Annotated in this window: 46 protein-coding genes; 33 read left to right on the top strand and 13 right to left on the bottom strand. The window is 59.6% G+C overall.

The window, feature by feature from the left end; all coding sequences use genetic code 11:
• The first annotated feature begins 72 nt into the window (after positions 1-72).
• From WD429_RS02995 to WD429_RS02950, 10 genes are all read left to right on the top strand, one after another.
• Positions 73-699, top strand: a complete 627-nt coding sequence (locus WD429_RS02995; protein WP_368420691.1) for a DJ-1/PfpI family protein — start codon at positions 73-75, stop codon at positions 697-699.
• A 61-nt stretch (positions 700-760) separates the two neighbouring features.
• A complete protein-coding gene (locus WD429_RS02990) occupies positions 761-1,438 on the top strand; it encodes a class I SAM-dependent methyltransferase (RefSeq protein WP_368420690.1) in 678 nt (225 codons plus the stop codon).
• A 115-nt stretch (positions 1,439-1,553) separates the two neighbouring features.
• Positions 1,554-1,826 (top strand): toxin, encoded by a 273-nt coding sequence (locus WD429_RS02985; RefSeq protein ID WP_368420689.1) that lies wholly within the window; start codon positions 1,554-1,556, stop codon positions 1,824-1,826.
• A 1-nt stretch (position 1,827) separates the two neighbouring features.
• On the top strand, positions 1,828-2,130 hold the full coding sequence (locus WD429_RS02980; RefSeq protein ID WP_368420688.1) for a CopG family antitoxin: 303 nt from the start codon (positions 1,828-1,830) through the stop codon (positions 2,128-2,130).
• Between the two features lie 119 nt (positions 2,131-2,249).
• On the top strand, positions 2,250-2,630 hold the full coding sequence (locus tag WD429_RS02975; protein ID WP_368420687.1) for a type II toxin-antitoxin system HigA family antitoxin: 381 nt from the start codon (positions 2,250-2,252) through the stop codon (positions 2,628-2,630).
• 170 nt (positions 2,631-2,800) lie between these two features.
• Positions 2,801-3,175 carry a hypothetical protein gene (locus WD429_RS02970; protein ID WP_368420686.1) on the top strand — a complete coding sequence of 125 codons (375 nt, stop codon included), beginning with the start codon at positions 2,801-2,803 and terminating at the stop codon, positions 3,173-3,175.
• A gap of 93 nt (positions 3,176-3,268) precedes the next feature.
• Positions 3,269-3,841 (top strand): nicotinamidase, encoded by a 573-nt coding sequence (locus WD429_RS02965; protein WP_368420685.1) that lies wholly within the window; start codon positions 3,269-3,271, stop codon positions 3,839-3,841.
• Positions 3,838-5,184, top strand: a complete 1,347-nt coding sequence (locus WD429_RS02960; RefSeq protein ID WP_368420684.1) for a nicotinate phosphoribosyltransferase — start codon at positions 3,838-3,840, stop codon at positions 5,182-5,184. The genes WD429_RS02965 and WD429_RS02960 overlap by 4 nt, the downstream gene beginning before the upstream one ends.
• Before the next feature lie 15 nt (positions 5,185-5,199).
• Complete coding sequence (locus WD429_RS02955) at positions 5,200-5,754, top strand: macro domain-containing protein (protein ID WP_368420683.1); 555 nt, start codon at positions 5,200-5,202, stop codon at positions 5,752-5,754.
• 18 nt (positions 5,755-5,772) lie between these two features.
• Complete coding sequence (locus WD429_RS02950; RefSeq protein WP_368420682.1) at positions 5,773-6,114, top strand: YnfA family protein; 342 nt, start codon at positions 5,773-5,775, stop codon at positions 6,112-6,114.
• A 16-nt stretch (positions 6,115-6,130) separates the two neighbouring features.
• Here the strand turns inward: WD429_RS02950 and WD429_RS02945 are convergent, their stop codons facing one another.
• Together WD429_RS02945 and WD429_RS02940 are read right to left on the bottom strand one after the other, a co-directional pair.
• A complete protein-coding gene (locus WD429_RS02945) occupies positions 6,131-8,185 on the bottom strand; it encodes a TRAP transporter large permease subunit (protein ID WP_368420694.1) in 2,055 nt (684 codons plus the stop codon).
• 26 nt (positions 8,186-8,211) lie between these two features.
• Positions 8,212-9,279 (bottom strand): hypothetical protein, encoded by a 1,068-nt coding sequence (locus WD429_RS02940; RefSeq protein WP_368420681.1) that lies wholly within the window; start codon positions 9,277-9,279, stop codon positions 8,212-8,214.
• A gap of 264 nt (positions 9,280-9,543) precedes the next feature.
• Here WD429_RS02940 and WD429_RS02935 point away from each other — a divergent pair, with 264 nt between their 5' ends.
• Complete coding sequence (locus tag WD429_RS02935; protein WP_368420680.1) at positions 9,544-9,816, top strand: HU family DNA-binding protein; 273 nt, start codon at positions 9,544-9,546, stop codon at positions 9,814-9,816.
• Positions 9,817-9,871: 55 nt separating this feature from the next.
• Here WD429_RS02935 and WD429_RS02930 read toward each other — a convergent pair whose 3' ends face one another.
• The 8 genes from WD429_RS02930 to gshB all read right to left on the bottom strand — a co-directional run bounded on the left by WD429_RS02930 (position 9,872) and on the right by gshB (position 16,814).
• The gene (locus tag WD429_RS02930; protein WP_368420693.1) at positions 9,872-10,831 is read right to left on the bottom strand and encodes a putative solute-binding protein; all 960 of its coding nucleotides are present in this window, start codon (positions 10,829-10,831) and stop codon (positions 9,872-9,874) included.
• 275 nt (positions 10,832-11,106) lie between these two features.
• The gene (locus WD429_RS02925) at positions 11,107-12,381 is read right to left on the bottom strand and encodes a dihydroorotase (protein WP_368420692.1); all 1,275 of its coding nucleotides are present in this window, start codon (positions 12,379-12,381) and stop codon (positions 11,107-11,109) included.
• A gap of 29 nt (positions 12,382-12,410) precedes the next feature.
• A complete protein-coding gene (locus WD429_RS02920; RefSeq protein WP_368420679.1) occupies positions 12,411-13,424 on the bottom strand; it encodes an aspartate carbamoyltransferase catalytic subunit in 1,014 nt (337 codons plus the stop codon).
• Positions 13,425-13,459: 35 nt separating this feature from the next.
• On the bottom strand, positions 13,460-13,969 hold the full coding sequence (gene pyrR / locus WD429_RS02915; RefSeq protein WP_368420678.1) for a bifunctional pyr operon transcriptional regulator/uracil phosphoribosyltransferase PyrR: 510 nt from the start codon (positions 13,967-13,969) through the stop codon (positions 13,460-13,462).
• 44 nt (positions 13,970-14,013) lie between these two features.
• Positions 14,014-14,442, bottom strand: coding sequence for a Holliday junction resolvase RuvX (ruvX, locus tag WD429_RS02910; RefSeq protein WP_368420677.1), 429 nt, complete (start codon positions 14,440-14,442; stop codon positions 14,014-14,016).
• Positions 14,435-15,001, bottom strand: a complete 567-nt coding sequence (locus WD429_RS02905; RefSeq protein WP_368420676.1) for a YqgE/AlgH family protein — start codon at positions 14,999-15,001, stop codon at positions 14,435-14,437. The genes ruvX and WD429_RS02905 overlap by 8 nt, the downstream gene beginning before the upstream one ends.
• On the bottom strand, positions 14,998-15,864 hold the full coding sequence (locus tag WD429_RS02900) for a TonB family protein (protein WP_368420675.1): 867 nt from the start codon (positions 15,862-15,864) through the stop codon (positions 14,998-15,000). The genes WD429_RS02905 and WD429_RS02900 overlap by 4 nt, the downstream gene beginning before the upstream one ends.
• Before the next feature lie 2 nt (positions 15,865-15,866).
• Complete coding sequence (gshB, locus tag WD429_RS02895) at positions 15,867-16,814, bottom strand: glutathione synthase (RefSeq protein WP_368420674.1); 948 nt, start codon at positions 16,812-16,814, stop codon at positions 15,867-15,869.
• Between the two features lie 292 nt (positions 16,815-17,106).
• Between gshB and pilG the strand changes: the two genes are divergently transcribed.
• From pilG to WD429_RS02835, 12 genes are all read left to right on the top strand, one after another.
• Positions 17,107-17,499, top strand: coding sequence for a twitching motility response regulator PilG (gene pilG / locus WD429_RS02890; RefSeq protein WP_368420673.1), 393 nt, complete (start codon positions 17,107-17,109; stop codon positions 17,497-17,499).
• Between the two features lie 32 nt (positions 17,500-17,531).
• The gene (gene pilH / locus WD429_RS02885; protein WP_368420672.1) at positions 17,532-17,894 is read left to right on the top strand and encodes a twitching motility response regulator PilH; all 363 of its coding nucleotides are present in this window, start codon (positions 17,532-17,534) and stop codon (positions 17,892-17,894) included.
• Between the two features lie 20 nt (positions 17,895-17,914).
• Positions 17,915-18,460 carry a chemotaxis protein CheW gene (locus WD429_RS02880; protein ID WP_368420671.1) on the top strand — a complete coding sequence of 182 codons (546 nt, stop codon included), beginning with the start codon at positions 17,915-17,917 and terminating at the stop codon, positions 18,458-18,460.
• A gap of 90 nt (positions 18,461-18,550) precedes the next feature.
• Positions 18,551-20,626 carry a methyl-accepting chemotaxis protein gene (locus WD429_RS02875; RefSeq protein WP_368420670.1) on the top strand — a complete coding sequence of 692 codons (2,076 nt, stop codon included), beginning with the start codon at positions 18,551-18,553 and terminating at the stop codon, positions 20,624-20,626.
• 27 nt (positions 20,627-20,653) lie between these two features.
• On the top strand, positions 20,654-21,553 hold the full coding sequence (locus WD429_RS02870) for a protein-glutamate O-methyltransferase CheR (RefSeq protein WP_368420669.1): 900 nt from the start codon (positions 20,654-20,656) through the stop codon (positions 21,551-21,553).
• An 11-nt stretch (positions 21,554-21,564) separates the two neighbouring features.
• Positions 21,565-28,977 (top strand): Hpt domain-containing protein, encoded by a 7,413-nt coding sequence (locus tag WD429_RS02865; RefSeq protein ID WP_368420668.1) that lies wholly within the window; start codon positions 21,565-21,567, stop codon positions 28,975-28,977.
• Complete coding sequence (locus tag WD429_RS02860; RefSeq protein WP_368420667.1) at positions 28,977-30,029, top strand: chemotaxis protein CheB; 1,053 nt, start codon at positions 28,977-28,979, stop codon at positions 30,027-30,029. The genes WD429_RS02865 and WD429_RS02860 overlap by 1 nt, the downstream gene beginning before the upstream one ends.
• Positions 30,030-30,040: 11 nt before the next feature.
• Positions 30,041-30,505: a chemotaxis protein CheW gene (locus WD429_RS02855; RefSeq protein WP_368420666.1), complete on the top strand. Its 465-nt coding sequence runs from the start codon at positions 30,041-30,043 to the stop codon at positions 30,503-30,505.
• 82 nt (positions 30,506-30,587) lie between these two features.
• Complete coding sequence (locus WD429_RS02850; protein ID WP_368420665.1) at positions 30,588-31,079, top strand: Fur family transcriptional regulator; 492 nt, start codon at positions 30,588-30,590, stop codon at positions 31,077-31,079.
• The gene (gene znuC / locus WD429_RS02845; protein WP_368420664.1) at positions 31,072-31,857 is read left to right on the top strand and encodes a zinc ABC transporter ATP-binding protein ZnuC; all 786 of its coding nucleotides are present in this window, start codon (positions 31,072-31,074) and stop codon (positions 31,855-31,857) included. The genes WD429_RS02850 and znuC overlap by 8 nt, the downstream gene beginning before the upstream one ends.
• The gene (locus tag WD429_RS02840) at positions 31,844-32,656 is read left to right on the top strand and encodes an iron chelate uptake ABC transporter family permease subunit (protein ID WP_368420663.1); all 813 of its coding nucleotides are present in this window, start codon (positions 31,844-31,846) and stop codon (positions 32,654-32,656) included. Before znuC ends, WD429_RS02840 begins: the two co-directional genes overlap by 14 nt.
• A gap of 73 nt (positions 32,657-32,729) precedes the next feature.
• The gene (locus WD429_RS02835) at positions 32,730-33,758 is read left to right on the top strand and encodes a PAS domain-containing protein (protein WP_368420662.1); all 1,029 of its coding nucleotides are present in this window, start codon (positions 32,730-32,732) and stop codon (positions 33,756-33,758) included.
• Between the two features lie 25 nt (positions 33,759-33,783).
• Here the strand turns inward: WD429_RS02835 and WD429_RS02830 are convergent, their stop codons facing one another.
• Positions 33,784-34,866, bottom strand: coding sequence for a patatin-like phospholipase family protein (locus WD429_RS02830; RefSeq protein WP_368420661.1), 1,083 nt, complete (start codon positions 34,864-34,866; stop codon positions 33,784-33,786).
• A gap of 162 nt (positions 34,867-35,028) precedes the next feature.
• Positions 35,029-35,943 carry an alpha/beta fold hydrolase gene (locus tag WD429_RS02825; RefSeq protein ID WP_368420660.1) on the bottom strand — a complete coding sequence of 305 codons (915 nt, stop codon included), beginning with the start codon at positions 35,941-35,943 and terminating at the stop codon, positions 35,029-35,031.
• 200 nt (positions 35,944-36,143) lie between these two features.
• On the opposite strand from WD429_RS02825, the gene folE reads away from it, so the two are divergent.
• From folE to WD429_RS02775, 10 genes are all read left to right on the top strand, one after another.
• Positions 36,144-36,707: a GTP cyclohydrolase I FolE gene (folE, locus tag WD429_RS02820; RefSeq protein WP_368420659.1), complete on the top strand. Its 564-nt coding sequence runs from the start codon at positions 36,144-36,146 to the stop codon at positions 36,705-36,707.
• Between the two features lie 19 nt (positions 36,708-36,726).
• A complete protein-coding gene (folX, locus tag WD429_RS02815; RefSeq protein WP_368420658.1) occupies positions 36,727-37,128 on the top strand; it encodes a dihydroneopterin triphosphate 2'-epimerase in 402 nt (133 codons plus the stop codon).
• 4 nt (positions 37,129-37,132) lie between these two features.
• Positions 37,133-37,573 (top strand): CoA-binding protein, encoded by a 441-nt coding sequence (locus tag WD429_RS02810; protein ID WP_368420657.1) that lies wholly within the window; start codon positions 37,133-37,135, stop codon positions 37,571-37,573.
• 210 nt (positions 37,574-37,783) lie between these two features.
• Positions 37,784-40,051 carry a putative bifunctional diguanylate cyclase/phosphodiesterase gene (locus WD429_RS02805; RefSeq protein ID WP_368420656.1) on the top strand — a complete coding sequence of 756 codons (2,268 nt, stop codon included), beginning with the start codon at positions 37,784-37,786 and terminating at the stop codon, positions 40,049-40,051.
• Between the two features lie 52 nt (positions 40,052-40,103).
• Complete coding sequence (locus WD429_RS02800) at positions 40,104-40,418, top strand: hypothetical protein (RefSeq protein ID WP_368420655.1); 315 nt, start codon at positions 40,104-40,106, stop codon at positions 40,416-40,418.
• 84 nt (positions 40,419-40,502) lie between these two features.
• Entirely contained in the window at positions 40,503-40,925 is a 423-nt protein-coding gene (locus WD429_RS02795; RefSeq protein ID WP_368420654.1) for a MerR family DNA-binding protein, read from the top strand.
• 6 nt (positions 40,926-40,931) lie between these two features.
• Positions 40,932-43,241 (top strand): heavy metal translocating P-type ATPase, encoded by a 2,310-nt coding sequence (locus tag WD429_RS02790; protein ID WP_368420653.1) that lies wholly within the window; start codon positions 40,932-40,934, stop codon positions 43,239-43,241.
• Between the two features lie 129 nt (positions 43,242-43,370).
• Complete coding sequence (locus WD429_RS02785; RefSeq protein ID WP_368420652.1) at positions 43,371-43,829, top strand: DUF411 domain-containing protein; 459 nt, start codon at positions 43,371-43,373, stop codon at positions 43,827-43,829.
• Between the two features lie 137 nt (positions 43,830-43,966).
• Entirely contained in the window at positions 43,967-45,964 is a 1,998-nt protein-coding gene (locus tag WD429_RS02780) for a ribonuclease R family protein (RefSeq protein WP_368420651.1), read from the top strand.
• Positions 45,965-46,029: 65 nt separating this feature from the next.
• Positions 46,030-46,242, top strand: a complete 213-nt coding sequence (locus WD429_RS02775) for a hypothetical protein (protein WP_368420650.1) — start codon at positions 46,030-46,032, stop codon at positions 46,240-46,242.
• 15 nt (positions 46,243-46,257) lie between these two features.
• Here the strand turns inward: WD429_RS02775 and WD429_RS02770 are convergent, their stop codons facing one another.
• On the bottom strand, positions 46,258-47,151 hold the full coding sequence (locus WD429_RS02770; protein ID WP_368420649.1) for an acyltransferase: 894 nt from the start codon (positions 47,149-47,151) through the stop codon (positions 46,258-46,260).
• Between the last annotated feature and the right edge of the window lie 217 nt (positions 47,152-47,368).

Here is a 47,368-nt window from a genome sequence, read left to right as displayed (position 1 = left end):
TAGGAAGCAGGCGCTAGGAACGACTCGAAATCGGGTTTTTCTACAGCCTCGTTAAGTGCCTCGGAGGTTTCTATGAATTTTGGAATTCTTGTATTTGATCAGGTCGAGGAACTCGACTTTGTCGGGCCGTGGGAGATGCTCAAGATGTGGCGGAAAAATGCCAATGGCCCAGCGAACTGCATCATTGTTGGCCAATCGATGGAGCCAATCATTTGTGCAAAGGGGTTGTCTATTAACCCACATGCTTCGTTTGGTACCTGCCCCCCACTTGACTATTTGCTCATCCCAGGAGGCCAAGGCACGCGTATTGAAGTAAGCAACCCTGTGTTAATCGATTTCGTTGCCAATCAAGCAAAGAACTGTAAGGCCATTCTATCGGTCTGCACCGGTTCATTTGTGCTACATGCCGCAGGGCTTTTATCGGGAAAGAAGGCAACGACTCACTGGGGTTCTTTAGAGCGTTTGCGTGCACTTGGTGACGTAACAGTTGTTGAGCAACGGTATGTCCAAGACGGGAATATATGGTCATCTGCTGGTGTCTCTGCTGGCACTGATCTCATGCTCGCATTTATTGCTAGCGTTGACGGTGAAGCCGCTGCCGGGAAAGTGCAATTTGCTTCAGAGTATTATCCCTCTTCGATTAAGTACGGTGGTTTTGAAAACCACGAACAAGCACCTGCATATATCAAAGGCACTTAACCAAGCGTTGCACCGGACGAGCCGGTGAACGCGGCGTTATACCGACTAAGGAGAGTCAGATTTGGAGTTAACCAACGTAGTCCCATGGGGCCGGTCTTTTGAAGAATATCAGGCGATGTTCGGATTATCCGAGGGTGACCTGAGCAAGCGTATCCTTGGTTGTGGTGATGGCCCAGCAAGCTTCAATGTAGCGGCAACAGACCGTGGGTGCCAGGTCACGTCTTGTGATCCGGTATACCAGTTCCATGCTGACGAAATACGCCGCCGGATTGACGACGTGTACCCGGAAATCATGGCTAAGATGCAGCAAGGAGCAGACAGCTATATTTGGGAATCACTGGGTAGCGTCGAGCAGCTTGGCGAAGTCCGGATGAAGGCCATGTCGAGGTTCCTGTCCGACTTTGATGCCGGTTGCCGGCAAGGGCGATATGTATCAGCATCGTTGCCTACGCTGCCATTCCCTGACTCCGAGTTCGACTTAGCACTCTGTTCCCATTACCTTTTTCTCTACAGTGACCATGTAGATGGAGCGGCTCACTTGGCATCAATGCGGGAGCTCTGCAGAGTTGCATCTGAGATTCGCGTTTTTCCTGTTGTATCGCTGGACGGAGAAACCTCGAAGCATTTGGATCAGGTCATGACGGGTTTATCCGCAAATGGTATTGATGTCTCGTTGCAGCCTGTTAGCTACCGGTTTCAAAAAGGTGCTACCGAAATGTTGGTGGCGAAGTCTGTATAACCAGGCCAGGCACAGCGACGCCTTTTTCGTTGCGGCTTTGCCTCCACTACAAAGGCGCGCATGCTGGCAGCGTTAGCAAGATGCCAAAAGGCACACACTCTGCTAGACTCGGCCCATGAAGCAAATCAACTGGAATGCTGAAAAGAACCAGCAGTTGATGGGCGAGCGTAGTGTTTCCTTCGAGGATGTCCTGTTTGCTCTTCAGTCTGGTGGTTTACTTGATGACGGACCTCACCCCAACAGGGATAAGTATCCGAATCAACGACTGCTTGTGGTTCGGATTGACGATTATGCCTGGCTAGTGCCGTACGTCGAGAATGATAGGGAGATTTTTCTCAAGACTGTCATTCCCAGTCGCAAGGCCACCAAGAAATTTTTAGGGGGGTAGCATGACCAAAACCAAATTAGATCCCGAAGAGCAGGAGCTGCTCAATGCTTATGAATCGGGAGAGTTCGAGTCAGATCTGGATGCTGATCGTCGAGAGTACTTGACGAGAGCAGCGGAAGAAACGTTCAAAAAAGATAAGCGGATCAATATACGTATCTCAAGGCGTGACCTGGAGGCACTTCAGCGTCGCGCACTGGAAGAGGGGCTTCCTTACCAGTCCCTGGTTTCCAGTGTCCTACACAAGTACGTCTCCGGTGGGCTCAAGGACATCTCTGCTAACAAGTCAGGCCAGCGGACGCGCTAAAGCGCGCCGCTACCTTCGGCGTTAGGCACCAAATACCGAGCGCATGAAACTCGGTGCAGTTGCGCAAGTCCCAATATGGGACTAAACGCGATTGATGCACAGACAATATGAGGTGCTCTATGGACATTCGTCCCATCAAAACCGAAGCTGACTATCAGGCAACGATGAAAGAGATAGAAGGCCTTATGTCAGCTGAAGCCGGGTCAGCCGAGGGAGATCGACTGGACGTCCTCGTAACCTTGGTCGAGGCCTATGAGCAGAAGCATTATCCCATCGACTTCCCGGATCCGGTTGAGGCCATCAAATTCCGAATGGAGCAGCAGGGTCTCACCGTAGACGTCCTCGTCCCGGTTATTGGCCGGAAGAACCGAGTATACGAGATATTGGCTCAAAAGCGCCCTCTGACACTCCGGATGGTTGAGGGGCTTCACGAAGCATTCTCGATTCCAGCGGAAAGCTTGATCAAACATAGCTCAAACCATGGCAACCATGCCGCATAACTCTGGAGAGTCAGTGCCTAATCGGGTAGCCGGTGGCGATACCAAAGTAGTTGGTCCAGCCCCGAAGGTACTGGCCTCTCCTCGTAAGCTGTCCCTTACGATAGCCGCTTCAACGGCAGTACAATCACAACTCTACTTTTTGTCTTCTTGAAACTGTAAGGATTGCTTATATGACAGACATCGACAAACTTCCGCTTAACACCCTGTTTATCGAAGTCTCCGGCTCTGGCTTGCCTGAGGTCGATGGTCTTTATGTGCCTTCAGAGGCACCGCCCACCAAATCAGACGCGAATGTTTTGTCCAGCCCGGGCTACTGGAATGGCAAGATGGCCTGGGATCGTGCGGATGGCAAGGCGGCCAGAAGCCCGGCCATTTCTTACTCCATCGGGTTTAAATCCTGGCGTATCTGTCGTTTGGACGGTCACCTGGCGTACGAAATTACCTGTGAGGATGAATTGCCGCCTACGGATCGCCGGTGGAACGTTTACAAAATGGGGGTTGCTCCGGCTCCAAAAGTGGTGATTCACCAGTCTGATCCGCGATGAGCGGGTCCTGCGCCTCTTTTTTGCATTAACCCCCTCTGGCGTTATCCTGTGGGTAGAGGTTTGATAAAACCGATATGCCAATAGGAGGTGTTGATGCATACAGCGGAAGCACTTCGCCCACAAGACGCGGTTATTGCCGTAGATGTTCAAAACGATTTTTGTCCAGGCGGCGCGCTGGGCGTCGAAGGTGGTGATGCGGTGGTAGCCGTGCTCAACGACTGGCTGGAAGGAGCTGCCCGGCAGGGTGCCTTGCCGGTGGCTTCCCGAGACTGGCACCCGGTGGCGCATTGCTCTTTTGAAGCCCAGGGCGGCCCTTGGCCTGAGCACTGCGTTCAAGATACCGACGGTGCCGCATTCCACCGGGACCTACGATTACCGCCAGGCACGGTGCGAGTGAGCAAAGGCACGGCGTTCGACCGCGACGCCTACTCCGCCTTCGACGATACTGGGCTCGAGAGCTTTCTGAAAAGCCGGGGGATCCAGCGTGTCTGGATCGGCGGGCTGGCCTGCGATGTCTGTGTCCGGGCCACTGTGCTGGACGCCTGCAAACTGGGTTTTGAGACCCACCTGATCGCTGATGCCACCCGAGCGGTGAACCCCGATCAAGCTAACGCCGTGATCGACGAAATGCGCGCGGCTGGCGCGATCATTGAGGATGCCCAATGAACAGCAGCGCCATGTTCAGCGATTCACACCCAGGCCTGTTTACCGATCTTTACGAACTGATCATGGCGCGCGCTTATCTGACCCGAAACATGACCGGGCGCGCCCTGTTCAGTCTGCACTTTCGGCATCTGCCGAAGGATCGTAACTTTCTGCTGGCGTGCGGGCAGAACTACCTGGTTCAAATGATCAGGGAACTGCGCTTTCCCGCCGATCAGGTGGACTTCCTGGCCGATATGGATCAGTTCGATGAGGATTTTCTCGACTGGTTGCGCAACTTTCGGTTTACCGGGGATATCCGCGTCCTGCCCGAGGGCACGCCGGTGTTTCCTCACGAGCCACTGGTCGAGGTGGAAGCCCCAATTGCCGAAGCGCAAATGCTGGAAACGCTGGTCATGAACTATGTAGGCACCGAAACGGTGCTCGCCTCAAAAGCCGTGCGCATGGTCATGGCGGCCCAGGGCCGACCGGTGGTGGATTTTGGTATCCGCCGTATGCATGGTCTGGACTCCGCCCTGCGCAGCGCGCGCGCCTATCGGGTGGCCGGCATTGCCGCCACCAGCAATGTACGCGGTAGCCAGCTCTATGGCTTGCCCGTCAACGGCACCATGGCGCACTCCTACATTCAGGCCAGCGGTGACGAAACAGACGCCATGCGCACTTACGCCCGCCTTTATCCCGGTACCACGCTCCTGGTGGACACCTACGATACCCTGGCCGGGGTCGACAAAGTCATCGGGCTGGCCAGGGACGAGGGGCTGGAAGTGGGCTCAATTCGCCTGGACTCCGGCGATTTGGGCGAGCTGGCGGCCGAAGCCCGCAACAAGCTGGACAAGGCGGGTTTGAACGATATCCGCATTGTTGCCAGCAGTGGCCTGGACGAATGGAAAATCCGCGAACTGATCAACCAGGGTGCCCCCATCAATGGCTTCGGCGTGGGCACCGAGCTGGGGGTTTCCGGCGATGCTCCGGTGGTGGACCTGGTCTACAAACTGACCGAGTACGACGGTCGTCCCTGCCTCAAGAAAAGTCCCGGGAAATTGCTGCTGCCAGGGCGCAAACAGATATGGCGACAGACCGGAAAAAATAGGCTCTACCAAGGTGATATCCTGGGCCTGTACGAAGAGAATCACGAAGGCGAGCCCCTGCTGCACAGCGTAATGCGTAACGGCGAATTGCTGGAATCACCGCCGGAGCCCGGCGACAGCCGTGACCGGGTGCAGGAAACCCTCACACACATGCCGCCGGAACTTCTGCAACCCGATGGGGCCCAACGCAAATATCCGGTGACCATCAGTGATCGCCTGAAGGCCCTTCATCAACAGGCGCTGCGGGATGTGTCATAACTGACGGAGGTTCTTATGGCCAACAACACTGCAGTCCGTGTGCAATGCGTGGTAGGCGACATTGCTCATCAGCCCGATGTGGACGCCGTGGTCAACGCCGCCAACGCGCAACTGATGATCGGCGGCGGTGTCGCTGGTGCACTGCATCGTGCCGCCGGGCCGGGTCTGGCGGAAGAGGGTCAGCCACTGGCACCGATACATCCGGGTCAAGCGGTGCTCACTGGCGGTCACAACCTGCCCAACCGTTGGGTCATCCATTGCCTGGGCCCGGTGTATGGTATGGACAAACCGGAAGCTACTTTGCTGGCGGATTGTTATCGCAACGCGCTGAAACTGGCCGACGAAAACGGTATTGAGCGGCTGGCCTTTCCGGCATTGTCTACCGGTGCCTTCGGCTACCCAGCCGCAAAAGCCGCCGAAGTCTGCGCGGCTGCCCTCGAAGACGCGTTACCCACCTTGCACACAGTGCGCTTGATCCGCTTTGTGCTGTTCGACGAAGCGGCCCGGAACACGCTTCAGGCAGCCCTGGCTCAACGAGTCACGATCGACCCCACACACCTCAACGGCTAAAAGCCAAGGAATTCCGATTTGCCAGAACTCAAAACCATTGGCCTGTTCTTCATCACCGCAATTGCGGAAATCGTTGGCTGTTACCTGCCCTATCTCTGGTTGCGGGAAGGCAAAACCATCTGGCTGCTGGTGCCGGGGGCTTTGAGCCTGGCAGCCTTTGCCTGGTTGCTGTCATTGCACCCGACGGCGGCTGGCCGGGTGTATGCGGCTTACGGTGGCGTGTATATCTTTACCGCGATTCTCTGGTTATGGGCGGTGGACGGCATTCGGCCTACGGTGTGGGATTTTGTCGGCTCATCGGTGGCCATTCTGGGCATGGCCATCATTATGTTTGCGCCGCGCCAGGCCGGGCCGTTGTGAGCCACTACTGATTCGCTCAGGCGTAGAATAGCAACGGCACAAACGCCACCAGCACCAATGAGATACCCATGGCAATCAGCGGCATGATGATGCGTTCGTGGCGCTGATAGAAGGTGCCTTCCTGTTGCTGAGCCGCCAGCACTTCGGCTTCGCCCACCACTTGCCGGGTGAGCAGGTGGTTCAGGGCCACCGGTGGGCTCAGGTAACCCAACTCGAACGCCACCAGCGTGACCATCCAGAAGTGAATCGGGTGAATGCCGCTGCTGTAGGCGATGCTAGCCACAGTGGCGGTGACCAGTATAACGGCACCGAAGGCGTCCATGATCATGCCGAGGATAACCAGGATAACCACCATCAGCAGCATCGCGGACCAGGCGCTGTCGAAGGCCTGGGGAAAGGCTTCCATGAGCTGTGAGCGTTCGATGACGCCACCAATACTGACCGACAGACCCATCAACAACAGCAAGGCACCGATTTCAGCGGTGGTGTCGTTGGTGGCCGAGCGCATGCTGTTTTCCAGGCCCTGGTGCGGGCGCTCGCCGCTGGTTTGGCGGCGGTTTTTCAGGGTGATGTGTTCGTACACCAGAAGCGCCAGCATAATCACCGGCAACAGACGCGGGGCTGAGAACTCGTCCATCTTCACGTCCAGCGCAAAGCGGTAGAGCAGTACCACACCGGCAATCACCAACGCGTAGGGCATCAACGGGCGCAGGGCCTGCATCATGGCCGGGAACGCCTGGGAAGACGGAGCCAGATCAAACTTGCTCTGCCGGTTGACGCTCAGGGCCACCACCGCAAACATGCTGGCGGTCAGCACGAACACCCAGATGCCCCAGCCGAACAGGTCGTCAGTGGTGACTTCCCGGTTAAGGTAGGCGATCACCACCACCAGCAGGCAGGGCCGCAGCACCACCCCCAGTGAGCCAGACATGGCCGTGGCGGCCAACGCCAGATGGCGGCGTGCACCGGCGGCCCGGAGTTCGCTGTAGATCACCGCACCGGCGGCGATGACAAAAATGCCGGAAGCGCCTGTGTAGGCGGTAGGAATCGCGGCCACCAGCACGGCCACCAGCGCCAGCAGCTCCGGTGGCATTTTCCACGGTCGGAATACGTTGAATACCAGGGTCGCCAGCCGGGTCTGCTTCAGCATCATGCCAACCCACACGTAAAGCCCGACGTTGAGGAACATGTCGGACAATTCCATCATTTTGCCCAGATAGATGCCAATGCCGGAGGCGTGGCCGATCAGCGCAAAATAGCTGCCGGAAATCAGGCACATCACCGTGTACAGCGGCACGGCCAGCAGCGCCTTGTTCAGTTCGCCGCCTTCGCGCAGGTCATCCGGTACGCGGATCAGCCGGTAGAGGCTGGCAAGAGTGAGGCAGGTGAAGCCGGTAATCCACAAGTTGTGGAGCAGCATTTCCTCGCCGAACATGGGCGTGTCGCTGCCCATGCTCGATTGCCGGAAGATCGCACTGGAACCCAGCAACATGGCGTTGGCCAGGGTCTGCAGGGTATGGGAGACGGTGTAATCCAGACGGGTTTCCATGGCCCGCATGGCAATATGATGGCGGGTCAGCGTGGCGGTCACCGCGCACAGCATCACCAGGATCACCAGAATGAAGCGCTGGGATTCCAGGCCGAAGGCGATCAGATCCGCCACGAACAGTTCCACGGTGCGATACGCGCGCACGCCGGGGGTCAGCTTGTCTTTCAGTTCTTCGTAACTGACGTAGCTGGCCTGGCAATTGGCCACGGAGCGCTCAAGGGCAAGCCGAACGTCCGCCGGGTTCTGTTCCGCTTCACCCAGCAGCGCCGCCATGGGGTTGTCGTTCTGTTCGGCGAGCTGTTTCTGAACTGCGGCGTCGATGTCCCGGTTGGGGTTGCAGGTTGGAGCCACGGGGTCCGCGCGGAGCTTGTAATAGCCGCTCCACATGGCTTCCCCGCCTCGCAACATCTGGTTATGAATGTCACTGCTGGTGGAGAACAGCACCACCGCCAGCAACAGCAGACACGCGGGCAGAGAGGAAAACCACTCCAACCCGCTGCGACGAAAACCAACCTGAGACACAACAGCGCGTTCTGAAGACATAATGGTTACAGCAAGTCGTCCAGATCCATGGTTTCAACCGCTTCGGCCTGGTCATCCCAGAAGGTGCCAAGCTGCCCCATCGGCGTACGATAGCCGTTGTGCTCGACCCAGAGCCGGTCGGAAATAGCGACAATCATCTGGGTGGCCATGGCATCGACAAAACGCCACTCTTCGTTGGAGGGTGTTTCCTCGAGGGATTCAGCGTGGCTGCGGATCACGTCACGCAGGCGCTCATCGTCGCCCTTGTTGATGGCGGCAATGGCGTGGAACACGTGGCTGATGCGTACGCCCGCTTCTTCGCCCTGCTTGTCGGCAATTTCCAGGCGTTCAAAGGCATTTTCACCCTCTGGCTGCGCGCCGGGGATCATCGCCCAGACCGTTGCCCGCAAGGCCATGGGTGCACCCCACCATTTTTCGTTGTCCAGACAGCTGGTGGCACGGGCCACCACGGAGCCAACGTTTTTGGGAACGCCGATGAACGACGTGGACTGAATCTCCGCATTCAGCGCCTGCAGGCCGGAGAGCAATCCCGCCAGGTAAATGAATTCGCCGAGATCGTCGTCGAAATCCGGGCATTCGCCGGTGCCGGGCTCGCCGTAGAAGGTGTTGTGATGCTGCCAGCCGCGGAAATAGCGTTTGGCAGCGGTGGCGTGGGCCCGCTTCTGGCGCACCATCGCGTCTTGGGCGTTGTCTGCGTTCATGGCGCGCAGCGCCGCCAGGCCCTGGAGTTCGTATTCACGGGCCTGCTCTTCGGCGCAGCCGCCCGCGGACAGGTACAGCATTACCGCGAGCTGATCCGGCTCGTCGGTCACGCGTCCGAATGACATCAACAAGGGCGCGGTGGCTTCGCTCATGGCGCACCCCATGGCGAGGTCACCGCTTTCCAACAGATAGGGGACCGTATGGTTCCTTGAGAAGCCCTGCATGACATCACCGGTGGTTTTGTAAATCATGTGATTCACCACACCGCATCCGCTCAGCGCAACGCTGGCCACCACCGCTGCGGTCAGACCACGCAACCTGGCCATACCGGAGAGCCGTTGCCCCGCTGTTTTCTGGAGGAGTACTGTCATAACTTCTGCACCTTCTGTTCTTGTTTTATGAGCCAGACGGGCCGCCCGATACCCGCCTGCGCTCGGTTACATTCTGTAACACGATACGCATTATGGCGGACAACCCTGTGTTTTTATGAGAACCGCCCCGCAATTGACGGTGAAGTCACCTTTACCTTTCCCGACGGGAAGTTGCACATTGCCGCCGAAACCACTATAGATTGGTTCAGCCAGCGGTTGGCAAGCCGCTGGCGACACACCAAAAACGACAATAAGGAGTACCCGATGCGAAAACCTGAACTGGCAGCCGCCGTTGCCGACCAAACCGGCCTGACCCGCGAGAAAGCCAGCGAGGTCATCACCGCCTTCACTGACCAGATCTCGGCCGCTGCCTCCAAAGGCGAAGACACCACCCTGATCGGTTTTGGCACCTTCAACATCCGCGCCCGCGAAGCCCGCGATGGCCGCAACCCCCAGACCGGTGCCACCATCCGCATTGCAGCCAGCAAAACCGTTGGTTTCAAAGCCGGTAAGGCGTTAAAAGACGCTGTCAGCTGATCGGATCGGGCCCGTCAATGCGGGCCCTTTTTGCCCCCCTTCCGTAACTGTTACCTCAGGAAGCGCATTCCGACCGTGAGCCATCCACCCGGCACCGTATCGCTTTCATCAGCTTGATCGCCCGCTCGTCATACACCTCGTCTTCCAGCAGGGACAACCGAACTTTTCGTAGCATCTTGTCGTATTCCGCCACGTCTTCCCGAGGCGGGTGCATCCAGACGTCTTCCGGAATCTCCGACTCGGCCTGGGCGATGATTTCGTAGGCTTCATCGATGCGCTTGATGGACTGGTCACGAACCATCTGCCCGGCCGCGTCCGGGAAGCGGTCACGGTGGATGATCACCTGGAAGTTCATGTAGGCCAGCGCGTACTTGAACACACCACCGTTGGGCGTCACGCCTTTGTAGAGTTCCAGCGGGGAATAGGCGACGGCCGGCGCATAGGCCAGATCAACACTACCGTTGTTGAACTTGCCGGCAAAGTTGGCGGAATTGGAGCCCACCACTGACGCGCCCACATGCCGCACCATGCGCACGGAAGCGCTGTCGAAATCGAGGGTGGCAATCCGCTTGCCCTGAAGCTTTTCAACGGAATCGATGGCACGGTCGCGGGTGTGCAGATAGACCGCCCCGCCCGGGAACACGCCGGCTACTTCGTAGGGGCCATCGATCAGGAACTGCCGCGCCTTGGGCTGGCTGAGGGTGTTGTACAGCAGCCGCATTTCCTCTTCACCGGGCACTGCACCCATGGCTTCGAGGGTGCCAGTAAACTTGTTGAATTCCCGGGCACGGGTGCCGGTCAGCAGCACGGCGTCGCACTGGCCGGCCTTGAAGTCTTCAGCCGCGACTTTTTCGTCCGTATAAGCGCGAAGATCGAGTTTGATGCCTTCTTTCAACGCCACCGGCTGGAAGGTTTTGGTGATGGCGAACAGCGGTCCGTTAGCACCGACCGGATCAAACACGCAGAAGCTTCGTTCGAGGGGGGATTCTTCAGCCTGGGTAACAGGCGCAAGCATGAGGCCGGCACACAAGGCAGCCGCCACCGCCACCCTGTGCGGGAGGTTAGCTGATTTCACGGGGATGACTCCTGAATTATTATTGTCAGACGGCGGGTGCTTCCAGTTGCACCGGTCACGTCGCGATATCCTGACCCGAGATTAGGTCGGTCCCCGCAAGAATACGTTGGCACAGGTGCCTGCCATCAAGGGCTCTTCAGCAAAAAGGTGAGAAACTGTGATGGGCTCGACAGAGGTAGGGCCACCTCTGCCGCATTGCCACGGATTCCGCGGCCTCAGCGCGAAGCCACTTGCCAGGCCACGGTGCCGCTGCACAGTGTCATTCGCACCACCCCCGGCAAAGGGCTGCCCATCAATGGTCCATGACGCCCGGCCGAGATCAGACTGTGGTGATCCGGCGTCCAGCTTGCGTCGGGATCGAACACACACAGGTTGGCCGCCGCGCCCTCACTCACATCGGCGGTCTCGCCAAGGATGGCCGCAGGCCCTCGGGTCAACGCGGACAGTAGGCGCGGCAATGTCAGCTCACCACGGTTAACCAGTAACAAGCCCATCGACAAGGTGCTTTCGATGGTCGACAACCCCGGTTCAGTGGCACCCAGCGGGGCCTGTTTGGCGGCCGAATCGTGGGGCTGGTGCTGGCTGACAATGGCATCGATCACGCCGTCGCGGACGCCGGCCAGCAAGGCCCGGCGGTCAGATTCCGCGCGCAGCGGTGGCCGTACGTGGAAGCGGCTGTCAAAACCCGCCAGCGCCTCTTCGGTGAACAGTAACTGGTGCATGGCAACATCGGCTGTCACGGCAATGCCGCGCTGGCGGGCGTCCGCCACCATCTCCACACTGCGCGCCGATGACAGCTGGCTCAGGTGCAGGCGAACGCCGGTTTCTTCCGCCAGCAGCAGCATTTCCATCACCGAGGTGGTTTCCGCCACTTCCGGGATGCCGAGCAGGCCAAGGCGTGAGGTTACCAGGCCGTCGTGGGCATAGCCGTCGGCGGCCAGCGCCTGATTTTCGGGGCTGAACATCAACGTCAACCCGAAGGTTTTGGCGTAGGCCATGCAGCGGCGAAGAACCCGGGCGTTCCGCACACCACGGCCGGCGTTGCCAAAGGCAACACACCCGGCCGAGGACAAACCCGCCATATCGCTGAGCAATTCCCCTTCGAGGCCGCGCGTCACCGCGCCTACCGGCAGCACGCGGATGGGTGATCGGGCCTGGGCGACGTCACGGATCATGTGGGTCACGGCACCGGAATCGTTGACCGGTGAAGTCTCCGGTGATGCGCAAACCGTGGTAAAACCTCCCCGGGCCGCGGCCCGGGTTTCCGAGGCAATGTTGCCTTTCTGCCCGTTACCCGGCTCCCGCAGGTTGCAGCACAGGTCCACCAGCCCGGGGGCGACAATACTGCCGGCGGCGTCAAAGACGTCATCGGCACGGGCGCTCTCGGCGGCTTTACCGACCGCGGTGATCACGCCATCAGCAATAACAACAGACGCTTCGATCAGTTCGTCACTACCCGGCAGTACGAGCCGGCCGTTGATGATTTTCAGGGATTCTCCGGGTGTGTTGCTGCTATTGGTCACGCCTGTTCTCCCCCGGCCAGGTTCTGGTTGCGTTCTGACATCTGCCCGCCCATGGCCATGGACATCACCGCCATGCGAATGGCGATGCCGTTGGTGACCTGATCGAGAATCACCGATTGCGGGCCATCCGCCACGGCAGATTCTATTTCCACCCCACGGTTAATGGGGCCCGGGTGCATCACAATGCATTCCGGATGCGCCAGTGCCAGCTTGGCCTGGTCAAGGCCGTAGAGGCGGTAAAACTCCCGCTCGCTGGGCAGCAATGCCCCTTCCATACGTTCTTTCTGCAGCCGCAGCATGATGACCACATCCAGGTCCTTCATGCCTTTTTGCATGTCGTATTCCACGGTGCAGCCCAGGCTTTCCACATCCCGGGGCAACAGCGTGTCAGGGGCGATGACCCGCACTTCCGCCGCGCCCAGTTCGTTGAGGGCGCGAATCTGGGAGCGCGCCACGCGGGAGTGCAGCACATCGCCGACGATGGCGACTTTCAGACCCTCGAAACCGCCTTTGTGTTGGCGAATGGTCAGCATGTCGAGCATGGCCTGGGTCGGATGGGCGTGGCGGCCATCACCGGCATTAATGATCGCCACCCCGGGGGTTACGCTTTCGGCAATAAAATGGGGCGCACCGCTCTGGGCGTGCCGCACCACGAACATGTCGCTGGCCATGGCTTCCAGGTTGAGCAACGTGTCCGACAGGGATTCGCCTTTGGAGGTGGCCGAGGTTCTGATGTCCAGGTTGAGTACGTCAGCCGACAACCGCTTGGCGGCCAGCTCAAAGGTGCTGCGGGTACGGGTGCTGGATTCGAAAAACAGGTTCACCACCGTGCGGCCACGCAACAGCGGGACTTTTTTGATGGACCGCTCGCCGACTTCGATGAAGGAATCGGCGGTATCAAGGATATCGGTCAGCATGGCGCGGTCGAGCCCATCGAGGGTCAGGAAGTGGCGCAGCTGGCCATCCGCGGTCAGCTGCAGGGGTCGGTTTGGAGCTTGGTCTACAGTCATGGGTCGCCTGTTCGCCTGTGAGAGAGTCGCGATGGTTACTGTCCGGCTTCCTGTAATTCGATGTGGAGCGGGTCCGGGCCGCGCAGTTTTACCCGCTGATGACTCTCCAGCGCCAGCACCTTGCCGGTGACATCCGGCTGTATCGGCAGCTCCCGGGCACCCAGGTCAATCAGGGTGGCGAGTATGATACTGGCCGGACGGCCATAATCGAAAATTTCGTTCATCGCCGCGCGAATAGTGCGGCCGCTCATGATGACGTCGTCAATCAGGATGACGTCGCGGTTTTCGGTACTGAACGGCAGGCTGGAAGGCTTGACCCTCGGGTTCAGGCCAATGCGGCTGAAGTCGTCGCGGTAGAAGGAGATGTCCAGCTCCCCATAGGGCTCTTCCAGCCCCAGGCGTTTCCGCATGACGTCCGCCAGCCAGACGCCGCCGGTGCGAATACCGATGAGCGCCGGGGCCTCTACTCGCCGCTCGTCCAGGATGTCTCTCAGCCCGGCTTCCAGTTCGTCCAGCAGGCGGCTCATATCAAGCAATGCGGTCATTATTCCCTCTCTTATCAACCACCGGTCAGGGTTGTCCGGTGACGTTATTGTTCTCGACACCAGGTTTCAAGGATGAGCACGGCGGCGCGGTCATCCACACCATGGCGACCAAAATCGCGGCTGCCACCCCCGGCCATGACATCGCCCTTGGCTTCAAAGCTGGTCAGGCGCTCGTCCACCATTTCCACCGGAACGTGAAAACGGCCGTGCAGCCGTTTGCCAAACTTGCGTGCCCGGGCACACATGTCGTTTTCGCTGTCGTCCATGTTCAGGGGCAGGCCAACCACAACCAGCTGCGGCTGCCATTCCTCAAGCAAGCGCGCGATGCTGTCCCAGTCTGGAACGCCGTCACGGGCCGGCAACAGCGCCAGGGGCTGGCCGGTGCCCAGCATTTCCTGCCCGGTGGCAACGCCTATGCGGCGGGTGCCGAAATCGAACGCCATGACTCGTCGGTTTAGCGCGCCCTCAGGCATGGCCGATGGACTCGCTCAGTTGGTTCAGATCAATGCCGATCAGTGCCAGTACCGCCTTGTAGCGCTCTTCCCAGGGGGTACGGAACAGGATGTCAGTGGTCGCCGGGCACGTCAGCCAGGCGTTACTGCCCAGCTCTTCCTCCAACTGCCCTTTGCCCCAACCGGAGTAGCCCAGGGCCACCAGAAACGAACCGGGGCCTTCGCCCAGGCCGATGCCTTCCAGCACATCCCGCGAGGTGGTCAGCAACACGTCATCGGTGACCTCGGCGGTGTTGTGCCAGCTGGTACCGGGGTTGTGCAGGACAAATCCGCGTTCGGGCTGAACCGGGCCGCCACTGAACACCGGCAGGTCGAGTTCGCCGCCGTCCATGTCCAGCTGTTCCAGAATTTCACCCAGATGAATGTCCAGCGGGTGGTTGATCACCAGGCCCAACGCGCCGTCATCGGAATGCTCACACAGGTAAATCACCGCATTGTGAAAACGCGGGTCTTCAAGATAAGGCGAGGCCACCAGAAAGTGGTGCCTCAGGCTGTTGGGCGAGTGTCTTGATGCGGTCATCCTGATGTCAGCCCCCGTTGCTGGAAAGACCAGGTCCGAATGATTTCCAGTTCGTCCACGTCATCGCGCATGTTGTCCGGGAAAGGCGCAAACGGTGAGGCCATGCGGACAATGCTGATAGCGGCGTCATCCAGCACGGTGCTGCCGGACGACTGCAAAATAGCCACCTCTTTGATTGTGCCATCTTTTTTCAGGGAAACCAGCATTCTTAGCGTGCCGTAGATTCCCGCTTTCCTGGCTTCCGTGGGGTAGTTGATGTTGCCCACCCGCGTAACCTTGCTGATCCAGTTCTGCACGTACCAGGCGTTGCCCGAGCGCAGGGTCGACGCGGCGGTTACCCGCATTATCCGCGGCTTTTTCGCATAGGCCTGGCGCTGGGCCTCGTACCGTGCTTCCAGGCTGGCAATCTCCAGGCTACGCTCCATCAGACTCTTTTTCTCACGCACCGGCAAGGGCTCTTCGGTGTCTTCCACCGCCTTATCTGGCTGGCTCACCTGGCGGCGGCTGGTGGCTTCGGTCTGAACCACGGCCTGCTCCTGGCGGGTCACCGGTTCGGTTCGCGCTTGCGGCTCCGGCCGGACCTCGGCAATCTCGGGCTGGCTGACGTCAGTGGGCTGGGGCGAGGTCATTTCCCGCACCTCGTCCTCGGTGCCACTGCCCTGCTGGCTGGTCTGGGCAAGAAAGTCGGCTTCGTCCGGGTCGGTCTCGTCATCAAACTGAGACAGGGTGATTTCCATGGTTTCCGCCGAAGAGCGTGGCGACTCCGGCGCAAAGGTGATCCCCAGCACCACCACGGCGTGTACCGCCAACGCCATGAACAGCGTGAACGAAAACCGGTCGAAGTCGCTAACCTGGCCCGCCATGGTTACGGCAACCGCTTCTCGATGGCATCCATCAGCTGGCCGGAAATATCGATACCGAAGGCCGCATCCAGCTCACGGATGCAGGTTGGGCTGGTCACATTGATCTCGGTCAGATAATCACCAATGACATCCAGGCCAACAAACATCAGCCCTTTTTCCCGGATGACCGGGGCCACCCGCTCACAGATCTCCCGATCCCGCGCGGTCAGTTCACGGCCTTCGCCACGGCCACCAGCGGCCAGATTACCCCGGTTCTCGCCGTGGGAGGGAATACGTGCCAGGGCGTAGGGCACCGGCTCTCCGTCAATCAGCAGAATGCGTTTGTCGCCAGCGGTGATTTCTGGAATGAATTTCTGCGCCATGGCCTGGTGGGCACCGTAGTGGGTGAGGGTTTCGATAATCACCCCCAGGTTGGCGTCGTTTTCCTTCACGCGGAAGATGGAGCGCCCCCCCATGCCATCAACCGGCTTCATGATGATGTCACCATGTTCGGCATAGAATTCCCGGAGACGGGCCGAAGAGCGGGTCACAATCAAAGGCGGCGTCAGGTCCTCAAACTGGGTGGCGAACAGTTTTTCGTTGCAGTCACGGAGGGTGGCGGCCGGGTTAACCACCAGCGCGCCTTGCTGCTCGGCCGCTTCCAGCATATAGGTCGCCATCAGGAACTCCCGGTCCACCGGCGGATCCTGGCGCATCAGGATAACATCCAGATCACCCAGCGCACGGTCCTGTGAGCCCCCAAAGGTGTACCAGTTCTCCGGGTCCGGATGCACGGTGAGGTCACGGGTGTGCGCTCTCGCCTGCCCGCCTTTCAGGTACATGTCCGGGAGCTCCATGTATTCGATGTGCCAGCCGCGCTTCTGCGCCGCCAGCAACATGGCCAGTGAGCTGTCTTTCTTGAAGTGGATCTTCTCGATGGGGTCCATCACGATCCCGAGTCGGACTGTCATAGTGCCTCTTGAACGCCAGAGTTGAAAACACGAACCAGTCAGCACAGCGAAGGATAGAATAAGTGCTATGCTGAGCCCAGATGGTATTGTACCCGAGCTTTGAATGCATCCGGAGAAATCCGCTGTGTGTAACGTGACATTGCGGGCAGAAGTACATTTGGTCACAAAGTTGTGCTTTTTATCCGGTGCCCGATCCTCTATAAATGAGCAGGATTTATAGAACAACCTTTAGGTTTGTGTTAAAACCACCGTCTAAAATAATGACAGTCGCAGAGCGCAAGGCAGTTGGACAATGGATGACAACTTCGAAAATCTGAAGATTATGGTGATCGACGACAGCAAAACCATTCGTCGCACCGCAGAAACCCTTCTGAAAAAAGTCGGCTGCGAGGTCATCACCGCAACTGACGGCTTTGACGCTCTGGCGAAAATCGCCGATTCCCAGCCGAACATCATCTTTGTCGATATCATGATGCCCCGCCTGGACGGTTATCAGACCTGCGCACTGATCAAAAACAATTCCTCTTTCAAAAAGACGCCGGTCATTATGCTCTCCAGTAAGGACGGCCTGTTCGACAAGGCCAAGGGCCGCATCGTCGGCTCTGACCAGTATCTGACCAAGCCGTTCAGCAAGGACGAGCTACTCAACACAATCCGCCAATATATACCCCAGGCGGAACAGTAAACCTGCTGCAGTAAAGAACTATTGAGGACACCATGGCTCGCATTCTGATTGTTGACGATTCCCCCACCGAGGTTAAGAAAATCTCGACCCTTCTGGAAAAACACAAGCACGAAGTCCTGACTGCCGACAACGGCGCAGACGGCGTGGCCAAAGCCCGTGCGGAAACGCCGGACCTGGTCCTGATGGACGTGGTCATGCCTGGCCTGAACGGTTTTCAGGCTACCCGGCAGCTGACTCGCGCTCCGGAAACCGCCTCGATCCCGGTGATTATTGTGACCACCAAGGATCAGGAAACTGACCGTGTCTGGGGTACTCGTCAGGGTGCTAAAGGCTACCTGGTCAAGCCCGTCAACGAAGATGACCTGATCAAAACAATCAACAGTCTGATTGCCTGATCCCCAACCGTGGAGTACGCATGTCCGCCCAGGCCGCCCCTTTTGCCGTTCTGACGGATATCGCCCTGCGCAGCCGGTCCATGGCGGCCGGGCTGCCAGAACAACAAGAAGCCGTTGAACTCTGGAACGGCATCGGTTTTGTTCTCGCGGGCGAACGATACGTGGCACCCATGGGTGAAGTCACAGAAATCCTCCATGTTCCCCGGTTCACGCATATTCCCGGGGTCCAGCCGTTCATGATGGGCGCTGCCAACGTTCGCGGGCGGCTCCTTCCTCTGGTAGATCTCGCCGGTTACTTCGATATTCCCCGCTCATCACGCAGCTTGCGGGAAAGGCGCGTGCTTGTGGTGGAACAGGGTGATGTGTTCAGCGGGCTGGTGGTCGATAGCGTGTCTGGTATGCAGTATTTCGCCCAGGACAACTTTGTGGCTTCGCCCGAAGGTGTCCCGGGCAGCGTTCAACCGTTTGTTAATGGCGGTTATGAACGAAACGAAGAAGTCTGGAAAGTGTTCTCTGCCGCCGATCTGGTGGATGACGAACGGTTTCTGGACGTCGCGCAGTGGTAAGGATGATGACAATGGCAGGAACATCGTCCCTGCTGCCAACGCCCGCAGACGCAAACTTGCCAATATAATGAAAAGGCCGGGAGCCAGAAAATGAGAAACACCGCCGGAAGATTCGGTATGGGACAGGGAGGCAACAAACTTGTTGCTGGCCTGATCGCCGCACTGATTGCACTCACCGTCCTGCTTGTTGTGGTTCTGTTCATAATCAACAAGGACAGCCAGAACGACCAGGAATACATCGCCCACGCCTCTGAGCTGAGGGTACTGTCACAGGAAATTGCCAAGAACGCGACGGAAGCCGCCGGCGGTACCGCCTCGGCCTTCGATGAGTTGCGTCGCTCCCGTGACGAGTTCCAGCAGCTGTGGTCCTACGTGGTCGACGGTAACCCGGAAACCGGCCTGCCGCCCAGCGAGATTGCCCAGCAGAGCAACGTACAGGGGAACTGGGAGGCCGTTCGTGATAACGCCGACGGCATCCTCTCCACCCGCGATGCCGTACTCGGCCTGCACGAAGTGGCGCGAACACTGAACGAAACCATCCCGCAGCTGCAGGTGGAATACGACGACATCGTACAGATCCTGCTTGATAACGGTGCCCCGGCCGAGCAGATCGCCCTGGCCCAGCGCCAGTCTCTGCTGGCGGAGCGGATTGTTCGCTCTGTCAACAACGTACTGTCCGGTGACGAAGACGCCGTGATCGCCGCCGACCGCTTCGGCCGCGATGCCAGCCTGTTTGGCCGCGTTCTGCAAGGCCAGATGGAAGGCAATCCGGCCATGGGCATCTCCCAGGTAGACAACGAAGACGCCATTTATGGCCTGGAAGCGGTTGGCGAACTGTTCGAGTTCGTTTCGCAGAACGTTGACGCGATCCTTGAAGCTTCTCCCGACCTCTTCAAGGTACGTACAGCGGCCTCTGACATCTTCCAGAACTCCCAGATTCTGCTGGACGACATCTCCGTTCTGGCCAACAGGTTTACCGGGCAGGCCGGCTCCCGCCTGATCAGCCCAACCCTGGCCTTTATCCTTCTTGCCGGCATGGTCGGTATTGTGGTGCTCATTGGTGTGGTGCTCTACCGCGAAGCCCAGCAGCGCCTGGCGACGACTCAGGAGCAGAATGAGCAGAACCAGAACGCGATCCTGCGACTGCTGGACGAACTGGCAGACCTGGCGGATGGTGATTTGACCACCGAGGCCACGGTTACCGAGGACTTCACCGGTGCCATCGCCGACTCCATCAACTACGCGATCGACCAGATGCGCGGGCTGGTACAGGCGATTCGGGGTACCGCTGTACGGGTTGCATCAGCCGCTCAGGAAACCCAGGCCACAGCCAGGCACCTGGCCGATGCGTCCGAGCACCAGGCCCAGGAAATTGCCGGCGCCTCTGCCGCTGTGAACGAAATGGCGGTATCCATCGACCAGGTATCTTCCAACGCAGCTGAGTCTTCCGCGGTTGCTGAGCGGTCGGTCGCGATCGCCAAGAAAGGCGCGGAAGTGGTACAGAACACCATTCGCGGCATGGATAACATCCGTGAGCAGATTCAGGAAACTTCCAAACGGATCAAGCGTCTGGGTGAATCTTCCCAGGAAATCGGTGACATCGTATCGCTGATCAACGACATCGCCGACCAGACCAACATCCTGTCTCTGAACGCAGCGATTCAGGCCTCCATGGCCGGTGACGCCGGCCGGGGCTTCGCGGTGGTGGCGGACGAAGTTCAGCGCCTGGCGGAACGCTCCTCGGCGGCAACCAAGCAGATCGAAGCGCTGGTTAAGACGATCCAGTCGGACACCAACGAAGCCGTAATTTCCATGGAACACACCACCGCCGAGGTGGTCCGTGGTGCCCGTCTGGCACAGGACGCGGGTATCGCGCTCGAGGAAATCGAGAACGTATCCATGTCTCTGGCGGAGCTGATCCAGAACATTTCCAACGCCGCGCGTCAGCAGTCGTCTTCTGCGGCACACATTTCCAACACCATGAACGTCATCCAGGAAATCACCTCGCAGACGTCATCCGGTACCAACGCAACCGCGAAGTCGATCGGGAACCTGGCGGAAATGGCCTCCGAACTGCGGTCTTCCGTTGCCGGCTTCACCCTGCCCGACGAAGAAGGGTCGGAACAGCAGGAAGAGGAAGACAGCGACGTACCGGTGGTGGGCTGATCGAGTTTCCGAGGCGACTGACGGTTTATGGCTGAAACACGCAACGACCTGTCAACTGCTGAGGGCATCTGGTCCCTGCGCCGACTTCCGGAAATGGATGAGGCGCAGTTCAGCCAGTGGCAAACCCTGCTGGAGCATCGAACCGGGATTACGCTTTCCTCGGGTCGACAGTCGTTTCTCGAGACCAACCTCGGGATACGCATGCGGGAAATCGGCTGCAGCAGTTACCAGGCCTATTACGAGCAGATCGTATCCGGCCCTGACGCCATTGTGGAATGGGCAACGCTGGTTGACCGCCTGACCGTTCAGGAAACCCGGTTCTTCCGGGATGCGGATGCGTTCCGGTTCGTCTCGGACTTTGTTCTGACACGGCCCCGGGAGCAGCTTAAACGGCGGCCTCTGGAAGCCTGGAGCGTTGGATGTTCCACCGGCGAGGAGCCTTACACGCTGGCGATGGTGCTGAACGAATGCATGACCCAACTGGAGCTACCACCGCTGTTTGGCGTGACCGGATCAGACATCAGCAAACCAGCCATTGAGAAAGCCCAGAAGGGGCTGTTTAACGCTCGCAAACTGGTAGGCATGAACGAAGATCTGAAGGCCAGATACTTTCGGCCAGCGGAGCGGAACTCCATCGAAATTGTAGACAGCATCCGCGAGCGGGTGTGTTTCACACGATTGAACGTGCTGGACCTGAACCAGGCACCCATGCACGGCATGAACATTATCTTCTGCCAGAATCTGCTGATTTATTTCCGGCGCTGGCGCCGGCGGGAAATCATAAAGCGGCTTGCAGAGAGGCTGGCGCCCGGGGGGTTGCTGGTGCTGGGCCAGGGAGAGCTGACCGACTGGCAGCCACCGGGCTTACAGAGAGTACCCTCGGAACATGTGCTGGCGTGGATCAAACGCCAGACCGACGAAGAATAACCGGAGTGGTTATGGGCAATCACCATGACAGCATCGCCCTCGACTGGGTTCGGGGCGAGATACAGGACACGCTGACTCAAGGTCAGCAGGCACTTGAAGCGTACGTGGAGAACCGCGATGACACCGCGCGCCTGCGCTTCTGCCTGAACTACCTCCATCAGGTGCACGGCACCCTGCAGATGGTGGAGTTGTATGGCGCCGCCCTGCTGACCGAAGAAATGGAGAAGCTTACCCAGGCGGTACTGAACGATACCGTTGTCAGTGTGGACGATGCCGTCGAAGTGCTGATGCAGGCCATCCTGCAATTGCCCCAGTACCTTGAACATCTGGCCAGCAGCAAAGATGACTTTCCGATGGTGCTGCTGCCGCTGCTGAACGATCTGCGAGCCGCCCGGGGTGAAGCCCTGTTGTCGGATACCTCTCTGTTCAAGCCCGATCTTACGCCCTCCCGGCAGCGTGCCGCCGCCAACACGTCTCAGCGACTGCAGGACCCCACGGTTCTGGGCCACATCCGCAAACTGCGCCAGATGTACCAGTTTGCCCTTGCCGGTGTCGTACGCGAGGCCGATCTGGACGCCCACTTCGATTACATGCAGAAGGTGATCCAGCGACTAACCCGGCTGTGCCAAAATACGCCCCGCGGCGAACTGTGGAAGGCCGCCGGTGCGTTTATTGAGACCCTTCAACAGCACGCGAATCCGGTCAACACTGCGGTCAAATCGCTGCTGCGGGAGCTGGATGCGGAAATCCGCCGGCTAACCGACGAGCACGTCGATATCCTGCAACAGGCGGTCCCCGAGGCGCTGTTCAAACATCTGTTGTACTACGTTGCCCGCGCCCGCGACCTGGATACCCCCAAGGTGGCCGAGCTGCGCAAAAGCTATCAGCTTGATCAGGCGCTGCCGTCCGAGGACGACGTCGACGCCGCCCGCTCGCGGGTCTCCGGCCCGGGGCGCGAAGCGATTCACTCGGTGGTCAACGCCCTCAATGAAGAATTGGCCAAGCTTAAAGATCAGCTTGACCTGTTCGTACGCGCCGAACTGCGCCAGAACGCCGAGCTCGACGAATTGCTGCCGGGCCTGAAACAGGTCGCCAACACGCTGGCGGTGCTCGGGCTTGGTATTCCTCGCAAGGTGGTGACTGACCAGATTGAACTGGTGGAACGCCTCTCGGGCCAGTCGGATGCCGTGGACGACGGCACCCTGATGGATATTGCCGGTGCCCTGCTCTACGTCGAGGCCAGCCTGGCGGGCCTGGACAGTGACCGCTATCAGGAAACCAGCGAATCGGCCGATGGCGAACAGACCATCAACCTTGGCAGCCGCGAACTCGGCGAAGCCAGCGGTGCGCTGCTGCGCGAATCCCGAAATACCCTGGAACAGGTGAAAACCGCCATCGTCAATTTCATCGCGTCCCAGTGGGATGTGCGGGAAATTGAGCACGTGCCGGGGTTGCTGCACAGCATTCGCGGCGGGCTCGGGCTAATACCTCTCGACCGGGTCGCCGCCATGCTCGGTTCGGCGGAACGCTACATCACCGACGTGCTGCTGGGTGGCCGACAGGTCCCGGACTGGAAGCAGCTCGACACGCTTGCCGATGCGGTTACCAGCATCGAGTATTACCTGGAACGTCTGGCCGAAGGCATCGGCGAAAATGACAGCATTCTCCGCGTTGCCGAGGAAAGCCTGGCATCCCTGGGCTTCCCGGTCGGTGTTGAACCCACCTGGACGCAACCGGATGAGAACGACGACGCTGGCGAAAGTGACAGCGACCTTCCAATGCTTGATAGCCAGCCAGAAGCAACCGCGGCCAAAACGTCGGACGACGAACTTCTGGACGAGGAAATCCTCGGTATCTTCGTCGAAGAAGCCGAAGAAGTTCTGGAAACCGTCCACGAGTTCTACCCCCGCCTGCGCTTCAACCACGACGACCGCGAGGCGCTGACCGAGGTACGACGGGCCTTCCACACCCTCAAAGGCAGCGGCCGCCTGGTGGGAGCCACCAGCCTTGGTGAACTGGCCTGGTCGGTGGAAAACCTGCTTAACCGTATTATCGACCAGACCATCAAGCCAAACGATGAATTGTTTGCGCTGATCGACGACGTCAACGCCCGCCTGCCATCACTGATTCGCGAATTCCGCGAAGGCCAGACCGGTGGCGATGTGGCCCAGCTCATCCAGCGCGCGGAGGCTATGTCCACCACACGCAAAGCCGACGGCGATCAAACCGCCGCCGCAGAGCCGGTGGAAACGCCAGAGGAAAACGTCAACGACGCCGTTGCCGAACCGGAAGTCACCGCCAGCGCGCAGGACGATGACGACCTCATCGACGACGAAATTCTCGAAATTTTTATCGAGGAAGCCGGCGAAGTTCTCGACACCATCCGCGAATACCTGCCGATGCTGCTGCGTCAGCACGATGACCGCACCGCGCTATCGGAAGTCCGGCGGGCGTTCCATACCCTCAAAGGCAGTGGTCGCATGGTCGGTGCCCAGGTGGTTGGGGAACTGGCCTGGTCGGTCGAGAACATGCTGAACCGGGTCATCGACGGCAGCATCTTCATGAACGACGACATCGCGACCCTGCTCGACGATGCTACCAGTGCCCTGCCCGCGCTGGTCGAAGACTTTGAAAAGCGCCGCGCGGCCAGCCTGGATATTTCATCCCTGGAGGCCCGAGCCAATGCTCTGGCCAACGGTGAAATTCCAGATACCTCCAGCATGCCGGCGCCCGAGACCCCGGACGAAGCCTGGGGCGATGAACCAGAAGAACCGGTGACAGTTGCGCCCGGCACCGACGACAATGGTGTGGATCCAGTGCTGCTGGATATTTTCGAGAGTGAAGCGCAAACCCACCTGCAGACCCTGAAAGCCTATCTGGAGTACGCCGGGGGCAAAGCGTCGGTTGCCTACACCGACGACCTGTCACGGGCGCTCCACACCCTTAAAGGCAGTGCCCATACGGCGGGTATCATGCCCATCGCAGCCGTGGTCACACCGCTGGAGCGCTTCATCAAGGAAGCCCGTGCCCAGAACAAACGCGCGGATCTCGAGGTCACCGGATTAATTGCGGATGCCTGCGAATTTCTGAACCAGGGTTTGAGTCAGCTACGAGACGATCCACAAGCCACCCTGGCCGGAACCGACGACTACCTTGAGCGACTGGACCAGGTGACTGCTGACACACTGCGCACTCACACCAGTGCGGACCAGGAGCAATCCAGCCAGCCCTCCGCACCCCAGTTGGTGCAGCTGTTCCTTAACGAAGGGCTCGACATCCTGCTGGATGCCGACCGCATTCTGGATGACTGGGCGGCTGAGCCGGGCCAGACTGCGGCGGTCGATAAGCTGCGCAGCGAGCTCAAATTGCTGGCTTCCCGCGCGCAAGAGGCGGGCCTGGCCGATGTCGCTCACCTCTCGGCAGCCCTGGCAACCACCTATGACCGGGCTGCAGAACCGGCGTTCACCCCTGACGACGCTTTCTTCAACACCGTAAGAGGCGGACACGAACAGCTGATCAATATGATGGATCAGGTTGCCGCCGGCCTGGCCACCGAGTCCGGTGACGAACTGATTGCCGACCTGGAAAGCCTGAGCGGCGGCAATGGCGAAGCAGAACCGGAGGCCTTCGAACAGGAGTTCACCGGCGACCTGGAGGAAATCGATCTCAGCTTTGAGATGGACGAGTCCGAGCTGCCAACCCTGGAGGCTGAAGAGCCCCCTCGGGAAGATGCCGAGGCATATTCCGAGCCCGGTGCCGATTCCAATGACGATGATATGGATCAGGAACTGGCAGAGATCTTCCTTGAGGAAGCCCGTGACCTGATCAACAGTTCCGCGGAAACGCTGCAGAGCTGGAGTGAGAACACCGCCAACCTTGATCTGTTGCGGCTGCTGCAGCGCGACCTGCACACCCTCAAAGGCGGTGCGCGTCTGGCGGACATTCCTGCGGTGGGCGACCTTTCCCACGAGCTGGAAACCCTGTTTGAGGGCCTGACCGAACAGCGCTTGTCGATCACTGATGAACTCTCTGATCTGTTGTTCCGCTGCCACGATCGCCTGGCAGGTATGGTGGATGCCCTTGAACAACAGGAACCGCCACGGCCGGCACCTGACCTGATCGGTGAGATTCACGCGTATATGGGTGCGGCAACCGGCTCACGGCCGGTGACCGACGTCCGTGCCACGGACACCGATTCGGACAACGAATTGCCCATGCCGGAGCTCGACAAACCGCACGCCAACGACCTGTCACACATGGACCCTGAGTTGGTCGGCATCTTCCTGGAAGAAGCCTATGACCTGATCAACTCCACCGGCAGCGCACTGCACACCTGGAGTGAAGACCCCTCCAACCGCGATGTGGCCGCCGAACTCCAGCGCGACGTGCATACGCTCAAGGGCGGCGCGCGCATGGCCGGCGTGGATGCCATCGGTGATCTCACCCACGTGCTCGAAGATCTGTTCGAGAAAGTGGCGGAAGGACAACTGGCCGCCAGCGAAGACATGAACGATCTGCTGTTCGCTTGCCACGACCGCCTTGCCCAGATGGTGGAGCAGGTTGCCACCCAGCGGCCGTGCCCGCCAGCGGACGACCTGGTTGCCAAAGTAAGCGCGACTCTTGCCGGCGAGCCAATGCCAGCCGACAGCCAGGTATTCGGCCCGCCCGACACGATGGCCGACGCCATTCCGGACGCGAGCGACGACGAACTGGTCAGCATATTCCTCGATGAGGGGCTGGAAATTCAGAGCGCCGTCAGTGAATGCCTGGCCCAGTGGCGCGAAGAGCCGGATCAGCTGATTGGGGTCACCCAGCTTCAGCAGGAGCTGCACACCCTGAAGGGCGGTGCCCGCCTGTCGGACGTTGATCCCATCGCCGACCTGGCGGAAGCCTGGTCCGATGCCCTGGACCCGCTCATCAGCGGTGACAGCAACCAGGCTATCCTGTTGGCCCTGAGTGACCGGGCGCTTAACAGTCTGAAGCAGATGCTCGGCCGTCTTGAAGAAGGCAGCAAGCCGGCGGCTGACACCGGTTTACTCAATGAATTCCGTGAGGCTCACAACGCAGCCGGAGAAGAAGCGCCATCACAGCAGCCCGGCGCGGCGGATGAGAATACGGACGATGTCGATCCGGAAGTGCTGGAAATTTTCCTGGAGGAAGCCGGTGAAATTCTGGACCAGCTCGAGCAACTGCTCGACGACTGGCGCAAGGAACCCGCCAACCACCACTTCAATCAGGAAGCACAGCGCGCCTTGCATACCCTCAAGGGCGGTGCCCGGCTGTCCCAGCTGCGGGAACTGGGGGACAAATCGCACGCTTTTGAGACCCGGCTGATCGACCTGGGTGGCAACGCGCCGGACGACAGTACCTGGCAGGCAATCACCGCCGACCACGATGCCATTGTGGCGTTGGTGGGCGGTATTCGTGACGCCTTCCAGCAGAGTGGCCAGGTGCCAGCCGAGGTCGCACAAACGCCGGCACCGGAAGCGCAGCCCGCTGCCCCGGTTGCAGCAGCTCCGGCACCAGCGCCGCAACCCAAAAAACCTGCCGCCAAAGCCCGGAACAAGGCCACCGAAGCACAGCGCGCTGCCCAGGAATCCATTCGGGTGTCCGCACCGTTGCTGGACGAGCTGGTCAATCTGGCGGGCGAAACCAGTATTACCCGTGGCCGCCTGGAGCAGCAGAGCAGTGACTTCAGCCATACGCTCGATGAAATGGCCGCGACGATTGAGCGTCTGCGAGAGCAGCTCCGGCGCATGGATATCGAAACAGAAACCCAGATTCTGTTCCGTGCTGAGAAAGAACACGGTCCGGATTACGGGGACGACTTCGACCCCCTGGAAATGGATCGCTACTCTTCTATCCAACAGCTGTCACGGGCCTTGAGTGAATCATCCTCTGACCTCGCCGACCTGAGGGAAACCCTGGCTGACCGGGTGCGGGGCACAGAAACCCTGCTGGTGCAGCAGTCCCGCATTAACACGGAGCTCCAGGAAGGTCTGATGAAGACCCGGATGATTCCGTTTGCCTCCATGGTGCCCCGGCTGCGCCGCATCGTTCGCCAGATCAGCGGCGAGCTGGGCAAGAAAGTGGAATTCGATGTCCGTAACCCGGAAGGGGAAATGGACCGCAACATTCTTGAGCGCATGATCGCGCCGCTGGAACACATGCTGCGGAACGCGCTTGACCACGGCATCGAAACACCCGCTGATCGTAAAAAGAGCGGCAAACCGGAGACTGGCGAAGTCACCCTGTCGCTGACCCGCGAAGGCGGTGATGTGGTACTGCGCATGATCGATGATGGCGCGGGCATACCGTCCAGTGTCATTCGTGACAAAGCCATCCGTCAGGGCATGTTGGCCGCAGACGAAGAACTGAGCGAACGGGAAATCCTCCAGTTCATCCTGCAGCCCGGGTTCTCCACGGCGCAGCAGGTCACGCAGATTTCCGGCCGTGGGGTCGGTATGGACGTGGTTGCCAGTGAAATCAAACAGCTGGGCGGCAGCCTGGATATTGATTCCACCCTCGGCAAGGGCACCACGTTCACCGTGCGGCTACCGTTCACGGTATCCGTCAACCGCGCGCTGATGGTGTCTACCGGTGAAGACTTCTACGCGATTCCTCTGAACACCATTGAAGGGATTGTGCGGGTAAGCACCTACGAACTTGAAGAATACTACAAGCCCGACGCGCCAATGTACGAATACGCCGGCCAGCAATACCGCCTGCAATATCTGGGCAGCCTGCTGAACAGTGACCACCACCCGAAACTCCAGGGTCAGGCATTGCCCTTGCCGGTTATCCTGGTTCGGGGTGCGGAACAGCCGATGGCCCTGCAGGTCGATAACCTGATGGGTAGCCGCGAAATCGTGGTGAAATCCCTCGGCCCGCAGTTCAGTACCGTGCGCGGCGTGTCCGGCGCGACCATCCTTGGTGACGGCAACGTGGTGGTGATCCTCGACCTGCCTGCGATGATCCGCTCTGACATTCTGTCCGAGCGCCAGCGCCTGGCAAGTCTTGAAAACGCCCGCGAATCGGCGCGCTACGAACAGCAGACCACCATTGTCATGGTAGTTGACGACTCGGTCACGGTACGGAAAGTGACCTCCCGCTTGCTGGAACGTAACGGCATGGAAGTGGTGACCGCCAAAGACGGTCTCGACGCCGTGGCCCAGTTGCAGGACCACAAACCGGACATCATCCTGCTGGATATCGAGATGCCCCGCATGGACGGCTTCGAAGTCGCAAGCTTTGTTCGCCACGATGACAACCTGTGGGAAACACCGATTTGCATGATCACCTCGCGTACCGGTGAGAAGCATCGTGAGAGGGCGCTGGCGATCGGTGTCAACGAATACCTCGGCAAGCCGTTCCAGGAAACCGAACTGCTCGATACCATTTCCCGGCTAACCGGACATCAGTGATGACCGGCCTTTCAGGCCGGCCCAGAGTCGGGATCGTGTCGGATATTGTGCTGCAACGGCACCGGCTTCAGGCGGCAACCTCAAAGTTCGGCCTGGAGGTGTGCTTCTCGGGCGATCCGGACCGGCTGCAGGGTTATCCGGAATTTCCACAGGCCAGCCTGTGGCTGGTCACGCTGGAAGACGAAGCGGACCACCCGGTGCTGTTCGATCATCTGCTGGAGAACACGGACGCCCCCGTGCTGTTTGGCCTGGATGCGGCTCCAAAGCCCGCTACCACCGACTATTTCCGCTGGGAACGTCGGTTGCTGGGCAAACTGGAACAGCAACTGGGCTATCTCGAAGAGCTGGACTCCGAAGCCACCCTGGAAGAACTGGCCGAGCAGTCGGCGGCAGAAACACCCTCCCCCAGCCTGCCGCACTGGATTACACCGGCGGTTCCGGGCTCCATTGCCGAGGACATCTGGATTCTGGGTGCGTCATTGGGCGGCCCCGCTGCGGTCAAATCCTTTCTCGACCATCTGCCGGCGGGGTTGCCGGTCGGTTTCATCTACGCCCAGCATATTGATGACAATTTCACCGGCGTACTCACCCGGGTACTGGGTCGGCACGCCCATTACCGGCTCAAAAAAGCCGAAACCGGTTACCGGGTACGCAACGGGGATGTGATGCTGCTGCCGGTTGAGCGGGAGTGGACGCTCGACACTGCGGGCGCACTGACAGAAAAAGACACGCCATGGCCGGGCCCCTATGGCCCGTCCATCGACCAGGTTCTGCTCAATGTAGCCGACCACTTTGGTGCCCGCTGCCATGCTATCCTGTTCTCTGGCATGGGCAATGACGGTGCCATCGCGGCACCGATGCTGAAAGCCTACGGCAGCCGGATATGGGTGCAGGAAAGCAACAGCTGCGGCAACAGTTCCATGCCGGACTCGGTCGCCGCCACCGGATGTACATCGTTCTGCGGGACGCCAGAGCAGCTGGCCCGGGAACTGGTCAAAACGATTGAAGAATCCTGCCTGCTCAAGGGTCGGCAAAACAGAGATTCCGCCTGAGGACATGTGAGATGAGTGAAAACGACAGCCAAACCCTCGCCTGCGTTATCATCCCGATGAACGGTCGGCAACTGCTGTTGCCCAACGTGACCATCGCGGAGGTGGTGGATTTCGCCAGTACCGAGGCAGCCGCCAATAGCCCGGAGTGGCTGGTAGGTCACCTGGAGTGGCGTGGCCTGGCGTTGCCCGTGATCTCCTACGATGCCGCCAATGGCGCAGCACTGACGGTGCCCGGAGCCAACCGGGGGCGCATCGTGATACTGAATACCGTGAGCGATCATCACCAGCGGATTCCGTTCATGGCATTGGTGACTCAGGGCATTCCCAGCCAGGCACGCCTGACCGAAGAACAGATTCGCCAGCTTGACGGCGAAGCCGGCCCCGCCGACCTGATGCAGGTGGAAGTCGAAGGCGACACCGCGTGGATTCCCAACCTGGACTATCTGGAATCCCTGGCGGTTGAAGTCGCCGGATAACCCTCCGCCAAGGTGACCACCGCAGGCATGGCACTGTCGTTTGCAAATGTTATAATGTTGCAAATTTCACAGGACCGTGGCCATGCCGACCAGCGCTCTTCCGTATCGCCCTCACAATCATGACATCTGTGTCGCTCAGGCGTTAGCGGATGCCCGCACCATTTGCCAGCAGCATAACGCGCGGCTGACGCCTACCCGTGAGCGGGTGCTGGAGCTGATCTGGCAATCCCACAAACCGCTGGGGGCCTATGATGTGCTGGCCGTGCTCGCGGAAGACGGCCACAACGCCGCGCCCCCCACGGTGTATCGGGCTCTGGATTTCCTGCAACAGCAAGGCCTGGTCCACCGCATTGCCTCACTGAATGCCTTTGTGGGTTGTACTCACGCCGGCAAACGTCACAACGGCCTGTTCCTCATCTGCCGCGATTGCGGCAACGTTCTGGAACTGACCGCCCCCGGTGTCTCACAAGCGGTTTCCGAGGCCGCGGTTGCGGAAGCCTTCAAACCGGATGAGGTGACGATCGAAATTGCCGGAACCTGCCCGGCTTGCCATGTGGACACGCACCATGCCTGAAGCACTGGTAACACTGAACCAGCTGTCCGTCGCCCTGGACGGTCGGCCGGTGGTCGACCGGGTCAATCTGCGCCTTGATCGCGGCGATATCATCACCATCATCGGGCCCAACGGGGCCGGCAAGACCACGTTGATCAAGGCCATTCTGGGGATGCAGAAAATCACCGAGGGGTCGGTCAAGCTGGCGCAGGCGCTTACCATCGGATACGTACCTCAGCACCTGAGCCTGGAGACCACACTGCCATTAACGGTTCGCCGTTTTATGAGCCTGAGCGGCTGTGCCAGCGCACAGTGCCAGGCAGCGCTGGAGAAAACCGGCGTCGGTCACCTGATGGATTCTTCCATTCACCACCTGTCCGGTGGCGAACGGCAGCGGTTGTTGCTGGCCCGCGCACTGGCCCGCAGACCGGACCTGTTGGTGCTGGATGAGCCGGCACAGGGTGTGGACATCAATGGCCAGGCGGCGCTGTACGATCTGATTCGCCAGCTACGGGATGAGCTCAACTGTGGTGTGATCATGATTTCCCACGACCTTCACCTGGTGATGGCGGCCACCGACCGGGTGATTTGCCTGAACCAGCACGTCTGCTGCAGCGGTTATCCGGCCGACATCTCCCACGACCCGGCCTTTATCGAAACCTTTGGCCAGCCAGTCGCCGAAAGCCTCGCGGTCTATCATCACCGCCACAATCACCAGCACGACCTCCACGGCGACGTGGTGTCCGGTAAAACCCTCGGGGACGAACACAGCAGGGAGTGCGACCATGCCCATCATTGACGCCGTGCTTGACGATTTTTTCTGGCGCGCGCTGATCGGCGGTTTCGGGGTCGCGCTGGTGGCCGGCCCACTGGGCTGTTTCGTGGTCTGGCGGCGCATGGCTTACTTCGGTGATACCCTGGCCCACTCCGCGTTACTGGGCATCGCCCTGAGCTTCCTGATCAGTGTGCCACTGAACGTCGGGGTCATTATTACCTGTGTGGTGCTGGCCATCGCCCTGGTGCTGTTTTCCCGCAGTCGTGCGCTGGCGACCGACACTCTGCTGGGCATTCTCGCTCACAGCGCGTTGGCCATTGGCCTGGTCACTCTCAGTTTCATGCCAGACGTACGGGTGGATCTCACCGGGCTGCTCTTTGGTGATCTGCTGGCGATGAGCCGCGCGGATCTTGCCTGGATTTACGGGGGTGCCGCGGTCATTCTGATTCTGCTGGCGACCTTATGGCGCGGCCTGCTGATGAGCACCATTCATGAGGAGCTGGCCAAGGTGGAAGGCATTCCGGTGGAGCGTTTACGACTGGTCCTGATGCTGATGTTTTCCCTGGTGATTGCGGTGGCCATGAAGATTGTGGGGGTGCTGTTGATCACCGCGCTGCTGATCATTCCCGCCGCCACCGCACGCAGACTGGCGCACAGCCCCGAACACATGACGCTGATGGCCATGGTCTTCGGCTTTATCGCTGTTGGCGGCGGATTAAGCCTGTCCTGGCATCTGGACACCCCCGCCGGGCCTTCCGTGGTGGTCACCGCCTTCAGCGTTTTCCTGTTGGTGTACGGCAGCGCCCGGCGGGCTCCGTCCTGAAACCGGACATTTCGCGGAACGCGTTCTTGGGCTAAAGTTCAGGTCATCGCCGATCACCACGACGGATACAGCCATGGACAGCCGCAGCCACCGCCCCGTCAGGACCAGGGTACAACGCCTCCGCTCGCTCTGGCACCCGTTGCTGTGGGTGCCCGCAACCGTGCTGGTTATTGGTATCGTTATCACCCTGCTGACCGCAAACCTGATGGTCGAGCACACCCGCACCCTCGCTGAGCAAACCTACCACGCCCAGCATGACGCTTTGGTCAGCCGTCTTCATGCACAGGCGGCGAACGCCTCACCGGGCAATGAGAGCGAGGTTGGAGAATGGCTGGCCTCGGTCTTTCCCGCGCCGTCCCGCAATCAGATGGCCATTCGTGTCGACACGCTGGAGCGACACAGCAAAACGCCTCTGTTCCAGGCCGGCACCCCGCACCTTCTGGATGGTTCCCAGGCCCTGCGTTCGGAAGTCAACCTGCCGGGCCACCGCTGGCTGATCACCACAATGCCGGATCGCTCGTCGCTGGTGTCGAATATCACCAGAACGCGTAACGCCGTCTGGCTGGCCGGCCTACTCATTACCCTGACGGGGGTCGCACTGACGTTGGTACTCTGCGCCCGGGTCCACCGCTTGCGGACGGAGTTGTCGAAGCAGGCGTGGGTCATCGAGAAACTGGAGGGGCATCGCGACAGCAGCCAGGTCGAAAAATCCATTCTGCGTCAGGCGCTGAATGACAGCGAACAACGAAGCCGTGATCTGGTGGTGCTGGCAGGGGCCATTATTGGCGAACTCGATGAGCAGGGTTGCATCGGCTTTATCTCGGCGGACGTGGCAGACTGGCTTGAACAGGCTCCCGCCGATCTGGCCAACAGCCGCTTTGAGGACCTCGTCAGCCCGGACTACCGTGCCAATTTACACCGAGCCCTGGAGGCCGCCCGGAGGGAGAGGCAGGTTCAGCGGATTGACCTGAATCTGGCACCGGCCAGCGGTAGCGAACAGGTCATACCGGTGACGATGCGAGTACTGGCACTCCGGGACCCACTGCATGGATTTACCGGTTATCGCTTCAGCGCACAGCCCGGCATGCTGGTCAGAGCCTGAGCGGCCCCTGTTCCCATTGCCGGTGTCAAAGTGGTTGAACGATCTCCGACAGGGTTCCGGTTTCAATCCGTTCCATGAACTCATCACCGAGGCGATCACTTTCGGCAATCGCCTGACGCCAGGACCGTTCACGCCCGGCGTCATCGCCGAGGTACTTTTCAAAGTCCTTGCGGTCCGGCAGCTTACCGTTCGGCAACGTCTGCAGGTATTCCCGCGAGGGGGCCACCAGCAGCACATCCTGTAAGCGGGTGGCATCGCCCCGGCGCCAGGGCAATGACTTGTCGAACCAGCCAGGCACCACTTTGTCGGTAAAGTGCGGGTACAGGATAATACCGGGCTGCTCGTAGGGCAGATCGAGGTGATAGTCCAGCAGGCCACCGTCACGGTAGACCCCTTCCGGGGCCCCGGGAATGTTGCGCACACCGGCCATCACCATGGGAATGGATGCTGAGGCCAGCAGCGCCGGTAACAGGTTTTCGCGGGTCAGCGCGACTTCGTGGCTGGGGAAATCCACCAGTTTGGACACCGGGGTTTTCAGCCGCGCATCGTGAAGAATGCCGCGCTCCATATAGCGACCCAAATGACGACGGCTCACCATATTGGCACTGATCGCGTTCATCAGACCCAGGCTCAGCCGGCCGCGGGTATCGTGCTCCAGCATGCCCCGGCTCCGCACGACAACGACGTTCAGACGATAGAACGGATGGTTGAGCAGGTAGTCTTCCTGGCCACCCAACAACGCTTCCAGGAACAACACACTCTTGCGGCTGACTTCGGCCGGGCTGACACCCTTGGCAAATCGTTGGGACGTATAAAGTTCCGCCAGTCGGGCCAGTTGGGCTTTTGGATCGTCGCTCGACGCCACTGCGGCAAATCGCCAACTACCGATGGAAGAGCCAATCAGCGAGCGTTCCTGGGGGGCGCTTGGCAACCAGTCACCGAAAATGGCCTTATCCAACCCCGAAATACCCAACGCTTTCGGACCTCCCGCAGCACCGGGTATAACATGGACATCCGCAGCGGTCAGTGCTTTATCTTTCAGCCGCTGCAGGGCACGGCGTCCGGCCCGAATGGTGAGTGCTGGCCCACGGGTGTGTATGGCGGTCATAATGGCTCCCCGGTAAATTGCCGAAGAGTTTAACGAACTGCGAGGTCCTCAGCCAGCCAGATACTCATCCTAGGTGATCGACCAGAATCTGCGTCATTACCGTCGCTCAGGAACTGCTGGCCAGCATCAGTGCGCCGCGCTCACATGGCCTGACACAGCTAATCACGTCCGCTTCCGGAATTCGCGATAGGCAGTGAAGACATCCCAGGGGCTTTCGAAGTGCGGATAATGGCCAACGTTACGCAGGCTGATCACATCCGCATCGGGCACCAGTTCCCGGTAGCGCCGCGCCATGGCCGCCCCGGACACCGGGTCCGCCGTGCCTGAAATCAGGCGCATGGGCTGCGTTGCCTGTTGCAGCGCGCCGACCCAACGGTTGCGGTGGCAACGGCGCTCTTCCATAAAGTGAATCAGGCGGTGCAGCACTCCCCGGCCATTGTTGTAGGTCAGCAGATGCCAGAAGTCATCCAGGTCCTTCTGATCAGGCGGGTTCACCGGGCCCAGCAGCCGGCGAAAGTTGCGTTCAAAGGTGCGCCGGGTCATGCCCCGGCTGACCAGCCCGCCAAAAGGACTGCGCAACAGTTTCTGGATCAGCAGGGGGTTGTGCACTTCGGGAAACAGCGCCCCGTTAAGGAAGCACACGCTGGCGATCTCAAACGGCAGAACGCCCTCTTGCTCCCTGGCCATGAGCTCCTGACTCACACTACAGCCGTAGTCATGGGCGAACAGGTGAACTTTCGAAAGCCCCAGGCCGTTTATCCAGCCTTCAAACAGGTCGGCCTGATCCTCAATGCTGTAATCGTACCCGACGGGTTTGTCAGAGAACCCCAGGCCCAGCATGTCGAGTACCAGCACGTTATGGTGCTGGATCAACATCGGCCAGACCCGGTTCCAGTCCCAGCTTGCGGTCGGAAAACCGTGCAACAGCACCAGGGGCGCACCTTGCCCCGCCATGCGGCTGAATATGGCGTGGCCCTCGTAACTGAACCACTTGCCACCCTGTTGCCACCACTCCAGTGTGCCTTCCTGCGATTTATCCCGGGACGCCGCCGTGTTTCCGGCATTCACCTGATCCATGCTCTGTTCCTGGAAAGAGTTTGCAGTCTGAAACTCTAGATCAATCCTTTATAGGCCGCCATAGCTGTGGCCGAAATATGTGGCCGTCATCCCGGCCACCGGTGGTCTTTTCCCGACGCATAGCCGTAAACCGTGGAGATAGCCAGCAAATTCCCTTAAGCTTTCGCCCTGAACCAGACACAGAATACCGGAATCGACCTATGAGCAACTCCCTCGACAACCTGGCGGAGCACTACCGCGACATTATCAATGGCCTGGGTGAGGACACCGCCCGTGAGGGCCTCAAGGACACCCCGATGCGGGCGGCCAAAGCCATGCAGTTTCTTACCCAGGGGTATCGCCAGGATCTGGGCGACCTGGTCAACAGCGCTGTGTTTGAATCAGCGATGGATGAGATGGTGGTGGTGCAGGATATCGAACTGTACAGCATGTGTGAGCACCACATGCTGCCGTTTATTGGTAAGTGCCACATTGCCTACCTGCCCCAGGGCCGGGTACTCGGGCTCTCGAAATTTGCTCGCATTGTCGATATGTATGCCCGTCGTCTGCAGATTCAGGAGAACCTGACCCGGCAAATTGCCGAGGCCGTGGAGTCCGTAACGGGTGCCAAAGGGGTGGCCGTCGTCATAGAAGCCCAGCACATGTGCATGATGATGCGGGGTGTGGAAAAGCAGAACTCCCGCATGAAAACCTCGATGATGCTGGGGGCGTTCCGGAAGTCCCAGGCAACACGAACGGAGTTCCTGAACCTCATCAGCCGCTGAAGCGACCTCAGGAGTCGGCATGACACAGGTTAGTGGAGACCACCGGGCCACCGTGCGGATCAAGAACCTTCTGCTCCGGGCCTACATCGGCATAAAGGACGAGGAAATCAACAATCAGCAGGATGTCGTTATCAATGCCTGCCTGGCCTACGATGCCGGCGACGCCATCCGTCAGAACGACATTGCCGCAGCCCTCAACTACCGCACCATTACCAAACAGATCCTCCGTCATGTGGATGGCAACCGCTTTGCCTTGCTGGAACGGCTGACCCATGAGGTGCTGGCGATTGTGATGGAACACCAGGCAGTGACCTGGGCATCGGTGGAAATCGACAAGCCCCACGCGTTACGCTACGCCGAGTCGGTGTCGGTAACGTTAGAAGCCCACCGATCCGAACCCGTAGCAATGCAGAGCCACTGACGATATGTCCCGAAACAGCCCTGACCGGATTCGACAGATTCTCGAATCGGTCCGCACCATTGCCCTCGTGGGTGCCAGCGATAAACCGCACCGCGCCAGTCATCAGGTCATGGCCTACCTGCAGAGCCGTGGTTACCGGGTGGTGCCGGTGAACCCGAAACTCACTGGCCGGACGCTGCTCGGCGAAACCGTGTATCCCGACCTGCCATCTGTACCCCTGAAGATCGACATGGCCGATTTATTCCTCGCGCCTGAGCGCACGGACCCGGTGATTGACGCCGCCATCAGACTCAGCGTACCGGTGATCTGGATGCAGATCGGCGTCATCAATGAGGAAGGCGCTGCGAAAGCAGAAGCCGCGGGTGCTTCCGTGGTCATGGATCGCTGCCCGAAGCAGGAGATTCCCCGGCTTGGGGTACCGCCGGTGACCCGTTTACCCGCCTGATGTGGCGTTCGGTGAATCCCGTGATGCACCAACTCGCCGATTAGCCGCTTCGTCCGGCGAGGTTGCGCTGATCGTGGCCTGACGGCGCTTTTGGTATTTCGTTACAAGAACGCATACAACAATTGATAGTCAGCAAAGACACTTAGCCCTCATAATCGAGCAAAACCTGCCGATATGTTACGTTGTCAACGTATCGGACCGGAGCCCAATGTGGAGAAGCCTGCAACAGTGACCAGCAAAGTCGTCAGAGGGTTATTACACCCTCTTGTTCCGGTACTGATATTTCTGGCTTTTCTGGCGATTGCGTCCGGGCTGAAATACGGCATCGATAATCAGGACCGGGATCACATCCGGGCCAGCCTGGCCAACGAAGCCGAGGGCATGGCGGCTAACCTTGAGCGCGAATTCCTGGTCCACCTGGAAGCCATTCGCCGCATGGCTCAGCGCCTGGAAGCCGAGCCTGACACGACCGAAGCCACCTGGAGTCAGGACGCCCGCAACTATCTGGATGATTTCGGGGTCTACCAGGCCATTGAGTGGATCGACCGGGACTTCGTCATCCGTTGGCTGGAGCCGGTATCGGGTAACGACGACGCCATTGGTTACAACGTTGCCGTCTCCCCGGAGCGCCGTCAGGCGCTTGAACAGGCCCGGGCCAACGGCACCATCGACATTTCCGGCGTTATTGACCTGCGCCAGGGCGGCCAGGGTCTGGTCATCTACGTTCCGGTTTATTCCGGTGCCAGCAACAACGGCTTCATTGCCGGCGTGTTCCAGATGGAAACCCTGGCCCGCCACCTGCTAGCCAGCCGCGTGCTCGATGCTTTTCACATACGCATTGATAACCCTGGTGATCAGGCCTATGAACTCAACACCACCGGCCAGGCAGCTCCGGAATATTCCCACACCGTACAGATCGACCTGCCGACCCTGAACTGGGCGCTGACCCTCACACCCTCCGCCTGGTGGGTAAAGTCCCAGGGCAGTGTCTGGCCATGGGCAACGTTTATTTCCGTGCTGTTTATGGGCATCCTCACCAGCCTGACAACGCTACTGGTCCAGCTCATCCTCAAGCGCAACTGGGCCTTGCTGAAAACCCGCCGGGAGCTGGAACTCGAAATTGACCAGCGCAAGGCGGTGCAACAGGACCTGGCCCGACTGGAATCCACGGACGCCCTGACCGGGCTGGCCAATCGCCGCTTCTTCATGGAAGACCTCGCCCACACCCTGAGCATCGCGGACCGGCAGATGCGCCAGGTCGCCCTGGTGATGATGGACCTGGACCGGTTCCAGATGCTGAACGACACCCTTGGCCATCAGTTTGGCGATGAATTGCTGATCAAAGTCTCCGAACGGCTCAACCGCCTCAGTAATGAAAAAGTGCTGGTGGCTTATTCCGGCGGCGACGAGTTCATGGTCTGCCAGCAACACGTGGACGACCTGGACGACGTGATCAACCTGCTGGGGCAGATCAAACAGTGTTTTGTGGAACCGTTCGAAGTTCAGCGCGACGCCCATACTGTGACCGCCACCATGGGCATTGCCGTCTATCCCCAGAGTGGCCTGGACGCCGACACGCTGATGCGAAATGCCGATGTGGCCTTGTACCGGGCCAAGGAGCAGGGTCGCAATACCTACCAGTTCTACACCGAAGGCATGCAGGACCGGGAAGTGTTGCGCCTGGAGCTGGACAAGGACCTCAGCCATGCCCTGGCCAACGATGAATTTGTGCTGTATTTCCAGCCTCAGGTAGATCTTGAAAGCGCTGAGATCAACAGCGTGGAAGCGTTGATCCGCTGGCAACATCCACGCCGCGGCCTGCTCCCGCCCGTTGAATTTATCCCGCTCGCAGAGGAAAGCGGCCGCATCACCGAAATCGGCCGCTGGGTGGTTATGGCCGCCTGCCGTCAGTTGGCGCAGTGGCAGGGTACCGACTTTGAACACCTGAGAATCGCAGTCAACCTGTCCGGACGGGAGCTGGATGACGTACATCTGGCAGACCATATCCGGGAGTCGCTGGAGTCGAACGGTGTACCGCCCAAACGCCTGGAAGTCGAACTGACCGAGGAGATATTCATTCAGAATATCGAGCACAACCTGGATCAGCTCTCGAAACTGCACAAACTCGGGGTGCATCTGGCCATCGATGACTTCGGGGTGGGCTATTCCTCCCTCGGTTACCTGCGTGACTTCCCTGTCGACCTGTTGAAAATCGACCGTTCCTTCATCACCGATGTCACCGAGCGCCATGACGATGCAGTGATTACCCGGGCAGTGATCAACCTGGCCCACAACCTGGGTATTCAGGTGGTCGCCGAAGGCGTGGAAACCATGGAACAGATGGTCTTCCTGAAAAATCATCGCTGTGATTTCGCCCAGGGCTACCTCATCAGCCGGCCCGTGCCTGCAGCCATTCTTGAAAAAGCGCTGTCAGAAGGCACCTTGGTGACCGATACACCGGTGGACACCGAATTGTAATTCCAGAGCTTTATCGCCAGAATCCGGGCTATCGCCAGCAGGGAATCACCCCATGACACCGACCTACCTGACTCCGGAACAGAACCGGGCCATCCGGCGCTGGGAACAGTGGAACCGTCACTATTTCCTGTTTGCCTTCGTCGCCCTGGTCATCGTACTGATTTTCAGCAGCCAACTCGGGCTGTCCAGTGGCGACAGCTGGGGCCCACTCGGACTTTTGCTTGCGGCCCTTGTCGCTCCCATCATCACTCTGCAACTGCGACTCGCCTGCCCTGCCTGTGGCCACAAAATTGGCTGGCAGGCCAAATTGATGGCACCGGATCAGTGCCGTAACTGCGGCGTATTCCTGCGCTCCAGAGAACACTGACCACACCCGACTAAAACCCTTGACCTGTGAGCAACTCACAGGTTTTACGCTATACTGACTGTAAACCAGCAGACGGATAGCGTCATGAAAGTGATTGATATTGCCAAAGCTGCGGGCGTCAATCCCGACACCGTTCGCTTCTATACCCGGGAGGGGTTGCTGAACCCGGCCCGCAACCCGGCCAACAACTATCAGCAGTTCGGCAACGAAGACCTCCGCCGCCTGCGTTTCGCCCGTAAGGCGCGGCAGCTCGGCTTTTCTTTGCCGGAAATCAGGTCCATTCTGAGGCAGGCCGATGATCACCATTCCCCCTGCCCTCTGGTTCGGGACGTGTTTGAAAACAGGCTCGCGGAGGTGGAACGGGAAATTCGCGAGCTCCATCAGTTACGTGACCGAATGAAATCGGCACTGTCAGCCTGGCAGACCATGCCTGACGGCACCCCGGACGGCCACACCATCTGCCGGCTCATTGAGCACTGGGATGAATCCACCGGATTGAGGGACTAAACCGCCATGAACCAGACCGAACAGCCCCCGCAGCAGTCACCCCAAAGCGCTGGCAGGCACGGCAACGATGGGCAAACTCACCTCGCGGTATCCGGGGCGAATTGTGCGTCCTGTGTGAGCTCCATTGAGAAGGCCCTCTCGTCCGTCCCGGGCGTTACCACAGCCCAAATGAATCTGGCAGACAACACCGCCAGCACCAGCGGCAACGCCGATCCGCAGGCCCTGGTCAAAGCCGTGGAGAGTGCCGGTTACGGTGCCCGCGTTATTGAAGACGAGGACCAGGCCGACGAACGCCGCCAGCAGGAGGATCGTAAGCAGTACCAGACGCTACTGGTCAAAATGGGCATCAGCCTGAGCCTGGGCGTGGCGCTGATGGTCTGGGGCATGGGCTTTGGTACCATGATGGTCACCGCTGACAATCAGGTTACCTGGATCAACATGGGCATTCTCACTCTGGGGGTGATGATTGCCACTGGCGGCCATTTTTATGTCGGCGCGTGGAAGGCTTTTCGCCACCACAACGCCAACATGGACACCCTGATTGCACTGGGCACCGGCACCGCCTGGCTTTACTCCATGGTGGTGGCCAGCATGCCTGACGCCCTGCCGGACATGGCGCGCCACGTCTATTTTGAAGCCTCTGCAATGATCATCGGCCTGATCAACCTGGGCCAGGCACTGGAACTGCGGGCCAAGGGCAAGACCTCCGAAGCCGTGCGCCGCCTGCTGGACCTGCGAGCAAAGACCGCCCGGGTCATCCGCGATGGCCAGGAGCAGGATATTCCGGTGGACGAGGTGCGCAAGGGCGATCACATTCGCGTGCGGCCCGGGGAAAAACTACCCGTTGACGGCGAAATCACCGAAGGCCGCACCCGCATTGATGAAAGCATGCTCACCGGAGAGCCCATGCCCGTCAGCAAGGGCGAGGGCGACGAGGTTTCCGCCGGCACACTCAACACCCACGGCTCAATCCTCTACAAGGCAACCCGGGTGGGCAGCGACACGGCTCTGGCCCAGATCATCAAACTGGTGAAAAAAGCCCAGGGCTCGAAACCCGCTATTGGCCGCCTGGCCGACAGGATCTCCTCGGTGTTCGTGCCCAGCGTCATGCTGATTGCCGTGGTCGCCGCCCTGGTGTGGTACAACGTTGGCCCCGAGCCTGCCGTAGTGCACATGATGGTGGCCGCCACCACGGTGCTGATCATTGCCTGCCCCTGCGCACTGGGTCTGGCTACGCCCATGTCGGTAATGGTGGGCGTCGGCAAGGCGGCGGAATACGGCGCATTGATCCGCCAGGGTGATGCCCTGCAAACCGCCGGCAAGGTGGATCTGGTGATCCTCGACAAAACCGGCACCATTACCGAAGGCCACCCGGCAGTGACGCGGATTCATGCAAACCGTGGAGACGGAAAACGCTTGCTGGCGTTGGCCGCCGGCCTGGAACAGCACTCGGAGCACCCACTGGCCGAAGCCATCCTTGGCAAAGCAGAGCAGGACGAGGTTCAACCTGAGACAATCACCGGCTTCGAGGCGCTGAATGGCAAAGGCGTTCAGGGGGAGTTTGACAGTCAGCCCGTGCGGCTGGGCAATCGCCGCTGGCTGGAAGAAGCAGGCCTGTCGATGGACAAACTGACTGACACAGCGCGGACCATCACCGAAGAAGCCGGCACCCCGTTGTTCCTCGCCCTCGGCGAGGACGTACTCGGCGTCATCGGGGTGGCTGACGCCATCAAACCGGATTCTCAGGCAGCCATCCAGCGCCTGCACGATGCCGGCATCAAGGTGATGATGGTCACCGGTGATGTCGACGCCACCGCCAAAGCCATTTCCATCAAAGCAGGCATCGACGACTACCGCGCCGAAGTGCTCCCCGAAGACAAAGCCGAAGTGGTCAGCGCCATGCGCGGCCAGGGCTACACCGTCGCCATGGTCGGCGATGGCATTAACGATGCCCCCGCGCTGGCGGCCGCTGATGTTGGCTTTGCCATCGGTACGGGCACCGACGTCGCCATCGAAAGCGCCGCAATTACGCTGATGCGTGGTTCCCTGCACGGCGTGCCCGATGCCATTGAGATTTCCCGCGCCACCGTTCGTAATATTCACCAGAACCTGTTTGGCGCGTTTGTCTACAACACTTTGGGCATCCCAATCGCCGCCGGCCTGCTCTATCCAGTGTGGGGCCTATTGATGAGCCCGATCCTCGCCGGGGCCGCCATGTCGCTGTCTTCGGTGACGGTGGTTACCAATGCCAACCGACTGAGGTTGTTCCGGTCGAGCCACCAACCCAGCGACCACCAGCAAGAGGGACGGAACTGATGGAAACACTACTGGTCAATGCCGGGGGGGTGTTGTTGATGGCTGCCGTGGTCTGGTGGTTCTGGCTATCACCGTCCTCTACCAGCGCAGCCAACAACGATCACAACCATCACCACTGAGGAAGCCAACATGTCTTTACGTAAAAAAGCTCTGGGCCTTACCCTTGCTTTCGGGTTCAGCGCCTTCGCAAGCAGCTCCTTGCTGGCTGACGACGCAAACAGCATCCACGTGTATAAGTCTCCCACCTGCGGGTGCTGCAGCGACTGGATCGATCACCTGGAGGACAATGGCTTTGATGTCACAGCGACGGACACCAATGACCTGGGCAAAATCAAGGCCGACGCGGGACTGCTCGCCGGCCTGGGTAGCTGCCACACCGCATTCGTTGGCGATTATGTGATTGAGGGCCACGTACCGGCGGATGACATCAGACGATTACTGGCCGAGGCCCCCAAGGCCACTGGTCTGAGCGTTCCCGGCATGCCCGCCGGCTCACCCGGTATGGAGGTGGGCGACCGCAAAGACCCTTACAAGGTTATCCTGTTCAACCAGCAGGGCCAGAGCCGGGTGTTTGCCGAACACAACTGAACAGATCCTTCGGACCGGGGCGGCAGACTGGCTGTCGCACCGCCGGCATTGCAGTTGTGTAAGGGGTCTGACGTGTCTCGCCATAACCGGTATACTCCGCCCCTGACACTTACAACTTCCCCAGCCAGGTTCTGTTCATGCTCAATGCCGACGCCCTCAGCCAGTTGCGCCAGCTGAAAACCGACATCAACGATAACAAGGTGGTCCTCTCCGGCACCGTCAAAGCCACCAACGGACGTTTCGGTTTCGTCGTTCTGGATGAGGGTCGGGACGTGTTCCTGCCACCGGAGGAAATGCAGAAAGTGCTGCCCGGTGATCGCGTTAACGTCACCGAACAGGAAGGCGACAAGGGCAAAATCCAGGGCGTGGTGGATGAGTTACTGGACAGCAGCCTGTCCACGTTTGTAGGGCGCTATCTGATCAAGGGCAAAGGGCATTTCGTGGTACCGGAAACCCCGGGCATCAATCGCTGGATTTTCATTCCACCGAAAGAGCGCATGAACGCCGAGCAGGATGATTTCATCTATTGCCGCATCCTCAAACACCCGATCAAGGACGGCAAGGGCCAGGCGACCATCCTGAAAGTCCTCGGCAAGCCGGGGGACACGGGGATTGAGCGGGCCCTCACACTGGCGACCTTCGATCTGCAAGACGCCTGGCCGGACGCGGTCCGGCAGCAGGCGGAAACACTCAGCGAAGCGGATATTGAGGCCAATTCAGCTGACCGGGAAGACCGCACGGCACTTCCCTACGTCACTATCGACAGCCCTGGCACCCAGGACATGGACGATGCCCTGCTGGCCGAGCCCAACGCCACCGGCTGGAAGCTGTCCATCGCTATTGCCGACCCCACGGCGGTGATCAAGCCCGCCAGCGCGGCGGAATCTGAAGCCTATCGCCGGGCCACCGCCATTTATTTTCCGGGTGAGCCACGGCCGATGCTGCCAGACAGCCTCAGCACCCGCCTGTGTTCACTGATGCCAGAGGTAAAACGCCTGGTGCTGGTATGTGACCTGCAGGTCAACAACGACGGCAGCCTTGGCGAATACAGCTTCCACAAGGCGACGATTCAGTCCAAGGGGAAGCTCAGCTATGAACTGGTGTCCAACCTCATTGAAGGTCGCGAAGACGACGGCATCAAGGCGCTGCCGGACACCGTGTCCAACAGTCTCGACCAGCTCCATCAGGCCGCAACGGCCTTGCGTAAATGGCGCGGCGAGCACGCGCTGCTTAGCGCCGACCGCCCCGAATTTCGCCTTCGACTGGACGAGAACAAGCGGGTTCGGCTGATTGAACCGTCGGTTCAGAACGAAGCACACCGGCTTGTCGAGGAGTGCATGGTAGCGGCCAACCGCTGTGCCGCGGATTTCCTCCGCCAGCAACCCAAAGGCCTGTTTATTCAGCATCCCGGCCTGCGTGACGACCGCGCCGATAACATTCGCGCGCTGCTCGAAGGCTACGCTGCGGACCTGTCTTCGGTAGATGCCACCTCCGCCGAGGGTTTCCGCGAACTGATGAAGCGCACCGAGCGCCTGGACGCCGAGGTGCCGGTCAAGGCGATTATTTCCCGCCAACTGTCGCGGGCGGAGCTGGCTTTTGAAGCTGCACCTCATCAGGGCATGGGGCTGGCGGCTTATACCACCTTCACCTCGCCTCTGCGCAAATTCAGTGATTTCTATGTGCACCGGCTGATCAAGGCCGCGTTGTGGCAGGAACCCATGGGCGAGATGACAACCGACCAACTGGCGCAATTGCAGACCACCCAGATACGTGCCCGCCAGGCCGCAAACAGCCTGGAGAGTTGGCTGAAGTGTGATTTCGCCAAAATGCTGGGGTCAGACCCGATGACCGGCGTCATCAGCCGTACCGTACCGGCCGGGTTCTTTGTACGACTGGACGCCAACGGCCTGGAAGGCTTTGTCAGCTGCCGCACGCTGGAGGGAAAATACGGTTTTGACCCGGTCACCCTACGCCTGACCCACAACAAGAACGGTCGTATCTTCCAGCTCGAGCAGGCGGTCACCGTAACCTTCGCGGAGGTTGACGAGGAGCGCAAGCAGATCAACTTCAACCTGGTCAATGCGGACGAAACACCCGCTGGCGAAAGCCCGGATACAGAAAGCACCGAGGCTTGAAAAACCGGAGGTCGGGGCGCATCTTAGTCTGTAGGAGTTCATAGAACCGACGGAGGTGAATCTCCATGCCTATCAGCCCCGATGAGTTTCTCAAAAAATACGGCTTCGACGAAGACGACGAAGACCGGGACCACAGCCTGCGCCATAACGCCATGGAGCATGCCAAACACCTGCGCCGGCCCCACGCCGGCACGCCCCACGACTGGGAAGAATGGGAGCGTTACAAGCAGGAACACCCCGATGAAGTGGAGGACGAAAGCGCGGACCCCAAGCCCTGAAGCAGGGCCTGAGGTTTATTGACCCAGCATCTGCTCCAGCCGCGCGTCCTTCGCCCGCCACTGATCCGCCAGCCAGTCCTTCACGTTCCGGCGATGCTCGGCGTCCGCTGAGTAGTCTCGCCCTTTGAGCTGTTCGGGAATGGTGACGGTCTGGATTTCCATCTTTACTTCCCGTACCCGACCACACATAAAATCCCAGAAGGTCGGTGCGCCGCCGGGATAGGCTATGGTCACGTCCACTAAGGTCTCGATGGAGTCGCCCATGGCGTCCAGCACAAAGGCCACGCCGCCGGCCTTGGGGGTGAGCAGGCGGGTGTAGGGTGATTTCTGCTTGTCATGCTTGGCTTGTGTGAAGCGCGTACCTTCCACGAAGTTCATCACGCTGACCGGGGTGTAGCGGAATTTTTCGCAGGCGATCCGGGTGGCCTTGAGGTCTTCGCCGCGCTTTTCGGGGTGCTTGATGAGGTATTCCCGGGTGTAGCGTTTCATGAACGGGAAATCCAGGCCCCACCATGCCAAACCGATGACGGGGACCCAGATCAATTGCTGCTTGAGGAAGAATTTGAGGAACGGCGCGCGGTGGTTGAACACCCGCTGCATGGCGAAGATGTCGACCCAGCTTTGATGGTTGCTGAGTACCAGGTACCAGCTTTCCCGCTTGAGGTTTTCGGCGCCTTTGATGTTCCAGCGGGTGCCCTGGGTGAGTTTCATCCAACCGGTGTTGCAGGCCACCCAGGCTTCGGCAATCCAGATGATGACTTTGGTGCACAGTACCCGGAAGCCTTTGTGGGGAACAATCAGTTTCAGAACGGCCGGGATGTAGAGCAGGAGGCACCAGAACAGGGTGTTGATGCCCAGCAGGATGGCACTTATCACTCCGATGACGGGGGCAGGCAAAAAGCTGAGCATGGTGATCCTGTTTTGGTTGTTGTGTGTGATGGGCTGCAATCATATCAACCAGAGGCAGGATTGGGCAGTGGCCCGAAGTGACCGGTGTGCCAACGGGATGTGACAGTTATGCCATGGTTCGGGAGGTGCCCCTGCTCTAATCTTGCTCCAGCCTGCGGGCTTTGGAGTCTACGCGGGTAGGAGAGTGCCTCCCCAGACACGCCGTGAACCCATCCAT

Source organism: Marinobacter sp., assembly GCF_040904845.1.
Taxonomy (GTDB): domain Bacteria; phylum Pseudomonadota; class Gammaproteobacteria; order Pseudomonadales; family Oleiphilaceae; genus Marinobacter.
The sequence above is the reverse complement of the archived record's forward strand: the minus strand, read 5'-3'. Positions and strand labels throughout refer to the sequence as shown.

Excerpts from the sequence above, each read along its gene's own strand:
- WD429_RS02870 (WP_368420669.1), top strand. The coding sequence starts at position 20,654 with ATGGCTGAAACACGCAACGACCTGTCAACTGCTGAGGGCATCTGGTCC.
- WD429_RS02935 (WP_368420680.1), top strand. The coding sequence starts at position 9,544 with ATGCGAAAACCTGAACTGGCAGCCGCCGTTGCCGACCAAACCGGCCTG.
- WD429_RS02810 (WP_368420657.1), top strand. The coding sequence starts at position 37,133 with ATGTCCCGAAACAGCCCTGACCGGATTCGACAGATTCTCGAATCGGTC.
- pyrR (WP_368420678.1), bottom strand. The coding sequence starts at position 13,969 with ATGACCGCATTGCTTGATATGAGCCGCCTGCTGGACGAACTGGAAGCC.
- pilH (WP_368420672.1), top strand. The coding sequence starts at position 17,532 with ATGGCTCGCATTCTGATTGTTGACGATTCCCCCACCGAGGTTAAGAAA.
- WD429_RS02975 (WP_368420687.1), top strand. The coding sequence starts at position 2,250 with ATGGACATTCGTCCCATCAAAACCGAAGCTGACTATCAGGCAACGATG.
- WD429_RS02795 (WP_368420654.1), top strand. The coding sequence starts at position 40,503 with ATGAAAGTGATTGATATTGCCAAAGCTGCGGGCGTCAATCCCGACACC.
- WD429_RS02770 (WP_368420649.1), bottom strand. The coding sequence starts at position 47,151 with ATGCTCAGCTTTTTGCCTGCCCCCGTCATCGGAGTGATAAGTGCCATC.
- WD429_RS02780 (WP_368420651.1), top strand. The coding sequence starts at position 43,967 with ATGCTCAATGCCGACGCCCTCAGCCAGTTGCGCCAGCTGAAAACCGAC.
- znuC (WP_368420664.1), top strand. The coding sequence starts at position 31,072 with ATGCCTGAAGCACTGGTAACACTGAACCAGCTGTCCGTCGCCCTGGAC.
- WD429_RS02860 (WP_368420667.1), top strand. The coding sequence starts at position 28,977 with ATGACCGGCCTTTCAGGCCGGCCCAGAGTCGGGATCGTGTCGGATATT.
- WD429_RS02790 (WP_368420653.1), top strand. The coding sequence starts at position 40,932 with ATGAACCAGACCGAACAGCCCCCGCAGCAGTCACCCCAAAGCGCTGGC.
- WD429_RS02880 (WP_368420671.1), top strand. The coding sequence starts at position 17,915 with ATGTCCGCCCAGGCCGCCCCTTTTGCCGTTCTGACGGATATCGCCCTG.
- WD429_RS02920 (WP_368420679.1), bottom strand. The coding sequence starts at position 13,424 with ATGACTGTAGACCAAGCTCCAAACCGACCCCTGCAGCTGACCGCGGAT.
- WD429_RS02985 (WP_368420689.1), top strand. The coding sequence starts at position 1,554 with ATGAAGCAAATCAACTGGAATGCTGAAAAGAACCAGCAGTTGATGGGC.
- WD429_RS02955 (WP_368420683.1), top strand. The coding sequence starts at position 5,200 with ATGGCCAACAACACTGCAGTCCGTGTGCAATGCGTGGTAGGCGACATT.
- WD429_RS02785 (WP_368420652.1), top strand. The coding sequence starts at position 43,371 with ATGTCTTTACGTAAAAAAGCTCTGGGCCTTACCCTTGCTTTCGGGTTC.
- WD429_RS02960 (WP_368420684.1), top strand. The coding sequence starts at position 3,838 with ATGAACAGCAGCGCCATGTTCAGCGATTCACACCCAGGCCTGTTTACC.
- WD429_RS02900 (WP_368420675.1), bottom strand. The coding sequence starts at position 15,864 with ATGGCGGGCCAGGTTAGCGACTTCGACCGGTTTTCGTTCACGCTGTTC.
- WD429_RS02940 (WP_368420681.1), bottom strand. The coding sequence starts at position 9,279 with ATGACAGTACTCCTCCAGAAAACAGCGGGGCAACGGCTCTCCGGTATG.
- WD429_RS02980 (WP_368420688.1), top strand. The coding sequence starts at position 1,828 with ATGACCAAAACCAAATTAGATCCCGAAGAGCAGGAGCTGCTCAATGCT.
- ruvX (WP_368420677.1), bottom strand. The coding sequence starts at position 14,442 with ATGCCTGAGGGCGCGCTAAACCGACGAGTCATGGCGTTCGATTTCGGC.
- WD429_RS02800 (WP_368420655.1), top strand. The coding sequence starts at position 40,104 with ATGACACCGACCTACCTGACTCCGGAACAGAACCGGGCCATCCGGCGC.
- pilG (WP_368420673.1), top strand. The coding sequence starts at position 17,107 with ATGGATGACAACTTCGAAAATCTGAAGATTATGGTGATCGACGACAGC.
- WD429_RS02825 (WP_368420660.1), bottom strand. The coding sequence starts at position 35,943 with ATGGATCAGGTGAATGCCGGAAACACGGCGGCGTCCCGGGATAAATCG.
- WD429_RS02930 (WP_368420693.1), bottom strand. The coding sequence starts at position 10,831 with ATGCTTGCGCCTGTTACCCAGGCTGAAGAATCCCCCCTCGAACGAAGC.
- WD429_RS02965 (WP_368420685.1), top strand. The coding sequence starts at position 3,269 with ATGCATACAGCGGAAGCACTTCGCCCACAAGACGCGGTTATTGCCGTA.
- WD429_RS02865 (WP_368420668.1), top strand. The coding sequence starts at position 21,565 with ATGGGCAATCACCATGACAGCATCGCCCTCGACTGGGTTCGGGGCGAG.
- WD429_RS02855 (WP_368420666.1), top strand. The coding sequence starts at position 30,041 with ATGAGTGAAAACGACAGCCAAACCCTCGCCTGCGTTATCATCCCGATG.
- WD429_RS02905 (WP_368420676.1), bottom strand. The coding sequence starts at position 15,001 with ATGACCGCATCAAGACACTCGCCCAACAGCCTGAGGCACCACTTTCTG.
- folX (WP_368420658.1), top strand. The coding sequence starts at position 36,727 with ATGACACAGGTTAGTGGAGACCACCGGGCCACCGTGCGGATCAAGAAC.
- WD429_RS02875 (WP_368420670.1), top strand. The coding sequence starts at position 18,551 with ATGAGAAACACCGCCGGAAGATTCGGTATGGGACAGGGAGGCAACAAA.
- WD429_RS02830 (WP_368420661.1), bottom strand. The coding sequence starts at position 34,866 with ATGACCGCCATACACACCCGTGGGCCAGCACTCACCATTCGGGCCGGA.
- WD429_RS02840 (WP_368420663.1), top strand. The coding sequence starts at position 31,844 with ATGCCCATCATTGACGCCGTGCTTGACGATTTTTTCTGGCGCGCGCTG.
- WD429_RS02970 (WP_368420686.1), top strand. The coding sequence starts at position 2,801 with ATGACAGACATCGACAAACTTCCGCTTAACACCCTGTTTATCGAAGTC.
- WD429_RS02995 (WP_368420691.1), top strand. The coding sequence starts at position 73 with ATGAATTTTGGAATTCTTGTATTTGATCAGGTCGAGGAACTCGACTTT.
- WD429_RS02850 (WP_368420665.1), top strand. The coding sequence starts at position 30,588 with ATGCCGACCAGCGCTCTTCCGTATCGCCCTCACAATCATGACATCTGT.
- gshB (WP_368420674.1), bottom strand. The coding sequence starts at position 16,814 with ATGACAGTCCGACTCGGGATCGTGATGGACCCCATCGAGAAGATCCAC.
- WD429_RS02775 (WP_368420650.1), top strand. The coding sequence starts at position 46,030 with ATGCCTATCAGCCCCGATGAGTTTCTCAAAAAATACGGCTTCGACGAA.
- folE (WP_368420659.1), top strand. The coding sequence starts at position 36,144 with ATGAGCAACTCCCTCGACAACCTGGCGGAGCACTACCGCGACATTATC.
- WD429_RS02835 (WP_368420662.1), top strand. The coding sequence starts at position 32,730 with ATGGACAGCCGCAGCCACCGCCCCGTCAGGACCAGGGTACAACGCCTC.